61 protein-coding genes and 1 pseudogene (1 of these 62 running past the window's edge) are annotated in these 54,971 nt (G+C 65.5%); 30 read left to right on the top strand and 32 right to left on the bottom strand.

Annotated features, from left to right (window positions below; genetic code table 11):
- The 4 genes from BH95_RS21185 to BH95_RS21170 all read left to right on the top strand — a co-directional run.
- Positions 1 to 2,245: the 3' portion of a lysylphosphatidylglycerol synthase transmembrane domain-containing protein gene (locus tag BH95_RS21185; protein WP_037183930.1), read on the top strand. 131 nt of this gene lie to the left of the window's left edge; 2,245 of the gene's 2,376 nt are visible here — the last part of the coding sequence; its start codon lies beyond the left edge, outside the window; it ends in the stop codon at positions 2,243 to 2,245.
- A gap of 1 nt (position 2,246) precedes the next feature.
- A complete protein-coding gene (locus tag BH95_RS21180; protein WP_037183929.1) occupies positions 2,247 to 3,359 on the top strand; it encodes a DNA alkylation repair protein in 1,113 nt (370 codons plus the stop codon).
- 21 nt (positions 3,360 to 3,380) lie between these two features.
- Positions 3,381 to 4,796, top strand: coding sequence for an argininosuccinate synthase (gene argG, locus BH95_RS21175; protein ID WP_033190284.1), 1,416 nt, complete (start codon positions 3,381 to 3,383; stop codon positions 4,794 to 4,796).
- A 150-nt stretch (positions 4,797 to 4,946) separates the two neighbouring features.
- A complete protein-coding gene (locus BH95_RS21170) occupies positions 4,947 to 6,806 on the top strand; it encodes a bifunctional diguanylate cyclase/phosphodiesterase (protein ID WP_033190283.1) in 1,860 nt (619 codons plus the stop codon).
- Here the strand turns inward: BH95_RS21170 and BH95_RS21165 are convergent.
- From BH95_RS21165 to BH95_RS21155, 3 genes are read right to left on the bottom strand one after another with little or no spacing between them, the layout of a single operon-like run.
- Positions 6,803 to 7,096, bottom strand: coding sequence for a putative quinol monooxygenase (locus BH95_RS21165; RefSeq protein ID WP_019665256.1), 294 nt, complete (start codon positions 7,094 to 7,096; stop codon positions 6,803 to 6,805). The genes BH95_RS21170 and BH95_RS21165 overlap by 4 nt on opposite strands.
- 58 nt (positions 7,097 to 7,154) lie before the next feature.
- On the bottom strand, positions 7,155 to 8,042 hold the full coding sequence (locus BH95_RS21160) for a spermidine synthase (protein WP_019665255.1): 888 nt from the start codon (positions 8,040 to 8,042) through the stop codon (positions 7,155 to 7,157).
- Between the two features lie 24 nt (positions 8,043 to 8,066).
- Positions 8,067 to 8,648, bottom strand: coding sequence for a TetR family transcriptional regulator (locus tag BH95_RS21155; protein ID WP_037183928.1), 582 nt, complete (start codon positions 8,646 to 8,648; stop codon positions 8,067 to 8,069).
- 125 nt (positions 8,649 to 8,773) lie between these two features.
- Here BH95_RS21155 and BH95_RS21150 point away from each other — a divergent pair, with 125 nt between their 5' ends.
- The 3 genes from BH95_RS21150 (at position 8,774) to BH95_RS28370 (ending at position 11,025) form a co-directional block, all read left to right on the top strand.
- The gene (locus BH95_RS21150; RefSeq protein WP_037183927.1) at positions 8,774 to 9,811 is read left to right on the top strand and encodes an NAD(P)-dependent alcohol dehydrogenase; all 1,038 of its coding nucleotides are present in this window, start codon (positions 8,774 to 8,776) and stop codon (positions 9,809 to 9,811) included.
- Positions 9,812 to 9,917: 106 nt separating this feature from the next.
- Complete coding sequence (locus tag BH95_RS21145; protein ID WP_019665252.1) at positions 9,918 to 10,421, top strand: PaaI family thioesterase; 504 nt, start codon at positions 9,918 to 9,920, stop codon at positions 10,419 to 10,421.
- A 16-nt stretch (positions 10,422 to 10,437) separates the two neighbouring features.
- A complete protein-coding gene (locus BH95_RS28370) occupies positions 10,438 to 11,025 on the top strand; it encodes a winged helix-turn-helix transcriptional regulator (RefSeq protein WP_080738073.1) in 588 nt (195 codons plus the stop codon).
- Here BH95_RS28370 and BH95_RS21135 read toward each other — a convergent pair.
- From BH95_RS21135 to bla, 3 genes are all read right to left on the bottom strand, one after another.
- On the bottom strand, positions 10,921 to 11,562 hold the full coding sequence (locus BH95_RS21135) for a LysE family translocator (RefSeq protein WP_019665250.1): 642 nt from the start codon (positions 11,560 to 11,562) through the stop codon (positions 10,921 to 10,923). The genes BH95_RS28370 and BH95_RS21135 overlap by 105 nt on opposite strands.
- Positions 11,563 to 11,672: 110 nt before the next feature.
- Complete coding sequence (locus tag BH95_RS21130; protein ID WP_080738072.1) at positions 11,673 to 12,650, bottom strand: SGNH/GDSL hydrolase family protein; 978 nt, start codon at positions 12,648 to 12,650, stop codon at positions 11,673 to 11,675.
- 11 nt (positions 12,651 to 12,661) lie between these two features.
- Complete coding sequence (gene bla / locus BH95_RS21125) at positions 12,662 to 13,582, bottom strand: class A beta-lactamase (protein WP_037183926.1); 921 nt, start codon at positions 13,580 to 13,582, stop codon at positions 12,662 to 12,664.
- Positions 13,583 to 13,852: 270 nt separating this feature from the next.
- Between bla and BH95_RS21120 the strand changes: the two genes are divergently transcribed.
- The 3 genes from BH95_RS21120 to BH95_RS29120 are packed head-to-tail and all read left to right on the top strand — an operon-like array spanning position 13,853 to position 16,636.
- Positions 13,853 to 14,758 carry an MBL fold metallo-hydrolase gene (locus BH95_RS21120; protein ID WP_037183925.1) on the top strand — a complete coding sequence of 302 codons (906 nt, stop codon included), beginning with the start codon at positions 13,853 to 13,855 and terminating at the stop codon, positions 14,756 to 14,758.
- Between the two features lie 41 nt (positions 14,759 to 14,799).
- Positions 14,800 to 16,440 (top strand): alpha/beta hydrolase, encoded by a 1,641-nt coding sequence (locus tag BH95_RS21115; protein WP_170949152.1) that lies wholly within the window; start codon positions 14,800 to 14,802, stop codon positions 16,438 to 16,440.
- A 28-nt stretch (positions 16,441 to 16,468) separates the two neighbouring features.
- Positions 16,469 to 16,636: a hypothetical protein gene (locus tag BH95_RS29120; protein WP_019665217.1), complete on the top strand. Its 168-nt coding sequence runs from the start codon at positions 16,469 to 16,471 to the stop codon at positions 16,634 to 16,636.
- A 19-nt stretch (positions 16,637 to 16,655) separates the two neighbouring features.
- Here BH95_RS29120 and BH95_RS21110 read toward each other — a convergent pair whose 3' ends face one another.
- The 3 genes from BH95_RS21110 to BH95_RS21100 all read right to left on the bottom strand — a co-directional run bounded on the left by BH95_RS21110 (position 16,656) and on the right by BH95_RS21100 (position 18,661).
- Complete coding sequence (locus BH95_RS21110; RefSeq protein WP_141216333.1) at positions 16,656 to 16,871, bottom strand: hypothetical protein; 216 nt, start codon at positions 16,869 to 16,871, stop codon at positions 16,656 to 16,658.
- Positions 16,872 to 17,063: 192 nt separating this feature from the next.
- On the bottom strand, positions 17,064 to 17,984 hold the full coding sequence (locus BH95_RS21105; protein WP_020110393.1) for a transketolase family protein: 921 nt from the start codon (positions 17,982 to 17,984) through the stop codon (positions 17,064 to 17,066).
- A 2-nt stretch (positions 17,985 to 17,986) separates the two neighbouring features.
- Positions 17,987 to 18,661, bottom strand: a complete 675-nt coding sequence (locus BH95_RS21100; protein WP_037183924.1) for a thiamine pyrophosphate-dependent enzyme — start codon at positions 18,659 to 18,661, stop codon at positions 17,987 to 17,989.
- Positions 18,662 to 18,779: 118 nt separating this feature from the next.
- Between BH95_RS21100 and BH95_RS21095 the strand changes: the two genes are divergently transcribed.
- Positions 18,780 to 19,748, top strand: a complete 969-nt coding sequence (locus BH95_RS21095; RefSeq protein ID WP_037183922.1) for an NAD(P)/FAD-dependent oxidoreductase — start codon at positions 18,780 to 18,782, stop codon at positions 19,746 to 19,748.
- Here BH95_RS21095 and BH95_RS21090 read toward each other — a convergent pair.
- Positions 19,745 to 20,194: a MarR family winged helix-turn-helix transcriptional regulator gene (locus BH95_RS21090; protein ID WP_020110395.1), complete on the bottom strand. Its 450-nt coding sequence runs from the start codon at positions 20,192 to 20,194 to the stop codon at positions 19,745 to 19,747. The genes BH95_RS21095 and BH95_RS21090 overlap by 4 nt on opposite strands.
- Before the next feature lie 43 nt (positions 20,195 to 20,237).
- Between BH95_RS21090 and BH95_RS21085 the strand changes: the two genes are divergently transcribed.
- Complete coding sequence (locus BH95_RS21085; RefSeq protein ID WP_020110396.1) at positions 20,238 to 21,434, top strand: multidrug effflux MFS transporter; 1,197 nt, start codon at positions 20,238 to 20,240, stop codon at positions 21,432 to 21,434.
- Between the two features lie 40 nt (positions 21,435 to 21,474).
- Here the strand turns inward: BH95_RS21085 and BH95_RS21080 are convergent, their stop codons facing one another.
- From BH95_RS21080 to BH95_RS21065, 4 genes are read right to left on the bottom strand one after another with little or no spacing between them, the layout of a single operon-like run.
- Positions 21,475 to 22,197, bottom strand: coding sequence for a Clp protease N-terminal domain-containing protein (locus BH95_RS21080; RefSeq protein ID WP_020110397.1), 723 nt, complete (start codon positions 22,195 to 22,197; stop codon positions 21,475 to 21,477).
- Positions 22,198 to 22,248: 51 nt separating this feature from the next.
- Complete coding sequence (locus tag BH95_RS21075) at positions 22,249 to 22,956, bottom strand: hypothetical protein (protein ID WP_051127721.1); 708 nt, start codon at positions 22,954 to 22,956, stop codon at positions 22,249 to 22,251.
- Positions 22,953 to 23,537: an FAS1-like dehydratase domain-containing protein gene (locus BH95_RS21070; protein WP_033190271.1), complete on the bottom strand. Its 585-nt coding sequence runs from the start codon at positions 23,535 to 23,537 to the stop codon at positions 22,953 to 22,955. Before BH95_RS21070 ends, BH95_RS21075 begins: the two co-directional genes overlap by 4 nt.
- 22 nt (positions 23,538 to 23,559) lie before the next feature.
- Positions 23,560 to 23,997: a DUF6069 family protein gene (locus tag BH95_RS21065; protein ID WP_037185391.1), complete on the bottom strand. Its 438-nt coding sequence runs from the start codon at positions 23,995 to 23,997 to the stop codon at positions 23,560 to 23,562.
- Between the two features lie 203 nt (positions 23,998 to 24,200).
- Between BH95_RS21065 and BH95_RS21060 the strand changes: the two genes are divergently transcribed.
- Positions 24,201 to 26,459, top strand: a complete 2,259-nt coding sequence (locus BH95_RS21060) for a putative bifunctional diguanylate cyclase/phosphodiesterase (protein ID WP_019665206.1) — start codon at positions 24,201 to 24,203, stop codon at positions 26,457 to 26,459.
- A gap of 22 nt (positions 26,460 to 26,481) precedes the next feature.
- Here BH95_RS21060 and BH95_RS21055 read toward each other — a convergent pair whose 3' ends face one another.
- The 4 genes and pseudogenes from BH95_RS21055 to BH95_RS21040 all read right to left on the bottom strand — a co-directional run bounded on the left by BH95_RS21055 (position 26,482) and on the right by BH95_RS21040 (position 29,303).
- A complete protein-coding gene (locus tag BH95_RS21055; protein ID WP_019665205.1) occupies positions 26,482 to 27,168 on the bottom strand; it encodes a response regulator in 687 nt (228 codons plus the stop codon).
- A pseudogene (locus BH95_RS21050) lies at positions 27,165 to 28,238 on the bottom strand (sensor histidine kinase); the annotation flags it as partial. The gene BH95_RS21055 and the pseudogene BH95_RS21050, both read right to left, overlap by 4 nt.
- Positions 28,239 to 28,255: 17 nt before the next feature.
- Entirely contained in the window at positions 28,256 to 28,714 is a 459-nt protein-coding gene (locus tag BH95_RS21045; protein WP_037183921.1) for a hypothetical protein, read from the bottom strand.
- A gap of 7 nt (positions 28,715 to 28,721) precedes the next feature.
- The gene (locus BH95_RS21040; RefSeq protein WP_019665202.1) at positions 28,722 to 29,303 is read right to left on the bottom strand and encodes an RNA polymerase sigma factor; all 582 of its coding nucleotides are present in this window, start codon (positions 29,301 to 29,303) and stop codon (positions 28,722 to 28,724) included.
- A gap of 193 nt (positions 29,304 to 29,496) precedes the next feature.
- Here BH95_RS21040 and BH95_RS21035 point away from each other — a divergent pair, with 193 nt between their 5' ends.
- The 7 genes from BH95_RS21035 to BH95_RS21005 all read left to right on the top strand — a co-directional run bounded on the left by BH95_RS21035 (position 29,497) and on the right by BH95_RS21005 (position 32,847).
- The gene (locus BH95_RS21035) at positions 29,497 to 29,976 is read left to right on the top strand and encodes an Asp23/Gls24 family envelope stress response protein (RefSeq protein WP_019665201.1); all 480 of its coding nucleotides are present in this window, start codon (positions 29,497 to 29,499) and stop codon (positions 29,974 to 29,976) included.
- 14 nt (positions 29,977 to 29,990) lie between these two features.
- The gene (locus tag BH95_RS21030) at positions 29,991 to 30,266 is read left to right on the top strand and encodes an Asp23/Gls24 family envelope stress response protein (protein WP_020110402.1); all 276 of its coding nucleotides are present in this window, start codon (positions 29,991 to 29,993) and stop codon (positions 30,264 to 30,266) included.
- A 19-nt stretch (positions 30,267 to 30,285) separates the two neighbouring features.
- Positions 30,286 to 30,510, top strand: a complete 225-nt coding sequence (locus tag BH95_RS21025) for a hypothetical protein (RefSeq protein WP_037159151.1) — start codon at positions 30,286 to 30,288, stop codon at positions 30,508 to 30,510.
- A gap of 26 nt (positions 30,511 to 30,536) precedes the next feature.
- Positions 30,537 to 30,737 carry a DUF2273 domain-containing protein gene (locus tag BH95_RS21020; RefSeq protein ID WP_037109731.1) on the top strand — a complete coding sequence of 67 codons (201 nt, stop codon included), beginning with the start codon at positions 30,537 to 30,539 and terminating at the stop codon, positions 30,735 to 30,737.
- On the top strand, positions 30,727 to 31,071 hold the full coding sequence (locus tag BH95_RS21015; protein ID WP_244165075.1) for an Asp23/Gls24 family envelope stress response protein: 345 nt from the start codon (positions 30,727 to 30,729) through the stop codon (positions 31,069 to 31,071). The genes BH95_RS21020 and BH95_RS21015 overlap by 11 nt, the downstream gene beginning before the upstream one ends.
- Entirely contained in the window at positions 31,068 to 31,946 is an 879-nt protein-coding gene (locus tag BH95_RS21010) for a hypothetical protein (protein WP_037183919.1), read from the top strand. Before BH95_RS21015 ends, BH95_RS21010 begins: the two co-directional genes overlap by 4 nt.
- A 250-nt stretch (positions 31,947 to 32,196) precedes the next feature.
- Positions 32,197 to 32,847, top strand: coding sequence for a DUF998 domain-containing protein (locus BH95_RS21005; protein ID WP_052060204.1), 651 nt, complete (start codon positions 32,197 to 32,199; stop codon positions 32,845 to 32,847).
- Here the strand turns inward: BH95_RS21005 and BH95_RS21000 are convergent.
- Both BH95_RS21000 and BH95_RS20995 read right to left on the bottom strand, forming a co-directional pair.
- Positions 32,782 to 33,519 (bottom strand): EAL domain-containing protein, encoded by a 738-nt coding sequence (locus tag BH95_RS21000; RefSeq protein ID WP_020110407.1) that lies wholly within the window; start codon positions 33,517 to 33,519, stop codon positions 32,782 to 32,784. The genes BH95_RS21005 and BH95_RS21000 overlap by 66 nt on opposite strands.
- Positions 33,519 to 34,760 (bottom strand): PucR family transcriptional regulator, encoded by a 1,242-nt coding sequence (locus tag BH95_RS20995; RefSeq protein WP_033190268.1) that lies wholly within the window; start codon positions 34,758 to 34,760, stop codon positions 33,519 to 33,521. The genes BH95_RS21000 and BH95_RS20995 overlap by 1 nt, the downstream gene beginning before the upstream one ends.
- A gap of 267 nt (positions 34,761 to 35,027) precedes the next feature.
- Here BH95_RS20995 and BH95_RS20990 point away from each other — a divergent pair, with 267 nt between their 5' ends.
- From BH95_RS20990 to BH95_RS20975, 4 genes are all read left to right on the top strand, one after another.
- A complete protein-coding gene (locus BH95_RS20990) occupies positions 35,028 to 36,185 on the top strand; it encodes an epoxide hydrolase family protein (protein WP_037183918.1) in 1,158 nt (385 codons plus the stop codon).
- A gap of 111 nt (positions 36,186 to 36,296) precedes the next feature.
- Entirely contained in the window at positions 36,297 to 36,665 is a 369-nt protein-coding gene (locus tag BH95_RS20985; RefSeq protein ID WP_037183917.1) for a YciI family protein, read from the top strand.
- 11 nt (positions 36,666 to 36,676) lie between these two features.
- Positions 36,677 to 37,900 (top strand): RNA polymerase sigma factor, encoded by a 1,224-nt coding sequence (locus tag BH95_RS20980; RefSeq protein WP_037183915.1) that lies wholly within the window; start codon positions 36,677 to 36,679, stop codon positions 37,898 to 37,900.
- 101 nt (positions 37,901 to 38,001) lie between these two features.
- Positions 38,002 to 38,370 (top strand): VOC family protein, encoded by a 369-nt coding sequence (locus tag BH95_RS20975; RefSeq protein WP_037185386.1) that lies wholly within the window; start codon positions 38,002 to 38,004, stop codon positions 38,368 to 38,370.
- Positions 38,371 to 38,388: 18 nt separating this feature from the next.
- Here BH95_RS20975 and BH95_RS20970 read toward each other — a convergent pair whose 3' ends face one another.
- Positions 38,389 to 39,699, bottom strand: a complete 1,311-nt coding sequence (locus tag BH95_RS20970; protein WP_033190265.1) for an NAD(P)/FAD-dependent oxidoreductase — start codon at positions 39,697 to 39,699, stop codon at positions 38,389 to 38,391.
- Positions 39,700 to 39,783: 84 nt separating this feature from the next.
- On the opposite strand from BH95_RS20970, the gene BH95_RS20965 reads away from it, so the two are divergent.
- Positions 39,784 to 40,701 carry a LysR family transcriptional regulator gene (locus tag BH95_RS20965; protein WP_230594030.1) on the top strand — a complete coding sequence of 306 codons (918 nt, stop codon included), beginning with the start codon at positions 39,784 to 39,786 and terminating at the stop codon, positions 40,699 to 40,701.
- A 9-nt stretch (positions 40,702 to 40,710) separates the two neighbouring features.
- Here the strand turns inward: BH95_RS20965 and BH95_RS20960 are convergent, their stop codons facing one another.
- Positions 40,711 to 41,223: a hypothetical protein gene (locus BH95_RS20960; RefSeq protein ID WP_244165074.1), complete on the bottom strand. Its 513-nt coding sequence runs from the start codon at positions 41,221 to 41,223 to the stop codon at positions 40,711 to 40,713.
- 39 nt (positions 41,224 to 41,262) lie between these two features.
- Positions 41,263 to 42,699 (bottom strand): malate dehydrogenase (quinone), encoded by a 1,437-nt coding sequence (mqo, locus tag BH95_RS20955; RefSeq protein WP_244165073.1) that lies wholly within the window; start codon positions 42,697 to 42,699, stop codon positions 41,263 to 41,265.
- 67 nt (positions 42,700 to 42,766) lie between these two features.
- Between mqo and BH95_RS20950 the strand changes: the two genes are divergently transcribed.
- The gene (locus BH95_RS20950; protein WP_037183907.1) at positions 42,767 to 43,675 is read left to right on the top strand and encodes a LysR family transcriptional regulator; all 909 of its coding nucleotides are present in this window, start codon (positions 42,767 to 42,769) and stop codon (positions 43,673 to 43,675) included.
- 34 nt (positions 43,676 to 43,709) lie between these two features.
- Here BH95_RS20950 and BH95_RS20945 read toward each other — a convergent pair whose 3' ends face one another.
- From BH95_RS20945 to BH95_RS20930, 4 genes are all read right to left on the bottom strand, one after another.
- Positions 43,710 to 44,276 (bottom strand): DUF6188 family protein, encoded by a 567-nt coding sequence (locus BH95_RS20945; RefSeq protein ID WP_037183904.1) that lies wholly within the window; start codon positions 44,274 to 44,276, stop codon positions 43,710 to 43,712.
- Positions 44,273 to 45,028 carry an LLM class flavin-dependent oxidoreductase gene (locus tag BH95_RS20940; RefSeq protein ID WP_037185383.1) on the bottom strand — a complete coding sequence of 252 codons (756 nt, stop codon included), beginning with the start codon at positions 45,026 to 45,028 and terminating at the stop codon, positions 44,273 to 44,275. Before BH95_RS20940 ends, BH95_RS20945 begins: the two co-directional genes overlap by 4 nt.
- 82 nt (positions 45,029 to 45,110) lie before the next feature.
- Positions 45,111 to 45,680 carry a hypothetical protein gene (locus tag BH95_RS20935; protein WP_244165072.1) on the bottom strand — a complete coding sequence of 190 codons (570 nt, stop codon included), beginning with the start codon at positions 45,678 to 45,680 and terminating at the stop codon, positions 45,111 to 45,113.
- A gap of 41 nt (positions 45,681 to 45,721) precedes the next feature.
- Positions 45,722 to 45,982, bottom strand: a complete 261-nt coding sequence (locus BH95_RS20930; RefSeq protein ID WP_019665173.1) for a PLD nuclease N-terminal domain-containing protein — start codon at positions 45,980 to 45,982, stop codon at positions 45,722 to 45,724.
- Positions 45,983 to 46,125: 143 nt separating this feature from the next.
- Here BH95_RS20930 and BH95_RS20925 point away from each other — a divergent pair, with 143 nt between their 5' ends.
- On the top strand, positions 46,126 to 46,698 hold the full coding sequence (locus BH95_RS20925) for a nucleotidyltransferase family protein (protein ID WP_037183900.1): 573 nt from the start codon (positions 46,126 to 46,128) through the stop codon (positions 46,696 to 46,698).
- 10 nt (positions 46,699 to 46,708) lie between these two features.
- Here the strand turns inward: BH95_RS20925 and BH95_RS20920 are convergent, their stop codons facing one another.
- Together BH95_RS20920 and BH95_RS20915 are read right to left on the bottom strand one after the other, a co-directional pair.
- On the bottom strand, positions 46,709 to 47,239 hold the full coding sequence (locus BH95_RS20920) for an SWIM zinc finger family protein (RefSeq protein WP_019665171.1): 531 nt from the start codon (positions 47,237 to 47,239) through the stop codon (positions 46,709 to 46,711).
- A complete protein-coding gene (locus tag BH95_RS20915; RefSeq protein ID WP_037183899.1) occupies positions 47,236 to 49,038 on the bottom strand; it encodes a DEAD/DEAH box helicase in 1,803 nt (600 codons plus the stop codon). Before BH95_RS20915 ends, BH95_RS20920 begins: the two co-directional genes overlap by 4 nt.
- Before the next feature lie 364 nt (positions 49,039 to 49,402).
- Here BH95_RS20915 and BH95_RS20910 point away from each other — a divergent pair, with 364 nt between their 5' ends.
- Positions 49,403 to 50,623: an ATP-binding protein gene (locus tag BH95_RS20910; protein ID WP_037183898.1), complete on the top strand. Its 1,221-nt coding sequence runs from the start codon at positions 49,403 to 49,405 to the stop codon at positions 50,621 to 50,623.
- A gap of 6 nt (positions 50,624 to 50,629) precedes the next feature.
- On the opposite strand, the gene BH95_RS28365 is transcribed toward BH95_RS20910, so the two are convergent.
- Together BH95_RS28365 and BH95_RS20905 are read right to left on the bottom strand one after the other, a co-directional pair.
- The gene (locus BH95_RS28365; RefSeq protein WP_244165071.1) at positions 50,630 to 50,791 is read right to left on the bottom strand and encodes a glyoxalase superfamily protein; all 162 of its coding nucleotides are present in this window, start codon (positions 50,789 to 50,791) and stop codon (positions 50,630 to 50,632) included.
- A 27-nt stretch (positions 50,792 to 50,818) separates the two neighbouring features.
- Positions 50,819 to 51,403 carry a TetR/AcrR family transcriptional regulator gene (locus BH95_RS20905; RefSeq protein ID WP_020110426.1) on the bottom strand — a complete coding sequence of 195 codons (585 nt, stop codon included), beginning with the start codon at positions 51,401 to 51,403 and terminating at the stop codon, positions 50,819 to 50,821.
- A gap of 79 nt (positions 51,404 to 51,482) precedes the next feature.
- On the opposite strand from BH95_RS20905, the gene BH95_RS20900 reads away from it, so the two are divergent.
- Both BH95_RS20900 and BH95_RS20895 read left to right on the top strand, forming a co-directional pair.
- A complete protein-coding gene (locus BH95_RS20900; RefSeq protein ID WP_033190254.1) occupies positions 51,483 to 52,094 on the top strand; it encodes an NAD(P)H-dependent oxidoreductase in 612 nt (203 codons plus the stop codon).
- A 283-nt stretch (positions 52,095 to 52,377) separates the two neighbouring features.
- Positions 52,378 to 53,064, top strand: coding sequence for a methyltransferase domain-containing protein (locus BH95_RS20895; protein ID WP_037183897.1), 687 nt, complete (start codon positions 52,378 to 52,380; stop codon positions 53,062 to 53,064).
- A 16-nt stretch (positions 53,065 to 53,080) separates the two neighbouring features.
- Here BH95_RS20895 and dnaB read toward each other — a convergent pair whose 3' ends face one another.
- Positions 53,081 to 54,478: a replicative DNA helicase gene (dnaB, locus tag BH95_RS20890; protein WP_027498586.1), complete on the bottom strand. Its 1,398-nt coding sequence runs from the start codon at positions 54,476 to 54,478 to the stop codon at positions 53,081 to 53,083.
- Positions 54,479 to 54,971: the final 493 nt, after the last annotated feature.

Below are 54,971 nucleotides of genomic sequence, written 5' to 3'. Positions count from 1 at the left end.
CACCCGTAATCAGTGGGACGCCCTCGAGATGTCGGTGTCGAACATCCTGGGTGTACTGAGCCCCGATCAGTCGAATCTGGTCTACCTTCTGTACGGCGTCGCGATTCTGGCACTGCCCTTCGGCATCCTCATCGGGTTGATCGCCGGACGGAAATGGAAGCTCCTCGCGGGGTATGCGGCGGCAGGACTCATCGCAGGCCTGTCCCTGTCCATCACCGGGACCGGTATCTCGACCCCGGACTGGCACCTCGACGTGCCGGATCGTCTCGACACCTTCCTGTCCCAGTTCCTCGACGACTCCCGTTGGATCGCGATGCTGGCTGCCGTCCTCACGGTGTCCGGCCCGTGGCTACCCGCGCGGTGGCGTCGGGTGTGGTGGTTCCTGCTGCTCGCCTTCGTGCCGATCCACCTGTTCGTCAGTACCGTCGTGCCGGCTCGGTCGATTCTCGGCCTGTCCGTCGGGTGGTTGGTCGGCGCTCTGATCGTTCTCGTCGTCGGCACGCCTGCGCTCGAGGTTCCGCTCGACGCCGCCGTCCGGCTCCTCGCCAAACGCGGTCACACCGTCATCTCGCTGGAAGTACTGAAGCCTGCGGGGCCAGGCCCGCTGGTTCTCTCGGCGGCAGCGGAAGGACCGGAGCCCGAGATCATCGTCGAGATGTACGGCCAGAACCAACGTAGCGGGGGAGCCCTCCGGCAGGTGTGGCGATGGCTGTCGTTCCGTAACAGCGAGAGCGCGCCTCTGCACGCGTCGATGCGCCGAGCCGTCGAACACCGCGCACTGATGGGCATCGCCATCGGCGACCTCGGCGTCGCCAGCAGCAGGCCTCTGGCCGTGTCGGCACTCGACCGAGGTTGGGCGTTGTACGCCCACAGCGCACCCCGCGGCGTCCCCGTCGACGAGACCTCACCCGACGAGTTGGCGTCGAGCATCTGGAACGGACTCCAGACACTGCACGAGGTTCAGATCTCCCACGGCGATCTGCGCAGCGCGGAGCTCCGCAACGACGACGGCACGGCCCTGTTCGGCGGGTTCTCCAGCGCCGAGCTGGGCGCATCGGACGCGCAGATGCAGTCCGACGTCGCGCAACTTCTGATCTCGACATCCGCGCTCTTCGGTGAGGAGCGGGCAGTCCGGATCGCCGTCGACACCCTCGGCGAGGACATCGTCGTCACTGCAGCCGGGCGGTTGACCAAGACCGCGATTCCCACGCGCGTGCTCGAGTCCGTCCCCGACGGCAAGGGCATCATGAAGTCGGTACGCGACGAAGTCGTGAAGCAGACCGGCACCGAGAAGATCGCCACCGAGCAGGTCACTCGCTTCACCCGGAACCAGATCATCCAACTGGTCCTGCTGATCGGTCTCGTGTACGTCGCCTACCCGTTCATCAGCGCCGTCCCGACCTTCGTCACCGAGTTGCAGACTGCCAACTGGTGGTGGGCACTGCTCGGACTCGCGGTATCGGCGCTGACGTACGTCGGTGCGGCCGCGGCACTGTGGGCGTGCGCATCCGGACTCGTCAGCTTTCGGAACCTCACGATCATGCAGGTGGCCAACACGTTCGCCGCGACGACGACGCCTGCCGGGGTCGGTGGCCTCGCGCTGAGCGTCCGCTTTCTGCAGAAGGGCGGCCTCGGCGCGGTACGTGCGACCGCCGCTGTGGCACTGCAGCAATCGGTCCAGGTGATCACGCACGTCTCGTTGCTCGTCTTCTTCTCCGTCGCCGCAGGCACATCGGCCGACCTGGCGCACTTCGTACCGGACGCGACGGTGCTCTATCTGATCGCGGGTGTCGTCCTCGGCATCCTCGGCACCGTCCTGTTCGTACCGACGCTTCGGCGCTGGCTGCGCAATGCCGTGCGCCCGCAGCTGAAGGAGGTGTTCGGTGAACTCGGAGATCTGGCCAAGGACCCCACACGATTCGCGATCATCGTCCTCGGCTGTGCGGCAACCACTCTGGGCGCCGCACTGGCCCTGTGGGCGAGCGTGGAAGCGTTCGGCGGCGGCACCACGTTCGTCACCGTCACCGTCGTGACGATGATCGGCGGAACCCTCGCATCGGCAGCGCCCACACCCGGTGGCGTCGGCGCCGTGGAGGCCGCCCTGATCGGCGGGCTCGCGGCGTTCGGACTCCCCGCGAGCGTCGCTGTCCCGTCGGTGCTGCTCTATCGCGTGCTCACGTGTTGGCTGCCGGTCTTCTGTGGGTGGCCGACTCTCCGATGGCTGACGAACAAGGACATGGTGTGACATGCCCACTGCCGACGAACTCCTCGGCGCCGGAGTCGTTACCGAATTGGTCCGGCACCTCGGCGGGCGAATGCCCGCGACACTGGCCACCACCAGGGACTTCGACGGACTGAGCCTGAGCGACCGTGCCCGCGTCGTCCGGGACGCCCTGCTCGCGGAACTGCCGGCGGCCTACGCGCCGTTCGAGAAGAAGATCCGCACTGCGCTGAAGAAGAGCACCTTCACCGGATGGATGATCTGGCCCGTCACCGAGGCCGTCGCCGTCAGGGCAACCACTTCCGGCAAGCCCGGCCCGGAAGGAGAGGCACCGACAACGGCGGACACCGCCACGTTCGATTCCGGCTTGGCGCTCCTCGCCGACCTCACCCCGCGTCTGACGTCCGAGTTCGCCGTCAGGACCTTCATGGACGCGAACCTGGACCGCACGCTCCAGGCCGCCCTCACGTGGACCTCACACGAGGACGAGCATGTCCGCCGACTCGCCACCGAGGGCACCCGTCCGTTCCTGCCGTGGGCAAGGAGAGTCAAGGCACTCACCGCCCGGCCCGACGCGACCGTCCCGATCCTGGACGCGCTGTACCGCGACGAGTCCGAGTACGTGCGTCGATCGGTAGCCAACCACCTGAACGATCTGAGCCGCACGGACCCGACGCTCGTCGTCACGACCGCACGCCGCTGGACCGAGGCGCCGGACGACAACACCCCGAGACTCGTTCGGCACGCGCTGCGCACCCTGGTCAAGAAGGGCGATCCCGACGCCTTGGCGCTGCTCGGTTTCGCGCCGCCCGACGGCGTCACGGTGCACGACCTGACGGTGACCCCGACGAACGTGGTCAGCGGCGGCGAGCTGACGTTCCGGTTCGAGCTCGCGTCGACGTCGGAGCAGGCGGTCGCTGTCGACTACGTCCTTCACCATGTTCGAGCGAACGGCACACGCAGCCCCAAGGTCTTCAAATTGACCACACGGACGCTCGCACCCGGCTCGCCCGCGGTTCTCACGCGGTCACATTCGTTCCGGCCCATCAGCACTCGCCGGTACTACCCCGGTGAACATGTGCTCGAGATTCAGGTGAACGGTTCGACCCTCGCTCGTACCGTTTTCAACCTGGGCTGATCGAGCAGATACCATGCTCGCGTGACGAAGGTACTGCATGAACTTCCCGTCGGTGAGCGCATCGGCATCGCATTCTCCGGCGGCCTGGACACGTCCGTTGCCGTGGCGTGGATGCGTGAACACGGCGCTGTCCCGTACGCGTACACCGCCGACATCGGCCAGTACGACGAACCGGATCTGTCCGACGTTCCCGCCCGTGGCCGCGCCTACGGTGCCGAGCAGGCTCGCCTCGTCGACTGCCGCGAACCGCTGGTGGAAGAGGGATTGGCCGCGCTGACGTGCGGCGCCTTCCACATTCGTTCGTCGGGGCAGACCTACTTCAACACCACACCCCTCGGCCGCGCCGTCACCGGCACTCTGTTGGTCCGCGCGATGCAGGAGGACGGCGTCTCCATCTGGGGCGACGGTTCCACCTACAAGGGCAACGACATCGAGCGGTTCTACCGCTACGGTCTGCTCGCCAACCCGGAACTGCGGATCTACAAGCCGTGGCTGGACAAGGCGTTCGTGACCGAGCTGGGTGGCCGTCAGGAAATGTCGGTCTGGCTCACCGAGCACAACCTGCCCTACCGCGACTCCGCGGAGAAGGCGTACTCCACCGACGCCAACATCTGGGGCGCGACGCACGAGGCCAAGAGCCTCGAATACCTCGACACGTCGCTCGAGATCGTCAACCCCATCATGGGTGTCCGCTTCTGGGACCCCGAGGTCGCCATCGACACCGAGGACGTCACGGTCGAGTTCGAGCGTGGCCGTCCCGTCGCGATCAACGGCAAGCGCTTCGACAGTGCCGTCGACCTGGTGATGGAAGCGAACACCATCGGCGGACGTCACGGTCTCGGCATGTCCGATCAGATCGAGAACCGCATCATCGAAGCCAAGAGTCGTGGCATCTACGAGGCACCGGGCATGGCGCTGCTGCACATCACCTACGAGCGCCTGATCAACGCGGTCCACAACGAGGACACCGTCGCGTCGTACCACAACGAGGGCCGTCGACTCGGTCGGTTGCTGTACGAGGGCCGCTGGTTCGACCCGCAGGCCCTGATGCTGCGCGAAGGCCTGCAGCGGTGGGTCGGCAACGTCGTCAGCGGAAGCGTCACCGTACGTCTGCGCCGCGGCCAGGACTTCACGATCCTCGATACCCAGGGATCGAACTTCAGCTACCACCCCGAGAAGCTGTCGATGGAGCGCGCGAAGGACCAGGCGTTCTTCCCCGGTGATCGCATCGGTCAGCTGACCATGCGCAACCTCGACATCGCGGACTCGCGCAGCAAGCTCGAGCAGTACGCCTCCCAGCATCAGGTCACGGCGTTCGAGGATCTCGTCGGTCAGGTTCCCGCCGGTGGGGCAGCAGCCATTTCCGCGGGCGGAAACTCCGACCAGGTCAATTCGGACGCCCTCGACCACGCCGCCATCGAGTCCGGTACCGACTGACGTCCGACTGCCCGAAACCCCGTCGCATAACCTGATCGCTGGTACGGTTCGACCAGGTCGATTCGACGGGGTGGGGGCCCTCGAAGTACAGGGAGTGCGCCTGCCTCGCTCGACGCAGGCTCGATCGGCGTCGAGCGAACGAGAGGTCCAGTGACCGTGGAGGGTGTCACCGAGTCCGGTTCGGATTCGCAGACCGATCGGTCGCACCCCCAACCGCCGACTCGGCACGGCATCAACACCTACGAACCCGACGTCCCGGTCGCCGAAGCTCCCGAGGGTGAAGCCTGGGGACGAAAGCTGATCGGGCTTCTCACCGCGTCCTTCGGTATCGCCGGCCTGTTGATGATCCCGTCGGGGCAGTTCACCGACGTGGAATCGGTATTGGTGGCGCTGGCGTCGGCGTCGACGGTTCCCGTTGCTCTCGCCTGGATCCTGGGCCGGTGGCCCAGCCGGCGGATGGCCAACGTGTACGTCCTGTGGGCGGACATCGGCATCCTCTTCGTTCTCCTCGCGCACGAATCACCGTTCGTGGCCATGCCTGGGTGCGCGATGTTCGCCATCGTCGCGCTGTTCGCCATCGTCGGAACGTCGCCGCGAGTACTCACTGCGCACCTGATTCTCGCCGCCCTCGTTCTTGTCTATCTCGCTGTGATGGCGGCCCGCAGCGGTATGGAACCGTGGTCGGTCGCCTCACGCGTCGTCACGATCGGCTCTCTCTTCATCACACCGTTCGCGCTGCGCCCCTACATTCGATTCCTTCGTCAACGCGCACAGGTCGGACTCCGCGACTCGTTGACCGGGTTGTGGAACCGCCGCGGACTCTTCGACATGGTCGACCAACTGAACTACGCCCGAGCAGGCACGAAGGTGGAATCCCGAGCAATCGGCGTGGTGGTCGTCGACATCGACCGGTTCAAGGCCATCAACGACCGCTACGGACACCCGACCGGTGACGCCGTTCTCGTCGAGGTCGCAGACCGGTTGCAGCAGGCGGCGTCGACCGGGAGTGGAGACGGCAGAAACGACCCGACCACGGACTCGGTGGTGTCACGGCTCGGCGGAGACGAGTTCGTCTGCGTGCACATCGGCACTCGCGCCGAGGTCGACGACGCCGAGCAGCGGCTACGCGCCGCGCTGGAAGAATCGTTCAGTGGTCCGCCCTTCACGACCAGCGTCGGATCGGCCGGAGACACGACCATTCGCGGTGACGCCACCGGCACCCTCGTCCGAAAATTGATCGCGCTGGCGGACATCGAGCTGTACCGAAACAAACAAGAACACTCCGACGGAGATCCCCGCCGCTCGCACGATCCACTGCTGGTTCGGGACCGGATCGAAAGTCTCGTCTCCGACGGCGGCCCGACGGTGGTGTTCCAGCCGATCTGCGAGACTGCGACCACTGCCGTCGTGGGATACGAAGCGCTGTCGCGCTTTCCGTTCGGACACGGATCCCCACTGATGTGGTTCAAGGACGCGACCGCGGCCGGAGTCGGACCACAACTCGAACTGGCCGCGATCGACGCCGCATTGAGTGCGATGCACGTCCTGCCGGAGACGGCGTTCGTCTCGCTGAACGCGTCCGCGTCCACCATCCGCTCGACGGATCTGCTGTCGCGGCTGCGCCCCCACCTTCACTCTCGGGTGCTCTACCTCGAAATCACCGAACACGAACGCGTGGACGACTACCGGGCCATTGCCCGATCGGTCGAGGGGCTACGAGCCGCAGGCGTTCGAATTTCCATCGACGACGTCGGCGCAGGATTCTCCGGCCTCAGGCAGGTCGTCGAACTCAAGCCCGACACACTGAAGATCGACTACACCCTCGTCCATGGGATCGACACCGACCCGACACGGCGAGCGGCGACAGCGGCTCTCGCCGCGTTCGCGCGTGAGGTCGGTGCGACCTTGATCATGGAGGGCGTGGAGACGGAGGAAGAACTCCGCGTCGCCGTCGAACTGGACGTCGACATGGTGCAGGGTTTCTACACCGGTCGTCCGGTAACCACCTAGATGTCGGACACCGTGTACTTGGTCAACCCGGGCACGGCAGCCAACAGTGGACCCAACTCGGTGGTCTTGCCCGGACCTGCCCTGAACTCACGGTACTTGGCGTCCGCCTCCGCCGATTCCCAACGCTCGTAAGCGATCCAATGGGTCTCGTCCTCCTCGTCGACGAGGACGTCCACCCCGAGGCACCCCTCGAACGCCCGCGTCTCGGCGAGCACCCGTCCGAGAACCTGCTTGCCCTCGTCGAGGGCTTCGGGCTTCAGTGTCACATCGAGCAGGGCAACCAACGTCATGGTGAATCTCCTGGGTAGTTTCTTTTCGAGCATTCGGCTGTGCAGCTGTCGGCCCAGCCTATGCCTCGTCGTCGGACAGCGGCTTCGCATCGCGGCAGAACGCCCGCACCCGCTCGTCCGTCCAGACCTGAGCGGGGACCGCGCCGCCCAGCAACTCCCGGGCCAGTGCCGGGTCGTCGCCGAGTGGGACGTCGCTCCCCGCGATCACGACGTTGCCGTAACGACGGCCCTTGAGCATCGCCGGATCGGCGACGATCGAGGTGTACGGGAAGATCTCACCGATGGTCGCGGCCTCACGCTTCGCCATCGTCAAGTCCCGGGTGTCGCCGCAGTTGACCACGTACAGCCCGCCGGGGGACAGAACCCGTCGGACATGCTCGGTGAACTGCCGGGTGGTCAGTGGCCGCGGAGTCACCGCACCGGCGAACACATCTCGCACAACCAGATCGCGACTGTTCTCGGACAAGGTTTCGGTGACGGCACGCGCCTCGCCCACCCGGATGCGGAGCAGCGGTGCACGAGGTAGATCGAACCAGTCACGTACCAACTCCGCGAGCTTGCCGTCCAACTCGACTACCACCTGCCGCGCATCGGGATACACCGCCGAGAAGTACCGCGCGAGGGTGCACGCGCCACCGCCGAGATGCAGGGCCCGCAGCTTGCCGTTCGAGGATTCGGAGCGCGAAGCAGACGTGCCCGAAGAATCGTGATGCTCGACGAGAGACGCGATCCACCTCATGTACTCGAAATCGAGCCGCTGAGGATCCAGGGCGTCGATGTGCGAGCTGGGTACGCCGTTCACCTCGAGCGTCCACCCGTCGGCGGACAGGGAATCGCGCACGAGTGTCGCTGTCCCGGTGTCGATTCGATACTCGCCGGCCTCGGCCGTTCCCGAGCGCGCCGCGGGCGGTCGACGGGATTTCGGACTGCGCGCCTTCGCACTCATGGTCGTGGTCTCATGGTCGCCGTCTCATGATTGCGACACACAGAACGCGCGTCGGACGGTCTCGGCGAGAGCCGATTTGCGGCGCTCGTGTACGGCGTCGCTCTCGTCGGAGTCGGCGACGTGGACTATCGCGGCCTGCGCCCACGTGGCTGCCAGTGCAATCACCATCGACCAGAGATCCTCCACGGCAACGTCGTTCACGACCGTCCCGCGCTTCTGCGCGTCGTGCAGCGGTACCAGCTTCTGATTGTCGTGGTCCTCGCCGCGGTGGTGGAACAGATTCCCGGTCGGGGTTCGTTCCAGCCGCGCCCAGGTCAGCAGACGAACCAGCTGAGGGTCGCCCAGGTACATGTCGTACAGCGACGTGACGTAACCCGGCAGATCGTCGGCATCGAGGGGAACCCCGGCAATGTCTTCGTCGACGCGGGTGTCGAAGACCGTGTCGAACAGCTTGTCCTTGCTGCCGAAGTAGCTGTAGATCTGAGACTTGTTGATGGACGCGTTCGCCGCGATTCGATCCACCCGCGCGCCGGCGATTCCGTAGCGCGCGAACTCCTCGGTCGCGGCATGAAGTATCCGCTCCCGCGTTGCCACTGCGTCACCCATGCGCGCCAGCCTAGCCTGCTGTCACCAACTGGTTGGTTGCATCCTCGGCAAAAGCAGCTACGGTGGTGTGACCAACTAGTTGGTTGGAACCATCCGCCGAACACATCGACACCTCGGGAGACGCCATGCGAGCCACGACGGGATACCGCGCCACAGCACCGAACACCCCGCTGGAGAGGGCCGTACTCGAACGACGAGAACTGCGGCCCGACGACGTCGCCGTCGAGGTGTCGCACTGCGGCGTGTGCCATACCGACCTGCATCTGACGAGCGATCCGTCCGGCACCTACCCGGTGACACCGGGCCACGAGTTCGTCGGCACCGTCACCGCCGTCGGCTCCGACGTCACGGACTTCTCGGTGGGCGACGCCGTGGCGGTGGGCAACATCGTCGACTCCTGCGGTCGATGCGACATGTGCGTCGCCGACCAGGAGAACTTCTGCCGCGAGTTTCCGACACTGACTTACGGCGGAACCGATCGAATCGACGGGACGACGACGATCGGCGCGTACTCGCGGGAATACGTGGTCCGCGACGCGTTCGTCTACCGCCGCCCGGTCGGCCTCGATCCGGCCGCCGTTGCCCCGCTGATGTGTGCAGGTGTCACCGTCTGGGAACCGCTGCGGCGATGGAACGTGGGGCCGGGAGTACGCGTCGGGATCGCGGGGATCGGCGGTCTCGGTCACCTCGCCGTGAAGTTCGCTCGAGCACTGGGCGCCGAGGTCACGGTCATCACGACGTCGGCGACGAAGGTCGGCGAGGCCGCCGCACTGGGCGCCGACAGCACGGTAGTGTCCACGAACACCGAGCAGATGTCCGCCGCGCGCGGGAGCCTCGATCTGATCGTCGATTGTGTACCCGTTCCGCACGACGTCGCGCCCTACCTGTCGCTTCTCGCCTTGGACGGCACCCTGTGCTCGCTGGGTTTCCTCGGTCCGCAGTCCATCGAGATCATGGACCTTCTCGTGGGCCGGAAGTCCTTGAGCTCGGCGGGAAGCGGTGGACGTCGCTACACGCAGGAGATGCTGGATTTCTGCGGAGAACACGGGATCACCGCGGATGTGGAGACCGTGCCGTCCGCCGAGGTGGGCCACGCGTTCGATCGGTTGAGGAAGGGCGACGTTCGCTACCGATTCGTCCTCGACCTGTCCGATCTGGACTGAAGCCCCCACTGCGACGAGGAGTCGCCTGCGGGTCGACTTTGTGCGAACGGGAGCCGAGGCGCATACTGACTTGCATCGTGCAAGTCACTAGCCGCTAGGGGTAGCCATGCTCACCGAGGAACACCAGCGTTCGCAGACTTTCTCCTGGGTCAGCCCCCGAGAGGTGCTGCGTCACGCTTCGACGCTGAGCGGATTGGACGTCATGCAGGCGGTGGCCTCCGGCGAACTGCCACCACCGCCCATTGCGGTCCTCATGCAGTTCGCTCCCGTCGAGGTGAGCGACGGCAAGGTCGTCTTCGAGTGCACACCGTCCGAAGCGCACTACAACCCCATCGGTACCGTGCACGGCGGGTTGGCCTGCACCTTTCTGGACACCCTCGTGGGCTGCGCCGCGCACACGACGCTGCCCGCCGGCGTCGGCTACACCTCGATCGATCTGAACGTCAGCTACCTCAGAAACATTCTCGACACCTCCGGTCCGCTGGTCGGGACGGGAACGGTCACCAAGCGGGGCTCACGCGTGATCTTCGCCGAAGGTTCGATCGTGGACAAGGACGGTAAGCTCGTCGCTACCGGCACGAGCTCACTGCTGGTCATCCCTCCGAGGTAAGGCCGAGGTACAAACCGTGCAGCGCAACGCTTTCGACACGATGGGCTGCCCTATCGCGTCCGCGCTCGAACAGGTCGGCGAGTGGTGGACGCTCCTGATCCTGCGCGACGCCCTCGACGGCTTCACCCGGTTCGACGAGTTCGAGCAGAACCTCGGCATCGCGCCGAACATGTTGACGCGCAGGCTGAAATCGCTCGTCGAATCCGGGTTGCTCGAGCGTCGCCGGTACAGTGATCGGCCTCCGCGATTCGAGTACGTCGCCACGCAGCGCAGCCGTGAACTCAGCTCGGTCATCGTGGCGTTGTACGCGTGGGGCAACGAACACATCGAACACGAGGACCGAGAGGTCGTTCTCGTCGACGCCGACGGCGAAACCATCGACCCGGTCTTCGTCGATCGGCGTACCGGACGCACTCTGGCCGAGAGCAGAGCTCACTTCGTCGCCGGGCCTGCCGCGTCGGACATGATGCGCGAACGGCAGGATCCGGACAAGCGACGCTCACGCAGGAGCCGGGCGGCTTCCGTCGGTCGCGAGCCGAACAGCCAACAGCCCCAACACAGTTCCCATGACGTAGCGCTGCATCCTCATCCAGGTCGGACGTAACGCCAGGAACCGAGAGATGGACCCGGCACCGACGACGATCAGCGCATTGACGGTCACCGCGACACCGATCTGCACCCCACCCAGGGCGATGCCCTGCAGGAACACCGAACCCGCCGCGGGATCGACGAACTGTGGAATCACCGAGATGTACATGATGGCCATCTTGGGGTTGAGCAGGTTGGTGAACAGCCCCATCGTGAACAATCTGCGGTTCGAATCCCGATGCAAGCCCTCGACTTCGAACACCTTCGTCGTACCGCGCACAGCCGAGACAGCCAACCACAGCAGGTAACACGCGCCGACGATCTTGATCACGAGATACAGCGTCGGGACCGCCGCGAACACGGCAGCGAGGCCGAGATTGGTGGCGATCACGTACACCACCAACCCCAGCGCGACACCGCCCAAGGACACCAGTCCAGCACTGCGTCCCTGGGAGATGCTGCGCGACACCAGATACACCATGTTGGGGCCGGGAGTCAGCACCATCGCCAGAGCGACAGCGAAGACCCCCAGCACAGCTGCCGTGGACACCATGCCTCCCACAGTGTCACCGACGGACGCCGATGTATCGGTCCACTTCTACGATCCTGGCCCGCTCACTCTTCGGACAGCTGATCCGGTGCACCCCCGTCGGGCGCAGTCAGCTAGAGACCGATCGAATCCGCGACGACCCGGGCGAATGCCGCCATTCCCGCGGCAGTGGGATGCAGCGGCGCTGCGGGATTCGCCGGAACGACACCTTCGAGGTACCTCTCCGCGGGTGCGGCACATGCATCGTGTCCGACGCTGACCGGACGCACGTCGACGAACCGAGCACCGTGCTCGGTTGCCTGCTGGGCCAGTGCGTCGTTCATCCGGTCGACGCTCGCCTGCAGATAATCCGCATCGCGGGCCCACACCGCCTGCGTTCCGTAACACCCACCGGGGCGAACGTACGTTCCGTATCCGACGACGACCACCTGCGCGTTCGGCGCCCTCTCGCCGATGGCCTCGAAAACCTCACCCCACCCAGGAGCCGCCGCGGCGATGGCGTCGGCAAGCACATCGGTGCCTCCGGCGGTCGATGCGTCCGCGCACGACTCTCCGTTCGGCTCCGGTGAGAAGTTGACGCATCCGCGGGCCTGCCCGACGAGGTCGACGTCGTTGCCGCCGATGGTGACGGTCACCAGATCGGTGTCCGACGACAACGCATCGAGCTGCAGCGGGATCGGCCCACTGTTGGTCTGTTGTTGCTCGGTGACGATGTTCTCCGACCGCGCCCCGGAGCAGGAGACGTCCGTGAACGACGCCGCACCGACGAGCCCGGCGAGGACATGCGGATAGTTGGAGTCGGACTGCAGGCACCCGGGCGTCCCCGTCGACCGGGGAATCAACGGCCCCGATGCTGCCGAATCACCCAGTGCCACGTAGTCGATGTCCGTGCCGCCGGAGACCGTCGGCGTAAGCGATTCGAGCCCGGGCGATTCGAGCACGGGCGATTCGAGCCCGGACGACTCGACCGCGGAAGACTGGGGAGCGTCGGGGGATTCGGTGGAGCAGGCGGCCAGCATGCTCACCGCGCCCAGGACGAGTGCAGCAGTGAACCTGGTGGATCCAGAAATCCCCGGTGCTGCGCGCCGCATAGTGGACGACGTTACTCCCGCGCGCCGATTTCCCGGACGGCGTCTGCGACCAACTCGTTCATGGCCGCGGCGTCGGGATCGTCGTCCGCGGTTCTCGACAGCACGACCAGGAGAATTCGCCGCCCGTCGGGCCCGAGCAGAAGACCCGCGTCGTTGGAGACTCCATAGGACCCGGTGCCGGTCTTGTCCGCCGTCGTCCAGCCGGCTGGAACTCCGGCTCGGAAACGGGTGTCCGACGTCTGCGTGCCCGCCATCCAGTCCAGGAGCGTGGCTCTCGACGAGTTCGACAGCGGCCCGTCGGTGAGCAGGGACCGATATCCCGCGGCGAGGCCGGCCGGGGTCGTGGTGTCGCGGTCGTCGCCGGGCAGGGCGGTGTTCAGGTCGGGTTCGATGCGGTCCAGACGGAACTGAGCGTCGCCGAGGGATCGCGCGAACGCCGTCAGCTCGCCGGTCCCGCCGACTGCGTCGATCAACAGGTTGCCTGCGGTGTTGTCGCTGCGGGTCAGTGCGGCCACGCACAGCTGTTCCAGAGTCACCACCTGGCCGGCCTCCCAATCGATCGCCGATTCCGGCACCTTGTCCTCGGCCTCGACGATGCGTGTATCGGTCAGCGACAACGTCCCGGCGTCGGCAGCGGCGAGTACGGCACCGGCCGCATACACCTTGAAGGTCGAGCAGAACGCGAATCGCTCATCCGCCCGATAGGTCGTGGTCACCTCCGAACCCAGGTCGACGGCGAACACTCCCAGCCGCGCGTCGAACCGCTGCTCGAGCGCGGCGAACTGCTTCTCGGCGCCGGTCGGCTGTTGTTCGGAGGCATCCGACTGCCTGGATCCAGCGGCGTCGGGGGAGGGGTCCGTGCCACAGGAGACCGCGAGAGCCGCCGAACCTGCGATGACGAAGAACTGCCTACGAGATCGTGTGTGCGCCATGCGTCCCAGGAGACCACGAGTACCGATTCACAGGAACCTCCCAGTGCCGACGGGCCCGTGTACCTGGTCGGGCCCGCATTCGACCGGTACCCTCGACCGGGTTCACCTGGAATACATACGAAAGACGAGACACCTATGATCACGAACTTCATCAACCTGATCCTCGGCGGCGTCGGCACCGCGTCCGCCGGCAGCAGCGGCTTCGAGTTGCAGCCGGGCGTTCTCCCCTTCGGTCTCTGACTTCGCTCTCCTCTGACAGCCCTCCTTCGGGTGTCCGTCACGGGTGATCGGCTGCCGATCTGCGCGACCTGCGGAGTCCAGTACGACCACGACTCCGCAGGCCGCGACGTTCTTCCCGCCACGTGCATCATCTGCGAGGACGAGCGGCAGTACGTCGGCTACGACGGCCAGCGATGGACGTCGCTCGCGGAACTCCGGGAGCAGGGCCACAGCGTCGAGATCCGTGAGGAAATTCCGGGTCTGTGGGGACTCGCGACCTCCCCCGCGCTCGCCATCGGACAGCGTGCACTCCTCGTCCCCGGCCACGGCGGGACCGTCATGTGGGATTCGGTCACCTACATCGACGACGATGCCGTCGACCGAGTCGCCCAGTTGGGCGGCATCTCCGCGATCGCACTGTCGCATCCGCACTACTACAGCTCGATGGTCGAGTGGTCCCACGCCTTCGACGACGCCCCCATCTACGTTCACGAACGTGACGCCCGTTGGCTGACGCGGACCGACAACGTCGTCCTGTGGTCCGGTGGGCGCACGGAAGTACTGCCCGGCCGCACCCTCCTCCGTGCAGGCGTCCACTTCGACGGCGGAACGGTCATGCACTGGGCCGACGGCGTCGACGGGCGCGGGGCGCTGTGCGCGGGTGACATCTTCACCGTGGTTGCCGACCGCCGCTGGGTCGGTTTCATGTACAGCTATCCCAACTTGATTCCCGAACATCCGGACACCATCCTGCGCGCCGTGAACATGGTTGCCCCGTTCGGCTTCGAATCCCTCTACGGCGCATGGTGGGACCGGATCATCACCGACGATGCCCACGCGGCGGTCGTTCGCTCTGCCCGACGGTACTTCGAGCACATCGGCGCGCGCGAACATGCACTCGCGCTGGCGAAACCGGGCACTGTGGACCGCGGCGTGATCCACAACCGTCCCGACTGACAAACGGCCCCGTTCCGCGCCTTCGGTTCTACTATGTGACGATGCACTCGCTGCGGCTGTTCAGCTCGCGACTCGAACCGGCCGCTCTGTTCCTCGGCGTCGTGTTCTTCGCCTTCTCGATGACCCCGTCCCTGCTGCCGCGCGCCTGGTATCTGCAGGGCGTCGCGTCGGGCATCAGCATCGCCACGGGATACGGCGTCGGCTGCGCCGTGGTGTGGCTGGTGCATCGGTGCGGAATTCGTCCTCGATGGTCCGATGCGACGAAGCGCTACGGGTGGTGGGGTCTGGCGGTGTTCACCGCGATCGTGGTGCCACTGTTTCTGATACTCGGATCGTGGTGGCAGCAGATCGTACGACAGCTCGTCGAGGTCGACGTAGAAGGTCCGGGCCGAATCCTCTATTTGGCAGTACTTCTCGTCGCAGTCGTCGTTGCCGTCCTCCTGCTTCTCGCCGCTCGCGGACTACGCTGGTGCGCTCGTCGGCTGGCCGTTCTGTGCACGAGGTTCGTACCGATCCCCGCGGCGAAGGCAATCGGAATCGCCGTCGTCACGATCCTGACGCTGTTCGTCGTCAACGGAGCGGTGAACAACGTTCTCATCGCGACCATTGCCAGCTCGTCCAAACTGGCCGACGAAGGTAGCCACCCCGGCGTCGAGCAGCCTGACGCGATGGAGAAATCGGGTTCACCGGACTCGTACGAAGACTGGAATTCACTCGGAATGGAGGGGAGGCGATTCGTCGCGTCCGGCCCGACTGCCGAACAGATCGAATCGTTCACCGGTGCAGATGCTCTCACGCCGATCCGGGCGTACGTCGGGGCTGCGGAGGCCGATTCGATCGACGAGGCCGCCGACCGCGTCGTCGCGGAACTGGAACGTACCGGTGCGTTCGACCGGGCCGTCGTCGCCGTGGCCACCACCACCGGACGCGGCTGGGTCAACGAAGCCGTCGCCGGATCGTTCGAGTACATGAACGGCGGCGACACGGCGATCGCGTCGATGCAGTACTCGTTCCTGCCCAGCCCCATAGCGTTTCTCGCAGATCGTGATTCACCGCGTGAAGCAGGACGCGCGCTGTTCGACAAAGTGTACGACGCAATCCTCGAACGTCCCGAGGGCACGCGGCCCGAACTGGTGGCATTCGGAGAGAGCCTGGGCGCGTACGGCGGGCAGGACGCCTTCGGTGGCGCACGGGACATGGTGGCGCGCACCGACGGTGCTCTGTGGGTCGGTAACCCCAACTTCACCAAGCAGTGGGCGGAGACGACGGCGGACCGCGACGCGGGTTCACGCGAGATCCTCCCGGTGATATCGGACGGCCGCTACGTCCGGTTCGCGGGCAGACCTAGCGATCTCGACATCGGCACTCCCTGGGCCGAACCCCGTGTGGTGTACTGGCAGCACGCGTCGGATCCCATCACGTGGTGGTCGCCGGATCTTCTTCTGCATCAACCGGACTGGCTGCGCGAGCCCCGAGGAGTCGACGTCGACCCCGGCGTTCGATGGTTCCCGTTCGTCACCTTCTGGCAGACGACGTTCGACATGGTGTTCTCCACCGACGTTCCGCCGGGATACGGCCACAACTACGGCGAGGACGCCGTCGACCTGTGGGCCGAGATCCTTCAGCCCGAGGGCTGGACCTCGCAGGACACCGAGCGTCTTCGCGAGATCATCGCGGGTTGAGATCCCGCACTCGGGGTAACCGGGCCGCATGAGTGAAACGAACAAGAACCCTGATCCCGCGACAACCGATACCGATACGTCGCCGACGGGTGCCGACGACGACGTTCAGTCCGACCCCGCTGCGGGCGAGGAGTCCGGGGATTGGTCCGGTGAGGGCGGCGCGACCCACGACGGCCCCGCCACCGACACCGAATGACCCCCGTGCGTCGGTGACCTCAGGTTCCGGTCAGCCGACGCTCGGCGGGCCTGAGCAGGTGTACGTCACTGTCGGTCACGACCTTTTCGACGACGCATCGACCGGAGAGCCAATCTCCGGCGATGTCGAATTCCACGCGTAGATCCCCGAGCCAGTCGATGTCGACCACCACCCCGACGGTTCCGGCCGGTACCCCGCTGCACCATGCGCGCTTGCCCAGGTTGCGCGCGGCCACCACTACGTCACCTCGCCGGTGCGAGTGCTGTCCTCTCCTCATGTATCCCCCCAACGTCGATCCCTGCGGTCCGTGACTACGGCGGTTCCCACGTCGAGTCAACCTCACCCCAGCGAGCCCTTCAAGTCGTAGACAGTCCGCTGAGCTGGGGTTCTACCGTCGATCGACTTGGTTGGGGCGGTCCAAACCGACTCAGAATCCGAAGAAGGCATCCAGCGACGTACGAATACCTGTGACGTCGAGTCCGTGCGCGCGCTCGTGCTCGGTCGGTGTTCCGTATTTGCGGAGCTCCTGCTGCCCGACGCCGACACCGAGTTGCCGGTGCGGTACGTCCACCAGCGCCAGCGCCACCTCGCGAGCCGAGGTACCAGCGAGGTACGGCTCGACGATCGCGACGCTGTTTCCGGCGAGGTGAGTGCGGAGACCTGCTCTGTCGAACGGCCTGACGCGTTCGGTGTAAAGGACTGTCACATCTCGATCGCGCACAGCGGCAAGTACGTTGTCGGCCGTCGGCCCCACCGCGACGACCGTGCCGCGACGCCCTCGCTGCAGAACCGTCAGACCGGGATGCTCGGCATACGGCCGCGCGTTGGATGTGCCGTCCAACCGGATGTAGACCCGATCGTCGCCGTCCATTGCGGACCGCAACGCGCTCTCGGCTTCGTCGGCGTCTCCGGGCACGTGCACTCGCCAGCCGTCCAGGGTGTCGAGCAGCGCCACGTCACGGTGCCCGAAGTGAGTCTCGCCGCCGGCAGCCATCGAATACGAGCCCCCTGCACTGACGAGCACTGCCCCGACGCCTTGATGACCGAGGTCGAGTTTCACCTGTTCGAAGGGCCGTTCCACCAGGAACGGTGGGAACGTGTGCACGATCGGGCGCATCCCTGCCAGCGCTGCGCCTCCCGCGAACGAGATCATCAGCTGCTCCCGTATTCCCACGTTGACAACACGATCTCGCACTGCATCGGTGACGTGGGGTGCGATGTATCCCGCCCCGATCTCGGCCAGCACGAGCAAGCGTCTGTCGTCCGCGGCCAGCAGGTCCGGGATCGTTCGGTAGAAGCGCTCACGCTGGTCGGTGATCGTGGTCGTCCTTGCCGCTGTGTCCAGCATTCTCACTCCTTGCTCTCGGTATGTGCAACAACAACATTGGGCACTGCGAACCGTCTGGAGAATGCGCGGTGCAGCGCGTCGTGGTCACGACCGTCGACGTCCTCGGCGGCCCATCCCTCGACTGCGAACCGCGCCCCGATTCCGCCTGGCCAGCCCAGGCCGGCCGATCGGTTGTCGATGACGACGACCGTCAGATTTCCCAACCCAGCGCGACCCGCATACTGGATCGCCTCGGCGTTGCTTCCCTCGTCCAGCTCCGCGTCGCCGACGAGAACGATCACGCGCGCGTCGGAACCTCGGAGCGCCAACGTCGTCGCCGTGCCGGTAGCCAGTCCGATGCCGTGCCCCAGCGAACCCGAGGAGATCTCCACGCCTGGTACGAGCGTGCGGTCCGGGTGATAACCGAGGGGGGAGTCGAACCGTCCGAATCCGTCGAGTTGTTCTTCGGTGAGGAATCCCGCCGACGCGAGGACAGCGTAATAGGCCATGGGCCCGTGGCCTTTCGAGACCAGAAATCGGTCCCGCCTCGGATCCGACGGGTTCGAGGGGTCCGTGAGCAGGATCGTCGAATACAGAACCCAGATGACATCGAGCGTGGACGTCGCACTCGCGTCGTGCTTTTCGTCGCCGGTCATGCGCGTCATCAAGCCGGCCAGTTCGTCGTATGTCGTGTGCATGCCTCCACGGTGCAACCTGAACCGAACTCGAGGTCAAGGCCGATACGTCCGAGGAACGCGTTTTGCCGAATCGGCAAACCTACTTGCCAGACGGTTACGAGTGGGCCACAGTGGACGCATGACTACACACCTCGACCATGACGTCATCATCGTCGGCGGCGGCCCGGCTGGACTAGCTGCGGCGGTGACGCTCGGGCGTGCACGCCTGCGAGTCCTCGTCGTGGACGCAGGATCTCCGCGCAACGCGCCGGCCGAGCACGCCCACAACTACCTCGGGCTGGAGGGAATTCCCCCGCTCGAACTCCTCGCTCGCGGGCGCACGGAAGCGCAGAGTTACGGCGCAGTGATCCAGGAGGGCACGGCGACGGCGGCAACCGCGCACGGCAACCACTTCACCGTCGAACTCGCCGACGGCGCCACCCTCACCGCCCGACGCCTGCTCGTGACTACAGGCCTGACGGACGAACTTCCCGACATCGACGGTCTCGCCGAGCGGTGGGGACGCGACGTTCTGCACTGCCCCTTCTGCCACGGCTGGGAAGTACGCGACAAGAAGGTCGGCATCATCGGGAGCCCCTTCGGCGTTCATCAGGCACTGATGTGGCGGCAATGGGTCGACGACGTGGTGCTCTTCACCCGCGAATTCACGCCCACCGTAGACGAATCGAAGAAGCTCGCCGCGCGCGGCGTCACGGTGATATCGGATGCCGTACAGAAGATCGCCGTCGAGAACGATGCGCTCGTGGGCATCCAGTTGACCACCGGTTCGGTGGTTCCGGTGGACGCCGTTGTGACCAAGCCGACGTTCACCGCCAACGCCGGCGTTCTGGTGAGCCTCGGACTGGAGGTCACCGACATGATGATGGGCGACGTACCCGCCGGGGCGTCGTTCGTCGCGACGGATCAGACCGGCGCGACGTCGGTTGCCGGCGTCTACGCCGCGGGCAACGTCGCCGCCCCGATGGAGAACGTGATCGGTTCTGCCGCAGCGGGCGTCCGCGCCGCGGGCGGTGTCGTCGCGAGCCTCATCGAGGAGGACACTCGACTGCCCGTCGGCCCGGACGATTCGACCGGCGCCGCGAGCTAAGTGCGGTCGCGCAGCTCGTTCGTCAGCAGCATCAGGGCCGGTGCTGCCGACACGAGTTGCGCGGCAGCTTCGTCGGGAAGTCGGCTCAGCGCCTCGATGATTCGAGCCGACCATGCTGCTTCGATGCGAGTTCGGTTGCGCCGCATCCGATCGGTGACCTCGAGTTGCGTGACACGCCGGTCCGTCGGCGACGGAGTCTTGACCACGAGCCCACGTTCGACGAGGGTGCGGACTGCCGCACTGACGTTGGAAGGCTGCATCGCCAGCATGTCCGCGAGTGCGGACACACCGATGCCTGTGTTCCTGTCGATCTGCTTGAGCACGGTGACCTCGGGCGCGGGGAGCCGTTCGATGCCGAGCTCTTCCACGCGATCCGTGCGCTGAATGATCCAACTCAGATCGTGGAGCACCGAGGCGAGGACTGCGGGGTCGGTCGTATCCGTCACACCGACATAATACATATAATTTTATAAGCTATTGTCGTAGCCGATGACTACCACCACACCTTCCCGGACCGCAGCACCGAGCGCCGTACTCATCGGCGTACTCGCACTGCTCACCGCCGTACCACCTCTCGCGACCGACATGTACCTCCCCGGGTTTCCGGCGATGGCAGCCGATCTGAACACCTCGGCCAGCAGCATTCAGCTCACCCTGACCACCTTTCTCATCGGCCTCGCCATCGGACAGCTGATCATCGGACCCCTGTCGGACAAACTCGGCCGCAGAGTCCCGTTGATCGTCGGGGCAGCCGTGTGTCTCGCTGCGGGCATCGCATCCGCACTCGCGCCGTCGGTCGAGTTCTTGATCGCTGCCAGGTTCGTACAAGGGCTCGCCGGTGCAGCGGGGGTCGTGCTGTCGCGGGCGATCATCGCCGACCGCACCGAAGGAAGCCACGCTGCCAAACTGTTCGGGTTGATGATGATCATCGGCGGCGTCGCGCCGGTCATCGCACCGCTCATCGGCGGCGCAGTCGTCGACTCCCTCGGATGGCGCGGAGTCTTCTGGATCATCGCCGGCCTGACCGCCGTGATGCTCCTGTGCGCCATCGCATTGGTTCCCGAGTCGCTGGACCGCGAGAACCGCCGCGGCGGAGGCATCGCTCAGATGATCAGCGGCATGGGAACGGTGGTGAAGAACCGCCGATACCTGTCCTACACACTGACGTTCGCCTTCGCGTTCAGCGTGATGTTCGCCTACATCTCCGCGTCACCCTTCGTACTCCAGAACATGCTCGGCCTGTCGGCGGGTCAGTACTCGGCGGCCTTCGCCGTGAACGCACTCGGACTCATGGTCGGAAGTGCGATCACCGCGAAGCTCGCCGATCGAATCCCTCTGCAGCGCATGATGACCGCCGGAATTACCGCCCTCGTCGTCACCACCACACTGCTGCTCGTTCTCGTCATGGTCGGGATCAGCCTGTGGCCGACGCTCGTTCTGCTGTTCCTCACCCTGGTGGCCGAGGGTTTCGTCTTCGCCAACGCGACGAGCCTTGCCGTCGCACAGGTTCCGCAGCTTGCCGGCACCGGCTCGGCAGTGCTGGGAGCACTTCAATTCGGTTTGGCCGCAGTCATTTCGCCACTTGTCGGCCTCGGCGGCGAGGAGACGGCCGTTCCCATGGTGATCGCCATGTTCGTCAGCGCGCTCATCGCCGCCGGCGCCTGCTTCGCGAGCCGAAAGGACTGACGAGACAGAGCCGTCCGAACAGGCGACAGAGGCGCAGCGCTCAGAGGGAGCCGAGAGCCGCCACCAACTGCTCCTCGACGGCGTTCTTCTCCAGGCCGAGGTCGGTGACCAGACCTGCGCCGTTCTCGAACTCGAGCATTGCCAGCAGCACGTGCTCGGTCCCGACGTAGTTGTGCCCCAGACGCAGTGCCTCGCGGAAGGTGAGTTCGAGCACCTTCTTCGAGCCTGCGTCGTACGGGATCAGCGCGGGGGACCGGCCTTCCGACGCGGGAAGCAACGCCTGCGCCGCGTCGCGCACCTGCTGTTCGGTCCGGCCGTCGGACAGCAGGAAACGGGTACCGATCGACTCCTTCTCGGTCAGCAAGCCGAGAACCAGGTGAGCGGGAGCGATCTCGGCATTGCCCGCGGCGTTCGCCTCGTTCTGGGACGCGACAACGACGTTCTTGGCCCGAGGGGTGAACCGCTTGAAGCCCTCGGAGGCGTCCATCGCGGAATCGGATCCGCCCGGCCCCTTCGGCACGAATCGCTTCTGCGCGGCCTGCTTCGACACGCCCATGCTCTGGCCGATGTCGGTCCACGACGCACCCGACCGGCGCGCCTGATCGACGAAGTGACCGATCAGGTGATCGGCGAGATCGCCGAGGGAATCGGCCGCGACGACCGCGTCGGACAGTTGCTCGAGCTCGTCGTCGTGCACTTTCTTGATGGCGTCGATCAGATCGTCGAGGCGGACAGGGAGTTGGATTTTCGTTGGTTCGACCATGCGTCAACCATAGGTTGACGATCGAGCATCGTCAACCCTGAGTTGACGATTTCAGGCGAACAGCCGCGCAGCAGCGACGCCCGCCTCGATGTCGACCTGCCGTGCCCCGAACATCGCCCGCAGCTGCTCCGACGTGACCGCCGGACCCGCAGCCACCGCGGCGGCCACCGCCGACGCGTCGACTACCGCGGTGACACCGTGGTCTCGTGCGATGCCGTTCAGGAACTCGGTCAGATGCTCGGTCGTCGCCTCCGCACTGACGGGCGGGAGATTCAGCATCACGAAACCGTCGGGAACGCTGTACTCGGCGCGTGACCAACGGCCGTGCTCGAAGACGTAGACGAACCCCAGCCACATGCCCGACCGCTGAATGTCCGCGATGTAGTCGGCCACCACGTCGCCCGTCCAGGCAGGCAACCCGCGCAGAAGGTCCGTCTCGGGTTCACCGAAGTACTCGGCGGCCGCGCCGAAGTACGTTTCGCTGTACTCGTGGTCGTACCCCACGAGAACAGCCCGAGAGATGCCACTCGAACCTCCAGCGGAGGCGTCGGCGATTCTCAGTGCCGCCCAATTGCCCCCGCCGTCGTCGTAGTGCCACGTCCCACCGTTCACTGCACCGCTACCAGGGCGAGCGTGGCAGTGGTCCGGCCGGCCCTGCGCCGCCGTGAGGGCCGCACACGACGCCCACCGACCACGCATGTCCTCCGGCCCCGGCAGATCAGGATGCGGCAGACCAGGCATGGGCGAGCCGCCGCTCATGCCACGGGGGCCGTTCCGGCCATCATGATCTGCTCGACGGCGCTCATGAAGTCCTCCGGTGCCTGGATCTCCGTGGACGCGGCGATGGTCGTCGCCGCCGTCAACACCGGTTGATCGCGCTGGTCGAAGATCTCGTTCTCCACGACCATCAGATCCGCGCCCACGGCCCGGCGCGCCGATACCAGTGACACTTCGCAGCTCAACCGATCCCCGGCCAGCAACGGGCGGTGAAAGGTGAATCGCTGATCCACCTGAAGGATCTGCGGCATCGCGTAGCAACTGAGCGTTTCCTCGAACAGCCGCCGCTGTGCCACGAACGCGATGAGCGACATGAAGGTCGGCGGCGCGACGAGGCTGCTGTGGCCGAGAGCCGTCGCCTCGTCCTGGTCGAAGTGCGCGGGGTGGAAATTCTGAACCGCGTTCGCGAACTCCGAGACCTTGGCCTTGCCCACCTCGTACACATCGTCGATTCGGTAACTCTGCCCGACCATGGCCCGTACCTGCCCAGGGACGTCCTGTGATGCGGCGTCGTCCCGTGATGCGGCGTCGTCCTGCGATCCTGTGCCGTCCGATGCACTCATGGAGTCCGATTTTACGCGTCTGTCAGGAGTGCACACTCCCGACGGCTCCCCGGCGCAGGGCTTCCAGGCCCAGCGGTACGACCACTGCGATCACGACGTGCATGAGCGAGAGGGTGACCGTGCTGGCCGCGTCGAAGTCGGCGGCGAGGGTCATCGCGATGGTGCCCAAGGGAGCAACGACTCCGACGACCTGCGCGATGCGGAGGACGGGAAGCCACTTCAGCGACACGAGGGCGGCGACGCCCATTCCTACGACCATGGGTACGACCGTCAACATGACGACTCCGCCCGGTGCGACCGCCATGGTGGTTCCGGCGTCGGTCAGTTCGAAATTTCCACCTGCCGCCAACCCGATCACCCAGAGCACGAGATTGAACACGAGTGCGAGCAACACGGAGAACAACACTGCACGCGGCCGCGACAACGACCGAGCAGAAATACCTGAAATCGACGTGGTCATGGGTGACTCCTGCCTGTACGCAAGGACCAGGGGCGCCTTGCTTCGACAGATCTGACCCGTACCGATCCGAGAACTCATCGCACACCGACGCGGGACTCGTGACGAGGTTCCCAGCACAGTGGAGGGGTCCTACAGTAATCTTCCCGACAGGGCGAACTTGACAGCCGGTTCGTGGACTACAGCAGCAGGTGAGGGGGCCTTCGATGAACACGAAGGCGCCGTCGATGCATCGAACGCTTGCCGGGGCGCCGAAGTTCGTCGGCTTCGCGAGTGTTCTCGCTGTCGGCGCCGTGCTGTTTCTCGTCGGTGACGCGTCGGTTCGGTCGATGGTTCTCGGCACGTTCGCCATCGGAGCCATCCTCGCGATCGGCGTCGGCATCCGCAGACACAAGCCGGCCGACGCCACCTCCTGGTGGTGCCTGTTCGGGACCGCAATCCTGTTCCTGCTGGGCGTCAGCCTCCGCGGGGACCCGAGTATCCATCCCTCGGGCGTGACGGCGCTGTCGAACACGTTCATGCTCGGCGGCTACGTGTTGATCGCCGTCGCACTGGCCCGCTGGATTCTCGAACGCCGCTCCCGCGACGACGTGACGCCGCTGATCGACGCGACGTTGACCGCGATCGGTGCGTTGTTCCTCTCGTGGGTCCTGCTGATCTCGCCCCTTCTCGACACCGAGATGGACACTGCCGTGGCCGTTCTCAACGGCATCTACCCTGCCGTCGACGCAGGCATGATCACGCTGACGGCGTATCTGTTGATGTCCTCCAAGCGCGGCAACACCTCGCTGCGGTTGCTGATGCTCGCGTTGCTGTCGGTGTTCGTCGGCGACATCGCCTACGCCCACTTCCTGTCCCGGGCATCACCACTGTCACCTGGCCTGCTCGACGGCATCTACCTCGTCGGCTACGTCTCGCTCGGACTCGCAGCGCTGCACCCGCAGATGGCCACGATGGCTCAGCGTCAGCGTGCGACACCCCGTCATCGGCGTCGGTCCGCGTTCCTCTTCGTCATGCTGTTGGTGTGCGCGGCCATCCCCGTCCTCGGAACGTCGTTGTCCACCGCCGATCTCGCGGTCCGCTCCACACTGCTCTCGGCCATCCTCATCGGCAGCTTCCTCCGCGGCGAACGCGCCATGAGCCTGATGGAACGCAGCGAGGACGACGCCAGATATCGCGCAGCGCACGACGCACTGACCGGCCTACCCAATCGCACCATGTTGCCCGACGAGTTCGAGCGCCTCGGCGCGCGGGACGAGCCGGGCAGAATTTTCATCCTGTTCGTCGACCTCGACAACTTCAAGGTCGTCAACGACTCCTACGGGCACCGCGTCGGTGACGAGATGATTGCGGCGACAGCGCACCGAATCCGGTCCACGGTCCGCTCGGTCGACACCGTGGTTCGCTACGCGGGGGACGAATTCATCGTGATCGGCCGCTGCACTCGACCAGAGATGGAAGCACTGGCGAAGTCGATCGTCGACCGAATCGCCGAGCCGTTCGTTCTCAGTGCCGCCAGCGCGTACATCACCGCGTCGGTCGGCATCGCCGCGACCACCAACCGGGCGCATCGTCTCGACGACCTCATTCGCGAGGCCGACACCGCGATGTACCACGCGAAGTCGCAGGGCGCGTCGCGCATCGCGTACTTCGACGAGTCCCTACGGGCGTCGTCCACGGCCGCGATCGAAACGGCCACCGCTCTGCGCGGCGCCGTCCGGCGCGGAGAGTTGGTGGTCTATTACCAGCCGATCGTGATGACCTCGACCCGCGCCACCGTCGTCTACGAGGCTCTGGTGCGGTGGCAGCACGGTGGGCGACTGCGCGGACCAGGCGAGTTCGTCGCCATCGCGGAGTCGACCGACCTGATCGGCGAGATCGGCGCTGCCGTCCTGCGAACCGCCCTCACGGACCTGGCGGCATTGCGGGCGCAGGGCCAGGACGTCACGATGTCCGTCAACATCTCGCCCGTTCAGTTGCGCGACGAGTCACTGCCAGTGCTCGTCGGACAGTTGTTGGCCGAACTCGGATTGCAAGGCTCCGATCTGGCACTGGAAGTCACCGAGACGGCGTTGATCGACGATGTGTTCGCCGCGAAGAAGATCCTCGACCGCCTCGCTGCACTGGATGTGCTGATCGTGTTGGACGACTTCGGAGTCGGTTACTCCTCGCTCAGTCGCCTCCGTGAACTGCCCATTGCGCTGCTGAAGATCGACCGCTCGTTCATCGCCGAGATCGGAACCGACACGTCGGGCGGCTCACTGGTCTCCGCGATCGCCGCGATGGCGCGCGCACTACCCGTCTCCATCGTCGCGGAGGGCGTCGAGACCGAGCATCAGGCCCGCGCCATCGAGGCATTGCACTGCCGGTTCGCCCAGGGCTACCTGTACGGGCGGCCTGCTCCGCTGCAGCACTGGCTGAAGCAGGGCAGCGGCTCCGCCCCGTCGTCCGTGCCCGTCCAGTAGCACTCAGGCACCCCAGCACCGGCTATTTCAGTCGGTATCCCATCCCGGTCTCGGTGAGCAGATGACGCGGCCGGGATGGATCGTCCTCGAGTTTCTGGCGCAACTGGGCGAGATAGATTCGCAGATAATGCGTCTCACGTTCGTGCTTCGGACCCCACACGGTCTTCAGGATCTCGCGCTGGGACACCAGCTTTCCGCGGTTGCGGGCCAGTAGCTCGAGCACTCCCCACTCGGTGCGGGTCAGATGAACGACGTCCCCGCCGCGGGTGACGGTCTTCGAGGACAGGTCGACCGTGAACGAATCCGTCTCCACCACTGCGTCTTCCACCGCCCTCGGGCCTCGACGCAAGGCCGCCCGCAACCGCGCCAACAACACGTCCATCTCGAACGGCTTGGTGACGAAGTCGTCGGCCCCGGCGTCCAGTGCGTCCACGGTGTCGGCGGAATCCGTTCTCGCCGAGAGCACGACGATCGGAACGTCGGTCCATCCGCGCAGACCCCCGATGACCTCGACACCGTCGAAATCCGGCAGACCCAGGTCGAGGAGTACCACCTCGGGGTGGAAATCCGCCGCCACCCGCAGCGCTTCGGCTCCCGACGCCGCAGCCACGACGTCGTATCCACGCACTTTCAGGTTGATGCGCAACGCGCGAACGATCTGGGGCTCGTCCTCGACCACCAGGATGCGAATGCTCGGTGATTCGGTCACTGCGCACCCTTCGGGCTCGGCGACGGAACGGGCCGAGCTGCCGACGACGTCGGTTCCGGAGACATGAGCTGCACGGCCACCGTCAACCCTCCGCCCGGGGTGTCGAGGGCGCGGACGGTGCCGCCCATCGCTTCGACGAATCCGCGCACGACGGACAGACCGAGGCCGACGCCTGCGCTGTTGTCGGTGTCCCCGAGGCGCTGGAAGGCGTCGAACATCGTCTGCTGAGCCGCTCGAGTGACACCTGGCCCGTTGTCTGCGACGGTGATCGTCGTCCCACCTCCGCTGTCCGTTGCACGGATGAACACGGTACTGCCGGGAGCGTGTCGGACGGCATTGCCCACGAGGTTGGCCAGCACACGCTCGAGCAGGCCCGCGTCGGCGAGTACACAGGCACTGCCGACGTCGGTGACCGTCGACGACGGGTCGGCCTCCAAGCCGATCAGTGCCCGCTGCACCGCGTCCTCGACGTAGACCGGTGCGAGGGAGGGCCGCACCACACCTGCCTGCAGCCGGGAGGAGTCCAGCAGGTTCTCCACCAGAGACGTCAGCTGATCCGCCGACTCGTCGATGGTGGCGATCAGTTCGGCGGTGTCCTCGGCGGAGAACTCCACGTCGGTGCTGCGGAGCGACGACGACGCGGCTTTGACAGCGGCGAGCGGGGTGCGCAGATCGTGACTGACGGCGGAGAGGAGCGCGCGGCGCAATGCGTCGGCCTCGGCCAGAGCTGTTGCGCGACTGGCCTGCTGGGCGCGGCGGGCAGCGAGATCGACCAGGACGGCCACCGCCACTGCGACGACCAGCAGCACCACGGTGACGAGAAAGTTCTCGGGCTCGGCGATCGTGAGGCTGTAGCGGGGTTCGGTGAAGAAGTAGTTGAGCAGGAACCCGGAGATCAGGGCCGACAGCGCTGCGGGTACGACGCCCCCGAGAAGGGACACGCACAGGACGACGACGAAGAACAGCGCGCTGATTCCACTCGAGTCGAAATCGGTTCCCAGCACGTCGATGAGTCCCGCCGCGGCACACGGAACCACCACTGCAGCAGTCCAACTCACTACTGCTCGTCGAACCGTGAGCCGAACGTTCACGGCCGTATCTCGATGTCGTCGACGTGCACGTCGACGTCGTCGCGCGTCAGCGACACACCGAGGATCTCGGCCACGATCGACATGGCGATGCGCGCCAGATCGTTTCCGACAGCTTGAAGGTCGCTGTCGTACGCACCGACCACCGAGAGCGAAACCCCGGTGCACTTGTGCTCGTCCGTGTGCACGGCGATCTCGGTCGGCTGACACCCGTGAACTCCGGACAGTGCCCGAAGCACTGCCGTGCGCACGACGTGATCGCTGACGCGCAGAGTGTCGGATCCACGGCCTTCCGGCGCCGTGGGGAACCGCGCATCCACCGGCCATGTCCGACGGGTCGTCGCACGGACCTTGGAGATGATGGAGTTGCTGATGTCGAACCAGCGCGGCTCGTCCGGCGCCTCCCGCAGCTCCCGCGCCGCGCGCTGCAACACCCAGTCGTCCGGTTCCGACGTCATAGCTGCATCACTGCCATGCCGCCAACCTTTCACTCAATGTTGCTCGGGCGCGAACCAGGTGACCGCGTACCGCGCTTGCCGACAGTGTCATGATCTGCCCGATCTCCGGATGTGTCATCCCCTCCACTTCTCGCAACAGCCAACACGCTCGCTGGCGGTAGGGCAGTTCGGCCAACGCACGCCCCAGATCCGCCATGAAGTCGTCGTTCGTGACGCTGACCTCGGGATCCGCGCGTGCATCCGTGCTTCGGCGCTCGAACACCCAGTCCTCGGCAGGTGCGACCGCACGCTTGCGCCGGTGATCGACGACCTTGTGCGAGACCATCGAGAACAACCAGGTCCGCAGCTTGGAGTCGCCCCTGAACGTATCCAATCCCTTCCATGCCGCGACGAAGGCGTCCTGGACGACTTCCTCGGCTGCACCGTGATCGGAGAGCATGTTGCGGGCGTAGCGGAACATCTCCGGGCCGTACCTGGCGACGATCAGCTCGAAGGCGTCGGTGTCGCCGAGTGCTGCATTGCTGACGAGCACGTGATCGGACAGCGGCCCGCCGTCGGACATGACACGGCCGGGTGGATCGTCGGTCATCGAACCGTGTCCGCCAACGGTGCCCCCGTCCTCGAAGTGCTCGTGCCACGTGTGTCCACCTGGACGAGATGCATTCGACACCGTTGTACCAGCGAACCATGATTGTGATGCACATCACTATTTTCGGACGTGCGCTTTCTCGACTTCGCTACGACCTACTTGACGTCACAATCGATTCGCGAGAGGACAGAACATGAGCACCCAGACGCTGGACAAATCGACAGACGCCGCATCCGGAACGGCTGCCAAGAGCGCGACCACCACGTCCGCACTGGTCAGCACCACCGGACGCACCACCATCGCCGACACCGTCGTGTCGAAGATCGCCGGCATCGCCACCCGCGAGGTCCAGGGCGTCCACGACGTCGGCGGCGGCACCTCCCGCGCCATCGGAGCGCTGCGCGAGCGCATCCCCGGTGCACGCGTCAACCAGTCGCAGGGTGTGTCGGTCGAGGTCGGCGAGCGTCAGGCCGCCGTCGACATCGACATCGTCGCCGAGTACGGAGTGTCGATCGCAGACCTGGCGTCGGGCATCCGTCGCAACGTCATCACCGCCGTGGAGCGGATGACGGGCCTCGAGGTCACCGAGGTCAACATCGTCGTGCACGACGTCTTCCTCGACGAGGGTGACGACGAGTCCGGGCAGGAAGTGTCCGGGACGCGAGTTCAGTGACATCAGGACCCGATATGAGCGCACCCGACGTCTCGGAAGTCATCGCCGACGTGGTGACGGCGACGGCGGGCGTCGCGGGTCTGCACGGCGGTATGTTCGGTGAAGCCGCGACATACCTGCCGGGCAGGCGCGTCTCCGGCGTTCGGATCCGTGAGGACGGCAGCGTCGACGTGCACGTGATACTGCGCGCGGGCAGCCCGATTCCGGCCACTGCCGACGCGATCCGAACGGCCGTCGCTACCGTGGCCGACGGCCCGGTTCACGTCACCGTCGAGGACGTAATCCGCTGATGATGCGGTCCACTCACGCATGAGCCGTTCGACCGAACACACCGCCGCCCGCCGCGCGGTGGCCAGGAAGCACCATCCGGACGTCGGCGGCGACCCGGCTGTGTACGCAGCCGAACTCGCCGCCGTCGACCGAAGGTTCTCGCGCGCGCCCACCACGATTCGTCGGCGCACGTGGAAGCACTTCTACCGCAGGATCTTCGGGCCCGCAGGGCGGCTGCGGTCCAAACGTTACTTCGACATCTAGCCCTCACATCTAGCAGGAGCATCATCATGACGACGTCCACCATCGGTTTGTTCGTAGGACTTCTGTTGGCCATTGCGGCCGCTGCCGGCGGATTCACCGGGTTTCTCTTCGCCGTGATCCTCGCCGTCGTCGGTTTCGCCGTCGGCCGCTACATCGACGGCGAACTGGACGTGTCGATGTTCCAGAGCCGCGACGCGTTCTCGCGTGGCCGCCGCCATGACCGCTGACGAACGAGGCCACCTCGAGGTACGAGTTCGAGCCGTCACCCGCATCGCCGAGATCACGGCGAGCCGGGTGGACGGCGTGGAACCCGTCCCCGGTGGCCTCACGTCGAAAGCCCTTCCGCGCGTGGAGGCAACTGTCCGAGACGGAAAAGTCCGGGCGACGGTCGAAGCCGCCACGCGATGGCCGACGCCCATCGCCGACGTCGCTGCGAGAGTGCGAACCAGCGTGGCGGACGACCTTCGACAATCGAGCGGGCTGGAGGTCGACACCGTGGATGTCGTGATGCGTTACGTTGCGCCGGAGAAAGTCACGAGTTCAGGAAGGCGAGTCGAATGACCACACAGGTATCGCCGAAGGCGGCGCCTCGCGCGAGTGCAGTCGCCGTGGTTCTCGCGCTGGCCCTCTGTGTCGTCGGCGTCGTTCTGGGTCGCGACGCGTCGATCGAGTTCGGTCTCGTCGACGGTGCACCCTGGATCGCGCCTGCGATCGACTGGCTACTCGGTGTCACCGTGCTCGGTGCGATGCTTCCGATCGGCATCGTCGCCGCGGTGATCGGGCTGGTCCTGCTCGTCTGTGCCGTATTGCCGCGCAGCCGAACTCACCGACCGTCGGGTTCCGATGGCGTCTGGATCGCCAAGGGCTCGGCGCGGGTCCGAAGTTCGTCGATCGGTGTCGGCACCGCCACTGTCGATCGTCTGGTCACCGCGCTGGTCGGCCTCGTTCTCGGCGCAGCCGGATTGGCGGCTGCCGCATGGGAACGCGACCGGCTGCCGCAGTTCGCGCACGACGCCAGGCGGACGGTCGAGTCGTGGAACCCCGCCGGGTGGGCAGGCACGTCGTGGTGGCCGTGGGCGCTCACCGGCGCCACCGTCGTCGTATCCGTCGCCGGGCTGTACTGGCTGTGGGCACACCGGCCCCGGCGTGCCGCCTCCCTGATCGGCAGCGACGACGCCAGGGTGGACCTGACCTCCGCCGCGCAGAACGCGGCCGCCGCATTGGCGTCGTCACCCGGGGTTGATGCAGCCAGTGGTCGAGTGGTGGACACCGGCACGGGCCGCCTGCTTCGAATCTCTGCCCGCGCGAGCGATGCGGGCACACCGTCCGCGGACCTCCTCGCGTCGGCGGTGGCCCTCCGCGAAACCTGTGCCGGCGCCATGTCCGGCCTCGAGGTGGACACCCAGGTGCTGATTCAGCCGGGTCGGGCCAGGTAGTCGAGGACGAGGGCATCCTGAGAATCGATCAGGTGCTCTGGGCAGGTGGGCGTCGACGAGAAGAGCCGTCGTTCGGGCTGCACTCTCAGGTTGGGCACGTACAGTCACGCCATCGTCCGTACAGCGTTCGCCGAACGCCGGCTCGCCACGAAGAGAGTTACCTATCGCCTCACCGACATCCACACACGACGCCCATCACGCTGCCGCAGGAATCGCGTGGGTCCTGTGCTTCGCCTACTTGCTCGCGGAAGTGTTCACCGCAGCAGCGTGGAGTACCCCGTACAGCTTCGAGGACAACTCGATCAGCTCACTCGGGGTGACGACGTGCCAGGTCGGTTCCTGCTCACCCCTGCACGACGTCATGAACGCCGCGTTCGTTGCCCTGGGAGTCCTGACACTCGTCGGAGCACTGTTCCTGCACCGCCACATCAGAAGTGGGCGAGTGAAGAAGGCGATCCTGTCACTGGCCGTGATCATCGCGGTCAGCACCGCGGCGACCGGACTCTTCCCCGCCGACGACGGAACCGTCCTGCACTGGGCCGCCGTGCTGCCCGGCTTCATCGCTCGGCACGTGGTTCTGGCGTTGATCGCCTGGCACTTCTGGCGTGAGCGACGAGTGGTCGCACTCTGGTCCGCGGTCTGCGCGCTCGTCGGTGTCGTCGGTGCGGTCCTGATGCTGGCGCAGACATTCGGATTCGGCCTGGGGGAACGCCTGGCGCTCTACCCGATGCCCACGTGGATGGCCGTCACCGGCACAGCAGTACTCGTCGCGCTGGCCCGTCGAACGGTGTTACGGCGATTCGACGCACGATGGCTGCATGTCGTCTTCCGCGCGTCAGCCGAATCGAGCCCGAAGATCGGCGCCCGCAGCAGCGGCGCCGAACAACCAGCCCTGCCCTAGCGTCGCGCCGAGGCCGAGCGCCCGCACCCGATCCCGCTCGGATTCGATGCCCTCCGCAAGGATCACTGCACCGGTGGACGCGACGTACCGTCGGACTGCCGACAATGCGCGCATGCTTCCGAACGCACGGGGCCGGCGCAGCACCGACGCATCGAGCTTCACGATGTCCGGCTCTACGATCGGCAGCGCTTCGAGAGTGCCGCGGTTGGCACCGACGTCGTCGAGAGCGATGGAGAATCCCCGCCGTCGGGCCGACGTCACCATCGAGCGGAGCCTGTCCGCGTCTCCGACGAGACCGCGTTCGGTGATCTCGAGAACCACCCTGCCGTCGCCTTCCAGGGCGTCGAGGTGCGCCTCGGTGCGTTCGATGTCCGTGATTCCCGACGGCTCGTAGTTCAGGTACAACGCCAGTCCGCGCCGCAGATCCGCCGAGCGTGCTTCCTTCAACGCCGCGGCACGGCAGGCGAAGTCGATGTCCGACACCACACCACGCGTGCGCGCGAGAGCGAACACCTCGGCTGGATCGACCCCGACGACCGTCGGCCACCGAGCGAGCGCTTCGACTCCGACGACATCACCGGTCCGCAACGCGACCACCGGCTGGAAGCACGGAACCATGTCGTCGATCGCGACGAGTGCGGCGCGAGCGGACAGAGACGTGACCGGCGCCATCACACCGATCTCTTCGGGTCGAGCGAGTCCGCGATCAAGGCAGCATGGAGCGATCGGAGTCCGGACGACTTCATCGGATCGATGCCGGTGATCTGCTGAATTCTCTTCAACCGGTAGTCGACGGTGTTCGGATGCACCACAAGCTGTTTCGCTGCTTTTTTACGGTTGGCCTCGGTGGAGACGAACACCTGAAGGGTCGGCAGCAGATCCGGTACGCGCCGCAGTGGATCCAGCATCCTCTCGAGGTGGCGACGGCCGACACCCGGCCGCGCGATCTGGAACTCCAACGCCAAGTCGGCGATTCGATACACGCCGGGTCGATAGTCCAAGCGCTGCACCAGCCTGAGCAACTCGTAGGCGTTCTCGGCGGCAGCTGCGATGCGCGACGCCACCGATACCGCCGCCGAGGCGGACACGGGGACTTCGCCCGCCTCCGTCAACCGGGTGATCAGGGATTCGACGACACCGGCCACCGGATCCGGCACGAGGATCGTTCCGCCGGTTGCACTGAGGATCGCCAGCGGGGGCTCGGCAGCGTGGAAGTCGGCGAGCGCGGACCGTATCCGTTGCAGTTTGCGCGTCGCCGCTGCCTCTCGCGCGACAGGGGCGCCCACCTCGTCGGCGTGCGGAGGAAAGTGCACCGCGACGACTTCGTATCGCTCGGCGAGCTCGGTGCCGTACCTCTCGGCGATGGACGGGGCACTCCGGTCTCCGGTGAGCAGGGCGGTGACCAGTGCCTGCGTCTGGTCCTGACCCTGCGCGGCCACGGCCTTGTATTCGTCGAGATATCCCGAGGAGACCGCCTCGGACACCACGTCGAGCAGACCGAACATCAGCACGGCGCCGTCGACGAGCGCGCCGTGCTCACCGTCCACCGCGCGCCCGGCGATCATGCGAAGGCATCGCGAGAACCCTTCGTGGAACGCGTGCTGGATGGCGGCCAGTGGAACGCCGAGTCGAGCCCACTTGCCCGCGGAGCGGCGCAGACGGCCGAGCGCCTCGGTCGACGGTTGTACGCCGCTATCCAGAACGTCTGCCGCCAGCGCGACGCATTCTGCGGTCACCTCGGCGACGACAGTCCGGCCGGACCTCCCGGTCAGCTCACGACACTGGGTGGTGTCGAGCACGTGGTCGATGATCTTCTGCGTCGAATCCCGCGCGACTCGAAGTTGGTGGGATGCCGGACGTCCTCCCAGGCTCAGTCCCTCTGCCGAATCGGAGGACACCATCGTGGTTGCCATACGCTTCTCACCTTCCGAAACGTTCGGGGCGGCCGGGGCCTCCGCTGTTGTCGTAGAAGGTCACGATAGAGCAACAAACGGACCGAGAGAATGTTTGGGTGCCGAAACGCGGATCCAGAGTTGGATTCGAGGACTTGTACTCACCCCTTCGGCCCTGCAGTTGTGACGAGTCCCCAGCAGAACTGGACATATTCACATTTCAACAATGCGCACGAGTTTCAGAATCACGGACCGAAGATGTCCGCAATCCGCTCTAGCTTGAGCCGCATGGACATCAGCGACTTCACCATCGACGTACCGCAAACGGACCTGGACGACCTCACCGCCCGCCTGACGCGCACCCGCTTCCCGAACGGCCACGCAACCGGATGGGGAACGGGGACCGACCTCGACACGATGCACCGCCTCACCTCCTACTGGGCACAGGATTACGACTGGCGCCGCGTCGAAGCGCGACTGAACGAGTTCCCACACCATCTCGCCGACGGCACCCTGCATTTCATCCATGCCCGATCCGATCGTCCGGACGCCCGACCGATACTGCTGCTCCACGGGTGGGGAGACTCGTTCGCCAAATACGTAGGAATCATCGACGCGTTGCGCAACCCCGTGAACGCCGACGCCCCGGCGTTCCACGTGGTGGTGCCGTCCCTGCCCGGATTCGGGTTCTCCGAACAGCTGCCCGACGGCGACGCGGGTCCGGAGACCACGGCCGCACCGCTCGTCGCGCTGATGGAGACCCTCGGGTACGACCGGTACTTCGTCCACGGCGGCGACTGGGGCAGCGTCGTCGGCCAGGAAGTGGTGCGCGCGAACCCGGACCGCATTCTCGGATTGCACCTCACGGACATTCCGTTTCCCAATTTATTCATGGTCGACCGAGTGTCCGTCACCGACGACGAGAAGGCCTTCCTGGACGCGCTCGACTCGTGGAGCGAGAACGACGCCGCCTACGTCTCCATCCAGTCGTCGAGGCCCTTGACACTCGCCTACGGTCTCAGCGACTCGCCGGTCGGCCTCGCCGCCTGGATCGTCGACCACTTCGGTCGCCTCTCGGACTCCCTACCGAGCGACGAGGACCTGATCACCAACGTCATGACCTACTGGGTGCGCAACTCCATCCACTCCTCGACGCGCCTGTACAGCGAAGGCGCAGCCTGGGACGAGGAGAGCGGCGATCAGGACCGGGCAGATACCGAAGACTGGGCAGATACGGGAGACTGGGACCCGGTCATCCACGTTCCGACGGCAATCGCCGTGTTCCCCAGAGACATCGGCCGGCCACCGCGCGAATTCGTGGAGCGCTTCTTCGACGTCGTCCGCTACACGGTCCACCCTCGCGGTGGACACTTCGCCGCCCTCGAAGTGCCCGAACTCGTCGTCGCAGACATCCAGGCCTTCGCCGGGAATCTGGAGGTCGAGTAGGCCGGCGTACGGATTCTCGTTACGTGTCGATTTCGAGAACCCTCGATCGTCATGTCTACGTACAACCACGAAGATCCGGTACAAAATGGACATCGACGCTAGGAGAGACACATGCGCTACACCCTGATCCTCAACAATGCCGAGCCCGAGGAGGGCGTCCTCGACCAGGAGACGATCGCCCAGATGCAGGAGGCGTTCGGAGCGTACGGCCGCGCACTCGAGTCCGCCGGTGTGCTCATCGCCGCGGAGGTTCTGACGTCCAGCTCGTCCGCCAGAACGCTGTCTCTGCGCACCGGCGAACTGCAGGTTCAGGACGGCCCCTTCGCGGATACGAAGGAAGGCGTCGGCGGTGTCTTCGTGATCGAGGTACCCGACGAGGACGCCGCGCTCATGTGGGCCGAACGGTGCCCCGGCGCGCAGTACGGAGTGCTGGAAGTTCGAGCGGCCGCCACCTCGTTCGTCGACGGCGCGTGGACCTGAGAGGCCGACCGATGAGTGCAGTGCAGGAGTCGGCCGAACATGCTGTGCGCACGTCGTACGGCCGGCTCCTTGCCCTCCTCGCATCCGCGGACGGCAACATCGTCGCCGCCGAAGATGCCCTCGCCGACGCCCTGGAACGGGCGCTGACCACCTGGCCACGCGACGGCGTGCCCACCGATCCCGACGCCTGGCTCCTCACCGCCGCCAGAAACAAGCGTCGGGACGTCTGGAAATCGGCGGCACATCGAACCTCGGTAGCGCTCGATCCCGTGGTCCACGCCGAATCGCGTCTCGACGACATCGATGTCGATGCGCTGCCGGACAAGCGGCTCGAGCTGATGGCCGTGTGTGCCCACCCCGACGTCGACCGTGCGGTCAGGACACCGCTGATGCTCGACGTCGTGCTGGGGTTCACGGCCAAGGACATCGCGCAGGCGTTCGCGCTACCCGCCTCGACGATGGCGGCACGCCTGGGCCGAGCGAAGAAGCGCATCCGGGATGCGCACATCCCGTTCGAACTACCCGATCGGAGTGCCCTGCCGGCACGGGTCGACGCGATTCGTGAAGCCGTGTACGGCGCGTTCGCGATCGACTGGAACTCCTCGGGATCCGAAGTGCGAGAAAACATGATCGGTGAGGCGATGCACCTCGCCGAGACACTGTGTGCAGTGTTGCCGGAGGACGCGGAGGCGCACGGGCTTGCCGCATCGATCGGACTGTCCGCCGCTCGGATGCCGGCACGCTGCCGAGACGGGGTACTGGTTCCGTTGGCCGAGCAGGACTTTCACCTGTGGGACGCAGACCTGTTGCATCGCGGGGAGCAGCATCTCGTCGCGGCACACCGCCTGGTGGCCGCAGGCTCCAGTGCACTCGGGCGTTTCCAACTGGAAGCAGCTGCCTCTGCCGTGCACTGTGGTCGCCGAAAGACCGGCCGAACAGACTGGACCGCGTTGCGCGAATTGTATTCCGCACTACAGACATCGGCACCGACAGTCGGCAGCGCCGTTGCGCTCGCCGTCGTCACCGCAGAAACCGACGGCGCCCTCGCTGCACTCCGTCTGCTCGATCGAACGAACGGAACCGAGCGATTCCAGCCCGCATGGGCGGCGCGCGCTCACCTGCAGGCTCAGCTGGGTAACGTCGACTCCGCCCGATCCGCCTACGAGAAAGCCATCTCCCTCACCGCAGACCCTCCCACCCGTGCCTATCTGGACAAACAGTTACGTCGGCTGTGAAACCGAGGCGGATTCACAGTCCTTTCGTGCACCGCGATGATTTCCATCGCGCCGTCGAGTCCACCTCTGCGCAAGGACAAACATAGACCTTGGAGGTAACCATGACCGAGGCACATGTCACCGGAGTGAGAATGGTGGCGATACCCGTCGCCGACCAAGACCGTGCAATCGAGTTCTACTCCGTTGCACTGGGTTTGACGAAGTCCGCGGACCGCGTGATAGAGGAACTCGGATCGCGTTGGGTGCAGATGAGCGCTCCCGGTATCGAGATCGCGCTACTGACGGAGTACCCGGGATTCTCCGCGGGCCGCGATACCGGCGTGCGGTTGGTGACAGCGGACGCCAGAGCCCTGCACGCCCACCTCGTCGGGCACGGGGCGAAGGTGAACGAGCTTCTGCTCTGGGAGGGGCTGCCGCCGATGTTCGAGTTCGACGACATCGACGGCAACACCCTCTACGCAGTGCAGTGAAAACAATCGGCCTTGCTCCTAGGCTGCTTCGCGGTCCTCGTGCTGTTTCGCCTGCGTGAGTACGGCGGATCTGTCCGTGTACTGAAAATGCGGGCGCTTGTCTCCGATGTACGAGCTCATCCACGACACCACGGCCACGTAGCGGTTGCGGAAGCCCACCATGTACATCAGGTGCACCGCCAACCACATGACCCACGCGATGGGACCCGACATGTCGACCTTCCCGAACAACCGCACCACTGCGCTGAACCGGCCGACGATCGACATGCTTCCCTTGTCGGTGTACGCGAACGGGGTTCCGGCGTCCGCCTTTCCGGTGATGACCTTGGCAACGTGGCGGCCCTGCTGCATTGCCACGGGCGACTGACCGGGCAGACCGTTCAACGAGGTCACGTCGCCGATGGCGTAGATGTCCTTCGCCGTACCGACGGTCAGGTCGTCGTGGACGAGAAGCCTGCCGGCACGGTCGGTCTCGCAGCCGGTGCGTTCGGCGAGCGTGGCCGCCAGATCGCTGGCCTGCACGCCGGCCGACCAGATGACGGTCTTGGCGGCGATGGTCCGCGACGTTTTCGAGTCCACATCCTGAACCGTGACCGTGTCGTCGACGATGTCGGTGACCATGGCCCCGGTGACCACCTCGACGCCCGACTTCTCCAACTTGGCGCGGGCGTAGGTACTGAGCTTGCCGCCGAACGCAGGCAGCACGTCCTTGACGCCGTCGACGAGTGTCACCGTCACGTCGTCCGGATGGATGTCCGGGAAGGATCCGGCGAAGTACCGCTGAGCGAGATCCCTGATCTGCCCGGCCAATTCCACACCGGTGGCACCGGCACCGACCACGACGAAACTGAGCAGCTCCTTTCTCGCCTCCTGGTCGGAGGTGTGGTGCGCAGTCTCGTAGCAGCGCAGGATCTGCTCACGCAGAGCGACGGCGTCGTCGACGGTCTTGAGAGCGAACGTGCGGTCCTTGAACTCGTCGCGTCCGAAGTACGCCTGCGTCGCGCCCGTCGCGACGATCAATCGGCCGTACCCGATGGTGTGGCTACCGCCCGCGCCGATGTAGGTGACCTGGTGCAACTCGGGGTCGACGTCGACGACCTTGCCGAGCCGGACATCGGCCGATTCGTAACGGGCGAGGATGCGCCGGACGGGTGGAGCGATCTCGCCGGTCGACAGCATGCCGGTCGCTGCCTGGTAGAGAAGCGGTTGGAACAGGTGCTCCGTCGTGCTGGAGACGAGCGAGAACTTCACGCCGGCCTTGCCCAGAGACTTGGCCGCAGCCAACGCTCCGAATCCCGATCCCACGATGACGACCTCGTACGTATCCACTGGTTTTCCTTTCCAATCGAGCAACCACACTCCATGAAACGCCCCGGCCAGTGGTCTATCAACGGGAAATTTGGAATAGTATCGATGAGTAAAACTCATGAATGGAGCGCTGTGGAACTTCGGCAACTGAAGTACTTCCTCGCCGTGGGCGAGGAGCTGAGCTTCTCGCGCGCCGCCGAGCGGTGCTATGTCTCGCAGTCGGCGATCAGCCTCCAGATCGGCAAACTGGAACGCGAGATGGGCGAGTCACTGTTCGAACGGTCGTCGCGCTCGGTCCGATTGACCGTTGTCGGAACACAATTGATGTCCATCGCACGGCACATGGTCGAGCTCGAGCAGTCCGCGCTCGCGTTGACGGCCAGGCGCCGGAATCAGCTGCGCCTGACCGGCAACATGACGTTCGCAGCCAACGCAATCGCCGCGATCGTCCAAGTACGCGAGCGGCATCCGGAAGCCGAGATCGACTTCGTCCTGAAACGATTCGCCGAACAGATCGAAGCCGTCACGTCGGGCGACTGCCAGGTGGCCTTGATCCGAGGCAACGTCGAGCGCTCCGGTCTCGAGGTCACCGAGCTGTGGAAGGAGAACCTCGTCGTCGTACTCGCCGACAGTCACCCACTGGCATCCGGGCCGGATCCGCGACTCGAGCAGCTCGCTCAGTACCCACTGCTCCTCCCCAAGCGCAGCGAGCAGATCCTGTTGCATCGGGTGATCGAAGGAGCCATGAAAAGAAGTGGTCGACGCCTGGCCTTCGGCCCACCCGTCGCCATGGACCACACGGCAAGCGCGGAGTTGCTCAACCACCCCGAATGCTGGTCCATCATCTACGCGAGCACGGCCGAGAGCACTCCGAAGACCGGGCTGGTGTTCCGCACCGAAGCGCAGCGCAGACTGAAACTTCCCGTCTCCGCGGTGGTCGACTCGTCCATACCCCCGACGGACATTCAGAGGGATCTCATTGCCGCACTTGCCGATACGGCGCCGTCTCCGGTGCCACTCTGACGATCGGGGTCACAGGATGCCGGACTCGCGCATCTGCTGCACGACGAAGGCCCCGGAGTAGACGTCGATGTACGTCCGCTCTGTCTGAAGCGGCGAGAACGCAACACCGAACCGAACCGGGCCCGGCTCCGACCTCGACACCGCGATGTCGACCGAGTACCGACCGTCGGGGGTGCTCACATCACCGGCGCGATACAGGTAGTCGGCGACGCCCACCCGAACATCTCGCTGCTCCGCCTTCTTTCCCGTACCGGTGATCTCCCGAAATGCGATGGTGTCCAACCCGACACAGGAGTAGACCCGCGCGAAGACGTCACCCTCCGGGTCCACCCAGCCCCCGCCGAGCGCCCCACCCGCCTGCGACAGCCACTCGTCGGACCACTCGGGAGCGGCCTCTCCCGTCACACGCAGATCCGACGCCACCGCGTCGCTGCAACTGGGGTCGCCCGGCTGCGGCGCGGCGCACCCACCGATCGCAGCCACAGCGACCAGCACCAGCCCAGGCGCGACAACATTCTTCACCGCTTCCACCACCTCATCCCCGACCGACAACGACACTCGTCACCGAAAACCATACCTGTCGGATTGTTCCTGAAGTGCGCCATGGCGTGAGCCGGCAGCAGCCAGCAATGCGTCGAGCCGTGGCTGCCACTCGGAACGATCGTCGGCGAAACATCTCGTCAACACCTCGATCATCGCTGAAGGCGCGACCGATGCACCGGGCGAGGCACCGAGCAGGCCCGCGATCGATCCGTCCCTGCCGGTGACGATCTCCGTGCCGAACATCAGATCACCGCGAAATCTGCTGCGCGGCTTGATCAGCTGAGCTCGTTGACCGGCCTGAATCAGACGCCACTGCGCGGGGTCGGCAGCGGGGTAGAACGTTTCGAGTTCGGCGAACTTGCGCTTCGACGACGCCAGAACCTGCCCGACGAGATAACGGACGAGGGGGAGGTTGCCGATACCGACCGACAACAGAACGGGCAGGTTTCGAAGACGGACGGTACCGAAGAGATCGCGGAGGCGACCGTGTTTCAGCAGGCGGGTGCTGAAGGTCGCGTACGGCCCGAACATGAGCGACGTCGTGCCGTCGACATGCCTTCTGTCCAAGTGCGGCAACGACATCGGAGGCGCACCGAGCGACGGTCTGCCGTAGACCTTCACGCCGTGCCGCGCGACGACCTCCGGGGCATCGGTGTACAAGAACTCGGCGCCGAAGGGAAATACCCCGTACCCGCGGATTTCGGGAACACGAGCCTTCTGCAACAGACGCAGTGCGTACCCGCCGGCTCCGACGAACACGAACCGCGCGCGAACCTCGAACACCCGCCCGGTCGATCGGACTCGACCCGATAGATGCCACAGACCGTCCGACGTGCGGCGCAGACGCGTCACCTCGTGGCCGGTGCGGATCAAGCACCCGCTCGCCTCCATCGTCCGGCCGAGCGATTCGGTGAGTGCGCCGAAATCGATGTCGGTACCACCGGCGTCCCACGTCGCCGCGATCCGCTCGCCCGGCGCGCGACCGTCGACGAGCAACGGCGCCCAGCCGCGAATTCGATCACGATCCTCGGAATACTCCATACCCTGGAACAGGGGGTTCGACTTCAGCGTCTCCCATCTGCGTCGCAGGTAGTCCACATCGGCATCGCCGAACACCACGTCCATGTGAGGCACTGCGTTCAGGAACGACGGATCGAGGTCACCGCTCCGCGTCAGCGAGTCCCAGAATGCCCTCGACACCGCGAACTGCCGTGCGATTTGCTCGGTCCGGGACGAGTCGTCGGCGTCGGGCATGTAGTTGAGTTCGCACAGACCTGCGTGACCGGTACCCGCGTTGTTCCACGGACCCGAGCTCTCGCCGGCCAGCCGGTCGAGTCGCTCGAACAACGCGATCGACCTGTCCGGCAGCACCTTCTGGATCAGCGTTCCGAGGGTCGTGGACATGACGCCGCCGCCGACGAGCGCGACGTCCAGGATTTCCGCATGTGAAGTCATGCCGTCAATGCTGGCGGCGACGAGACCGTTCCGTCCAATGAGATGTTCGAGCAATTATCATCCGGAAATGGATGACTACTCGTTCGACCGCCCGGAGTCCGTAGCGCCTCTGCTCGCCGCCTTCGACGCCGTCGCCGCGGAAGGCCACGTCACCCGCGCGGCCGCCCGGCTCGACGTGCCCCAATCCTCGGTCAGCAGGCGGGTGCACAGCCTCGAGCGCATCCTCGGGTTGGCGCTGATCCAACCGGTGGGTCGCGGGGTCGGTCTGACCGCGTCGGGCCGGGAGTTGTTCGACCGCACCCACCATGTGATGCGGGAACTCGACGACGCTGTCGCCGCGGTGCGGTCCGACGCCGATCCGGACAGCGGAGTCGTCGGGTTCGGATTCCCTCTGACGCTCGGATCGCGTTCGGTGGCCGCCCTTCTGACGGACTTTCATGCACTCGCTCCCCGCGTCAGGGTTCGACTGGTGCAAGCACACGGCGAAGCCCTCGCGGACATGATTCGCGACGGCCGACTGGATCTCGCCGTCATGATTCCTCCGCCCGACGACCTGGACGTGACGGTCCTGGGCAGCCAGCAGATCTTCGTCCACGTAGCGGCCACACACCCGTTTGCGTCTCGTCGGGCACTCGCGGTCGAAGACCTCGCCGACGAAGCCTTCGTGGCCAGCCCGCCGTCGTTCCAGCTGCGCACACTGCTCGACACGTGGTGCGCGGAAGCCGGATTCGTCCCGCGGGTTCCCTTCGAGATCAGTGAGATCGACACCATCGAGGCACTCGTACGAGCCGGGCTCGGGATCGCGCTTCTACCGAAGCCGGAGGTCGCCGTCGCCGGCGTGACGACCGTCCCCTTGACCGGTGACCGCACTCGATCGGTCGGGCTGGCGACAGGCCGACGCCGACCGACAGCTCCCGTCGCGCGCTTCCACCGTCACGTCACCCGACACGCGGATCAGCTCATCGTTCGCCCCTGAGGACTCGGAGCCGGCCTACCCGAGAACTCCGATGTCAGAGAACATGACCCGAGGACAGCTCGATGCCTCGCCCGACCCGAACGACGCTTTCGCGTAGAACCAGATAGGCCGACTCCAGATCCACGTTCGTCGCCAGCAGCGTGCCGTCCGAGAATTGAATCCCACCGTGCTCACCGGAGGAAATACGTACGACTGTCGAGCCGATTGCCGGTGAACCGGTCGGTGACGCAGGCGCGGCGGACGTTTCAGGCGCGTCCAGCGTCTCGATGATGCCTCCGGGAAGGCACAGCACCGTCGCACCGTCCGGCGCGGTGTACTCCCAGGACTCGACTTCCTCCCGGGGAGCTGCGGTGACGGCACTTCCGTCGTCGAACCGCAGCGTCAGCGTGCCGTCCGCAGCCAACTCGGACATCGCGCACCGAGTCGTGAGCAGGGACGTCAGTGCACGCAGCCCCTCGAACTGGTTGTCCTCGTCGAACCGTGTGCCACCGATGTCGAGCTGACTGAACGCCACCGCCGAACCGTCGTCGAAGCCGATACTCAGATCGAAGTCGAGGTGAACGTTCCGCACTGTTGCGTTCTGCACGTCGACACTCGTCACCGGGGAGGTCCACCGGACGCGAGGTGGACGGCGCGCTGGAACACGCCGGCCAGATCGGTTGTCTGCGGACCTGGTTCCAGTACCAGGGTGGTCGCACCAGCCTCTGTGTACTCGTCGAGGTCGTCCACCAGATCCGACACGTACACGACGATGTCGTGGCCCGGCCCACCACCGATGTGGCCGATCGCGTCGCGGACCTGCCGAGGTGTGGTGGAGCTGGTCAGTATCGTCCCGCGGCTCGTCTCGCCGCTCACAGCAAGGGTTTTCGGGCCCGTCGCACCGACCAGAAGTGGCGGAGGCTCCGCCGGCGGCCAATCCAAGCGGACGTTGTCCAACGAGACGTAACGGCCCCGAACGTCGACCGTCTCACCAGCCAACAGACTCGTCAGTGCCGTCATCTGCTCGCGAAGAAGAGTCAGCGGGGACTGCACTCGCGCCCCCACCTGCCCCATCCAATCCTGCACACCGTGACCCAACCCGACCCGCGTCCGTCCCGGGTACAGCCGAGCCAGAGCAGCGACCTCCATCGCCGTGGCCGCGACGTTCCGCAGAGGGGTGGGCAAAACTCCGATCCCGACGTTCAACCGCGGCGTCACCGCGAGAACAGTTGCGGCCATGGAAATTCCCCCGGAGAAGAAACAGTCCTCCCACAGCCAGATCTCGTCCACCCCGGCCTCGTCGGCCGCACGCGCCGCGTCGACGATGGTCTCCGGCGGCAGTTCCGGCCTCAGCACAACACCGAATCGCGTCATCACATCCCTCTCTTCCACTTCATCCTCCACTCCCGCCCCACCGAAGGTCATTCCGCAGGCTCCACTCCCGCCTCACCGAAGGTCAGGGTCGACGCCTACCCAGCAGAAGAACCCCGCCGAAGGCAACGGCCACGCTGACCACGCCGGCGACCCCGAGCCACAGGGTCGCCCCGATCGGAGGGGAATCGGCCTCCAGCACGGTGGGAGTGCCGTAGGAGCGCTCGGCAGCATCGAGCGTCGTACGATCGGTCGTCGGCGCCGTGGCCGAACAGCTGTTGACCTGCAGACGATCCCGCGACGACTCACCGCGTTGGGCGAAGAAGATGTACTCGTCACCGACCGCCAGCGTCGAGCCACACGCGGCCGACTCCGCGGCCGTCGACACCACGGCGTCGGCCTCCACGTCACCGTCGTAGATCTCGCTGACCCGAACGTCGTAGGTGAGTGTGCTGCCGTCGTCGCGGACATCGGTCGCCACCCCGACGAAGACCGCGCCGTCGGGAGACGAGTGCTGTCGAACACGGTCGCTCACCTGAGACAGGCCGTAGGCACACGTGCAAGCCTGCGCGACGGGGGGAGTGATGCCGGTCGCCAACCCTGCCGCCACGGCGCCGACCAACACGACTCGCCCTGCGATCCGCCCCGTACGCACGAGACCAGCGTCGCACGCCACGTCGGCGCAGTCCATGCGACCTACCGCGGACGGTCGGTCGTGAAACTCGAACCGCGACCCCAGACGAACCACACGATCGTCCCCAGAAACGGGAACGCCAGCACGATCAGGACCCAGATCGCTTTGCCCGCGGTCGTGTAGTTCTTCGACTGCAGAATGCTGACCAGGGCGGCGACGAACAACGCGAACGCCGCGACGACAAGTATCAGAATCAGAACCCCGAAACCGAGGCCGAAAACCGTGGTGGCCGTGTCGTCCTGCGCGCTGAGTTCCAGCAACATCGAACGTTCCTTTCGTCGAAGCGGTGATGTGCACTCCACCCTACGAACGCAGGCGCCGTCACACATCGTCGTTGCGATGTACATTCCGTACACCTTCGGAACGACTCGACCCCGACCTCGGGTGCTGTGGCACGATCGGACGAATGGGGCGTGACGACTTTCTGACGGCAATCGAAACCAATCCGGTGGTCGTCGAGATCCTCGAGCGTGGACCAGAACTCGGGCTCACCGACTGGTATCTGACGGCAGGTGGCCTGTTCCAGACCGTCTGGAACCACGTCGCCGGCTCCGATCCTCGAGCCGGCATACGCGATTACGACTTTCTCTACTACGACGGCACGGACCTGTCGTACGAATCAGAGGATCGCGTCATTCGACATGCGGAAACTCTGTTCGCCAGTCTGGGAGTCGACGTCGAGGTCCGCAACCAAGCCCGCGTTCATCTCTGGTACGAAGATCGCTTCGGCGCACCGGTGAAGCCGTTCCGAAGCACGGAGGACGGGATCGACCACTTCGTGTCCACCACCTGCTGTTTCGGGGCCCGCAGCGAGAACGACGGAACGACGACGGTGTATGCACCCCACGGATTCGACGACGTGTTCGCCGGGGTGATCAGGCCGAACCCGCTGCTTCCGATGCGGCACGTCTACGAGTCGAAGGCCGCCCGGTGGACATCGATCTGGCCGCATCTGACGGTTCTCCCGTGGCCGGAGTAGATGCGCCGTCCTACCCGTAGAAGGTCGCCGGGTCGAGGCCGTCGATCGGCAGCCGAGCAGCGTCGGCGTCGGGCGAGCTACTCACCCCGCGCAACTCGACCGCCGATACCGGGCGCTCGTCCATGCGTCGAGCAATCTCGAAGAACACCGCAAGCACGTGCACACAGGGACTGGTTCGTTTCGTGCAGTCGCAGTCGGCGGTCAGCTCGTCACGACTCGGACCGACGGGCATGCCTGCCTTCGACCATTCGGCGTGGACGGAATCCGGCACGTCGCCGGCGGGTAGACCGCGCAGCGCTGCTCGGGCCGACTCCGCAGCGTCGTCCGCCCAGAGGGGACAATGCAGGCTGACGTGCTGGTCACGCGCCCCGAACACGGTTGCTCTGATCGACCCGGCCGAGATCACGACGTCACCGACCTTGTCGTTCCGAACCAGTGATCGAGCCCGAGGAAGAGCTGGATTCGGTCGGGTGATGGACGTCGGCTGCGCCAGCCGTACCCAGTCACGCCCCCACGCGGTGACCCCGAGATCGTCACTCATTGGCCCGCCCCGATCTCGAGCAGCTCGCGAAGCTGACCGTCCGACAGTTTCGCCAGATCGCCACCGATGTCGAGCGTCGCTTCGCTGGTCGCGATGTCCGCAAGGTCACGCTTGTGTCCGTGCATGTCGTCGATCGACTGCTCGAGGGTTCGTTCGGTGAGCAGTGTGTGCACCGTGACGGTCTGCGTCTGCCCGATTCGGTGAGCGCGATCGCTCGCCTGGCTCTCCACGGCCGGGTTCCACCACCGATCGAAATGAACCACGTGCGACGCACGAGTGAGGTTGAGGCCGAACCCGGCCGCGCGCAGACTCAGGATCAGAATCGGTGGGCCGTCGCCCGATTGAAACTCGTCGACCATCGTCTCGCGGGCCGCAGTGGACAGACCGCCGTGCAAGAACGGCACCGGATGTCCGGTGACCTCGTCACCGAGATGCCGGGACAACAACTCGCCGGTCCCGCGATACTGCGTGAACACGAGCGCCGCCTGCCCGTCGTCGACGATCTCCGAGAGCATCTCCGTCACCCGATCGAGTTTGCCTGATCTGCCCTGGATTTCGGCACCGGTACCGTCGACGAGCTCAGGATGATTACAGATCTGTTTGAGGCGAGTGAGCAACGTCAGGATCCGTCCCCTGCGTCCGATCCCTGTCCCGAATCCTTCGGTCAACGAGCTGTCGAGGTGACGCCGATACAGTCGCTCCTGCTCCTGGGTGAGCGTGCAGACCACCGAATTCATCACCTTGGCAGGGAGTTCGGGTGCGACATCGACCTTGCGCCGTCGCAGAATATGCGGCCCCACGAGCTCACGAAGCCGACCCGCCGCGGCGTCGGACCGCTTCTGCTCGATGGAGACGACGAACCGTCGCCGGAAGCGCGCACGTGCTCCCAGAACGTCGGGTGAAGCGAACGCCATCAGGGACCACAGTTCGTCGAGTCGATTCTCCACCGGAGTACCTGTCATCGCGATGCGCAGGTGCGCCTGCAGCCTCCTGGCCGCGCGCGCCTGTTGCGAATCCGAGTTCTTGATCTGTTGCGCCTCGTCGAGAACTACTGTGTCCCAGTCTACTTCCGTGATCATGTCCGCATCGCTTCGCAGCGTCGGATAGCTGGTGATCACGACGGAACCCGGCCCGACGTGCTCGAGGCTCCGCGTCCTCGACGCCCCGTGATGAACGTGAACCTTGATGCCCGGCGCGAACTTGGTCAGCTCCCGAGCCCAGTTGCCGACCAACGACGTCGGGCACACCACCAGGTGCGGCGCATCGCGTCGCAGCGTGAAGACGGCGATCGCCTGCACCGTCTTTCCCAGGCCCATCTCGTCGGCCAGAATTCCCCCGCCGCTCGTTGCCACTGCGTTCATCCAGGCGACGCCTGCCCGCTGATACGGCCGAAGTTCTGCCCGCAGAAGCGTCGGCTCACCCGCCCGCCGATGCAGCGCCGCGTCGACGGTGGACGCTGCAGACCAGATCGTCGTCGTGTCGAGTCCGACCGCCGCGTGTCCGGCAATCGGCAGCGACGAGACGAGGCCCTCCACGTCCCCACCAGCCGCAGCCGCCACTGCTATGCGCGCCCAGACCCGCAGCGACCGACTCGCGCGATCTCCCGGTCGCCACGTGGTGAGCGCAGTGAGCGCGTCCGGCGCGTCCACCAGTGCAACCGGGACCGACAGCGCCTGCACCGATCGGGAGGCGGCGTCGGGCAGTGCGATGGTCAACGACGCCGGCGTTCCTGCAGGTAGTCCGGCCGCGACGGCATCCTGAGAGGGGCTGCCCGTGCCCCACCAGGCAAACTTGTTCAACTCGATCGAGTAGCACGCTTGCAGTGTTCCGGGGAGGTTCGCATCGACCGATGGTTCGTGGGTTCGGGCGTCTACCGTCGTGAAAATGTTCGTGACCTCCGGTCAGGGCACTGTGAGGTCCGACAAACCGCGTCGGACCCAACCTGGTGGGCGGTGAGGGATGGCGGGTTCCGATCGTTCGGCGATCGGCAGTGGGACAGCGCGGTCGGCCACCATCCGTGGGTTGAAGACCGTCGAGAGTAGACCGAAGTGCCGGAGTGTGCAATTACCGATCCGTGCGGCCGGGGTACCTCACTTTTCTCGCATGTCACAGAGTTTCTCGCAGCGATGTACTTACCTGCCGAGTGCCCCTATAACTCTTCCTATGAACAATCCCTACACACCCGAGTCGGGCGAGGTGCCGAGGGAACTGGCGGGACGCGAGAAGTACCGGTCGGCGTTCATCTCTCTGCTCGACGGCCTCGAACGCGGTCATACCGCACGGTCGCAGCTGATCACCGGCATGCGCGGCACCGGTAAGACCGTACTGCTCCGCGAGTACGTCTCGATCGCGCGGTCGAGGCGTTGGGCGATCGTCGACATCGATGCGGTCCGACGGGACGACGACGGATTCCGACGACAACTGGCCTTCGAATGCCGCAGTGCCTTGCTGGCCGTATCCGCCCGCGGGCACTGGGGATCGGAGGCGAAAAGAGCGTCCGGCGTACTCGGCTCGTTCGCCTCGGTGCTCGGAGCGAGCAGCCCCCTCACCGCGGAATGGACCGAGACAACGCCCGGGGCAGCCGACACCGGGCAGCTGTCCGCGGACACGACGGCAACTCTCCTCGCGCTGGGAGAGGCCGCGCGTGCCCACGACACAGGCATCGTCTTCGTGATCGACGAGCTACAGCGGCTCACCTCGGCACAGCTCTCCGCGCTGATCGACACGTTCCATCGTTGCTACCTGCGCGAACTGCCCATCACGGTCGTCGGTGCAGGGCTCACCGATCCCGTCGACGAGATACCGGAGGGCGCGCAGCCGCCGAACCGACCGACAGTGGACGAGGTTCGAGCGCGCGCGGACCGCCTGTTCGAATTCCCGGTTCTCGGTGCTCTCGCCGACGCCGATGCCGCCGCGACGCTGCGCAGTGGAGGGTCATGGACGGACGGAGCGGTCCTGGCCGCGTCGACGATCACGGGGAAATTTCCGGCGCTGCTGCACGCCCTCGGATACGTCGTCTGGGACGCTCGCAACACCGACGTCGTCACCGAGGCCGACATCGAGAACGCCGTTCCCGAATACGAGAAGTTCGTCGACGAGAACTTCTTCCGTCGAAACCTCGGTCGCGTCGACGACGTGGACCTCGCGTACCTGCGCGCAATCGTGGATGCTCCCGCCGAGATCGACACCGCACGAGCCCTCGAACGTACCGTCGCGCAGTGCACGCGAACACGGGCGGGGTTGGTGGACAAAGGGCTGCTGCACATCACGAAGAACAACGAATCGGTCTTCACCACACCACACTTCGAGAGTTTTCTGCTACGAACGATGCCGACACTGGAGGTACCTGCCCGCAAACAGCGCCGTCGACGCTACGACCCGTGAACGGTCTCACCGGTTGGTGTACTCGTCCGGGTCCTCTACTTCGCAGAAACGCAGCACGTTCGACGACGGATCGATCACGGTCACCGTCGGCCCACCCGGCGCATCGATGTCCAGACCCGGCCGCATCGATCGATACTCGGCGGCGTCGAGCCGTTTCTTCCACTTCACGTGCACTCACCTCACGTTCGCGTCGCTCTACGCCCCGCTCCTGCCGGCGACGGCGACGATGGTCTCGGCCAATTCGCCCTTGGCCTGATCCGGGGACAGGTCACCCGTCGCGGCCGCACGAGACAGCGCCTCTGCCGCGCCGAAGATCGCGGTGATCGAGGGTACGGACACCCCCGTCGACGATTGGACGAACGGGGCAAGGATTTCGCGGCACCGCTGCGAATAAGCTTGGTCTGCAGCGCGTTTGACCTGCTCGAGCTCCGGCGATCCTTCCAGCGCAGCGAGTACTCCGGTGAGTTCACGGCCCTGCGCGAGCGTGCACCCGACGTACGAGTTGGCAATTGCCGCGGCACGGCCGTCGAGCGTCGCTTCTGCGTTGTCGAGGTACTCCTCGAGCATGGCCGCCTGACGGTCGTCGAACTCCTGGAAGAGCGCGGCCAGCAGCACCGCCCTGGACGCAAAATGGCTGTACACCACGGGTTTTGCAACTCCCGCCCGTTCCGCGAGCCGACCGAGGGTGAGAGCGTCGGCGCCCTCTGCTCGGACGAGCGCCCACGAGACCTCGATCAATTGGTCGTACCTTTCGGCACGCGACAACCTGGTCCGAGCCATCCACACACCTCCTTGCGCTATGTACCAATAGTAACCTACCTTTGGTACATAGCGTTCTTCGCCCAACGAAAGGATCTCCGTGAGCAGCCTCGTCGTAGTCTCCCATTCCGACCCGAACTCCCTCACCCACCACGTCGCACGCTCGACCATCGACGCACTCGTCGACGCGGGCGACACGGTGGAGTTCGCAGACCTCGCCGCCGAGAACTTCGACCCCCGCTTCACCCGGGCCGACCTGGACCTCTTCCGCGGAACCGGAACCCTCGACGCCGATATAGCGTCCGAGCAGGCCCGCGTCGACCGCGCGGACCACCTCGTCCTCGTCTTTCCCATGTACTGGTGGTCCATGCCCGCTCAGCTGAAAGGCTGGATCGACCGTGTGTTCATCAACGGATGGGCCTTCGACGACAGCCCCGACACCGGGTTCGTCAAGAAACTGGGTCGACTCACCATCCACCTCGTCGCCGTTGCAGCCGACGACGCCGACAGCTTCGGGCGCCACGGCATCGATCAGGCATTCGCCATCCAGATCGAACGCGGCATCGTCGAATACGTCGGGGCAACACTCGGATCCTCGACCTTCCTGCACGAATCCGAAACCAAGAGTCGCGAAACCCTTGCCGCCGAGGTGAACGTCATCGCCGACGCTATTGCATCCCGAGTGTCAGGGCGTGCCACCGTCGATGCATAGAGGTCAGGGGCTGGGCAGCGGCATGGATTGCCCGATACTTCGCCTGTTCGACGGGATCCCGCCGATTCGGCCGGGTATCGGGCAATCCGTGTCGGGCCTTTTCACGGGCTGATGTGTTTCACTGATCAGGTGACCACGTTCGTACAGCTTCGGTGGCGGCCCTGAACCCGCGGCCCTGACCTGTGCACTCCTTCGGCCGCCTCATGTCGGCCGACGATTCTCACCTGTACGTCGCGTTCGTGGTCGACGCCCGAGGTGGCCCCCATCCCGAGAGGACCACCCCATGACCCTCGACGTAGTGATGACCGCAAGATCGTTCGACGAATATCGTGCGATGTTCGGCCTGACCGACTCCGATCTGTCCCGTCGCATCCTCGACTGCCCTGCGGGCGCCTCCGGGTTCACCTGCGAGGCAACCGACCGCGGCAGCGACGTAACAGCCTGCGACGTAGCGTATTTCGCGGACGACCCGGAGGGACTCGCGTCCGTTGCACTGTCCGAGACTGATCGCGGGCACGCATACGTACTCGCGCACGCCGACCACTACGCGTGGACGTTCTTCGCTGGACCCGACGAACACCGAATCGCCAGACACACCGCTGCGCAACAGTTTTCGGCCGATATACGACGGCACCCCGGCCGGTACGTTCCCGGGCGGCTACCATCGTTGCCGTTCAGCGATGCCAGCTTCGATCTGGTGCTCAGCTCCCACCTACTGTTCAGCTACGCGGACACCCTCGACGCCGCGTTCCACCTCGACACGATCGTCGAACTCATGCGAGTCACGTCCCACGAGCTGCGAATCTTTCCGCTCGTCCCGGTCGGGTCGTCGGAGCCCTATCCTCGGCTCGCCGAGTTGCTCGACGAACTGCGCAACCGAAACATTCACTGCCGCACAGCGAACGTCGACTACGAGTTCCAACGGGGCGCCACGCAGATGCTCGTGTGCCACCACGGCCCGTCCAGCTGAACACCCAGCGCGGCGATCAGCCCCTCGCCATGTCCACGAAACGCGACAGGTGCAGCTGGTGAGCCACTGTGATGGTCGCCGTCGGGCCGTTACGGTGCTTACCCAGAATGAGGTCGGCCTCGCCGCCACGGGGGTCGTCGCGTTCGATGGCGTCGGGGCGGTGCAGGAGGATCACCATGTCGGCGTCCTGCTCGAGCGATCCGGACTCACGGAGGTCGGACACCATCGGCTTCTTGTCGGTGCGCTGCTCAGGGCCACGGTTGAGCTGACACACGGCAACCACCGGGCATTCGAGTTCCTTGGCGAGAAGTTTGAGCTGACGGGAGAAGTCCGAGACTTCCTGCTGACGCGACTCGACCTTCTTGCCCGACGACATCAGCTGAAGGTAGTCCACGACAATCAACTTCAGACCGTTGCGCTGCTTCAGACGCCGAGCTTTGGCGCGAATCTCCATCATCGTCAGGTTGGGGGAGTCGTCGACGAACAGCGGCGCCTCGCTGATCTCGCTCATCCGTCGAGCAAGCTTGGTCCAGTCGTCGTCCGTCATCTTTCCCGAACGCATGTCACCGAGCTTGATCTTGGCCTCCGCCGACAGCAGACGCATCACGATCTCGGTGCGGCTCATCTCCAGCGAGAAAATGACACTGGGCATACCGTGCTTGATCGAGCACGACCGCATGAAATCCATACTCAGGGTCGATTTGCCCACACCAGGCCTCGCCGCGACGATGATCATCTGACCAGGGTGAAGACCGTTCGTAATTTCGTCGAGCTCGGCGAATCCGGTGGGCACACCGAGGGAGATACCGCCGCGACTGGCGATGGAGTCGATCTCGTCCATCGTCGGCTGCAGCAGCTCCTCCAAGGGGAGGAAGTCCTCGGAAGTACGACGCTCGGTGACCTCGTACACCTCTGCCTGCGCACGATCCACGACCTCGGCGACGTCCTGGCCGTCCGAACCCGCGTACCCGAACTGCACGATGCGGGTGCCGGCCTGCACGAGCCTGCGCAGGATCGACTTCTCGGCCACGATCTCCGCGTAATAACCGGCGTTCGCCGCAGTGGGAACAGTCTGCGTGAGTGTGATCAGGTACGGAGGACCCCCGATCCGCTTCAGGTCACCGCGACGATCCAGCTCCGCCGAGACCGTCACCGGGTCAGCGGGCTCCCCGCGGCTGTAGAGGTCGAGAATGGCGTCGTACACGCTCTGATGCGCCGGGCGGTAGAAATCGCCGGGACGGAGCACCTCGAGCACGTCGGCGATGGCGTCCTTGCTGAGGAGCATGCCGCCCAGAACCGACTGCTCCGCCGCCATGTCCTGCGGGGGTTGACGACCGAAATCTTCGCCCGGGGCTTCACTGGGCGGCGGCTCGGAGGAGTAGTCCGATTGCCCTCGATCGTCCACAACTGCCACGTGAAGTCGACCGTCCTTTCCCCGTACGAAACCTCGCAGCCGACTACCGCACGACTACGTACCGACACAATTTCTACCCCTCGCCACCGACAAGAATCCCGCACGCGCACCCACGATCGGGCACCTCCGTGCGTCACCCCTTCTGCCGGTGGAGACACGCTGCTGGGACGTTAGGCGCAATCGTTTCCCGTCACAACACAGCCTGTGGATGAACCTGGGGATCGAATGTGGATAGTGCTGAACAACTGTGTTGACCATCTGGGGATAACCTGGGTATAACTTTCCGAATATCGACCATTCCACCAGCTCAAAGGGTGTACATAAACTTTCTGTCCTGTGTATGAATTATTGCGCGGCGTGTCGCCCAAGTTGACAACTCGGGCGTGTTGAGTAAATGCGAAGTGAACAAACCAGTGATTCACGTCACAGTGTCTGGGAACACTCACAAAACCAGTCGTCAGCCCGGTTTCGCTGCATCCCGCCCGAATCCGCG

Origin of the sequence: Rhodococcoides fascians A44A (assembly GCF_000760735.1) — a bacterium.
In the GTDB taxonomy this organism is placed as follows: Bacteria; Actinomycetota; Actinomycetes; order Mycobacteriales; family Mycobacteriaceae; genus Rhodococcoides; species Rhodococcoides fascians_E.
Note: the sequence above shows the minus strand (reverse complement) of the source record. Positions and strands in the feature narration are given on the sequence as shown.

Excerpts from the sequence above, each read along its gene's own strand:
- BH95_RS21180 (WP_037183929.1), top strand. The coding sequence starts at position 2,247 with ATGCCCACTGCCGACGAACTCCTCGGCGCCGGAGTCGTTACCGAATTG.
- BH95_RS21165 (WP_019665256.1), bottom strand. The coding sequence starts at position 7,096 with ATGACGTTGGTTGCCCTGCTCGATGTGACACTGAAGCCCGAAGCCCTC.
- BH95_RS21160 (WP_019665255.1), bottom strand. The coding sequence starts at position 8,042 with ATGAGTGCGAAGGCGCGCAGTCCGAAATCCCGTCGACCGCCCGCGGCG.
- BH95_RS21155 (WP_037183928.1), bottom strand. The coding sequence starts at position 8,648 with ATGGGTGACGCAGTGGCAACGCGGGAGCGGATACTTCATGCCGCGACC.
- BH95_RS21150 (WP_037183927.1), top strand. The coding sequence starts at position 8,774 with ATGCGAGCCACGACGGGATACCGCGCCACAGCACCGAACACCCCGCTG.
- BH95_RS21145 (WP_019665252.1), top strand. The coding sequence starts at position 9,918 with ATGCTCACCGAGGAACACCAGCGTTCGCAGACTTTCTCCTGGGTCAGC.
- BH95_RS21135 (WP_019665250.1), bottom strand. The coding sequence starts at position 11,562 with ATGGTGTCCACGGCAGCTGTGCTGGGGGTCTTCGCTGTCGCTCTGGCG.
- BH95_RS21130 (WP_080738072.1), bottom strand. The coding sequence starts at position 12,650 with ATGCGGCGCGCAGCACCGGGGATTTCTGGATCCACCAGGTTCACTGCT.
- bla (WP_037183926.1), bottom strand. The coding sequence starts at position 13,582 with ATGGCGCACACACGATCTCGTAGGCAGTTCTTCGTCATCGCAGGTTCG.
- BH95_RS21115 (WP_170949152.1), top strand. The coding sequence starts at position 14,800 with ATGCACTCGCTGCGGCTGTTCAGCTCGCGACTCGAACCGGCCGCTCTG.
- BH95_RS29120 (WP_019665217.1), top strand. The coding sequence starts at position 16,469 with ATGAGTGAAACGAACAAGAACCCTGATCCCGCGACAACCGATACCGAT.
- BH95_RS21105 (WP_020110393.1), bottom strand. The coding sequence starts at position 17,984 with ATGCTGGACACAGCGGCAAGGACGACCACGATCACCGACCAGCGTGAG.
- BH95_RS21100 (WP_037183924.1), bottom strand. The coding sequence starts at position 18,661 with ATGCACACGACATACGACGAACTGGCCGGCTTGATGACGCGCATGACC.
- BH95_RS21095 (WP_037183922.1), top strand. The coding sequence starts at position 18,780 with ATGACTACACACCTCGACCATGACGTCATCATCGTCGGCGGCGGCCCG.
- BH95_RS21085 (WP_020110396.1), top strand. The coding sequence starts at position 20,238 with ATGACTACCACCACACCTTCCCGGACCGCAGCACCGAGCGCCGTACTC.
- BH95_RS21080 (WP_020110397.1), bottom strand. The coding sequence starts at position 22,197 with ATGGTCGAACCAACGAAAATCCAACTCCCTGTCCGCCTCGACGATCTG.
- BH95_RS21075 (WP_051127721.1), bottom strand. The coding sequence starts at position 22,956 with ATGAGCGGCGGCTCGCCCATGCCTGGTCTGCCGCATCCTGATCTGCCG.
- BH95_RS21070 (WP_033190271.1), bottom strand. The coding sequence starts at position 23,537 with ATGAGTGCATCGGACGGCACAGGATCGCAGGACGACGCCGCATCACGG.
- BH95_RS21065 (WP_037185391.1), bottom strand. The coding sequence starts at position 23,997 with ATGACCACGTCGATTTCAGGTATTTCTGCTCGGTCGTTGTCGCGGCCG.
- BH95_RS21060 (WP_019665206.1), top strand. The coding sequence starts at position 24,201 with ATGAACACGAAGGCGCCGTCGATGCATCGAACGCTTGCCGGGGCGCCG.
- BH95_RS21045 (WP_037183921.1), bottom strand. The coding sequence starts at position 28,714 with ATGACGTCGGAACCGGACGACTGGGTGTTGCAGCGCGCGGCGCGGGAG.
- BH95_RS21040 (WP_019665202.1), bottom strand. The coding sequence starts at position 29,303 with ATGACCGACGATCCACCCGGCCGTGTCATGTCCGACGGCGGGCCGCTG.
- BH95_RS21035 (WP_019665201.1), top strand. The coding sequence starts at position 29,497 with ATGAGCACCCAGACGCTGGACAAATCGACAGACGCCGCATCCGGAACG.
- BH95_RS21030 (WP_020110402.1), top strand. The coding sequence starts at position 29,991 with ATGAGCGCACCCGACGTCTCGGAAGTCATCGCCGACGTGGTGACGGCG.
- BH95_RS21025 (WP_037159151.1), top strand. The coding sequence starts at position 30,286 with ATGAGCCGTTCGACCGAACACACCGCCGCCCGCCGCGCGGTGGCCAGG.
- BH95_RS21020 (WP_037109731.1), top strand. The coding sequence starts at position 30,537 with ATGACGACGTCCACCATCGGTTTGTTCGTAGGACTTCTGTTGGCCATT.
- BH95_RS21015 (WP_244165075.1), top strand. The coding sequence starts at position 30,727 with ATGACCGCTGACGAACGAGGCCACCTCGAGGTACGAGTTCGAGCCGTC.
- BH95_RS21010 (WP_037183919.1), top strand. The coding sequence starts at position 31,068 with ATGACCACACAGGTATCGCCGAAGGCGGCGCCTCGCGCGAGTGCAGTC.
- BH95_RS21000 (WP_020110407.1), bottom strand. The coding sequence starts at position 33,519 with ATGGCGCCGGTCACGTCTCTGTCCGCTCGCGCCGCACTCGTCGCGATC.
- BH95_RS20995 (WP_033190268.1), bottom strand. The coding sequence starts at position 34,760 with ATGGCAACCACGATGGTGTCCTCCGATTCGGCAGAGGGACTGAGCCTG.
- BH95_RS20990 (WP_037183918.1), top strand. The coding sequence starts at position 35,028 with ATGGACATCAGCGACTTCACCATCGACGTACCGCAAACGGACCTGGAC.
- BH95_RS20985 (WP_037183917.1), top strand. The coding sequence starts at position 36,297 with ATGCGCTACACCCTGATCCTCAACAATGCCGAGCCCGAGGAGGGCGTC.
- BH95_RS20980 (WP_037183915.1), top strand. The coding sequence starts at position 36,677 with ATGAGTGCAGTGCAGGAGTCGGCCGAACATGCTGTGCGCACGTCGTAC.
- BH95_RS20975 (WP_037185386.1), top strand. The coding sequence starts at position 38,002 with ATGACCGAGGCACATGTCACCGGAGTGAGAATGGTGGCGATACCCGTC.
- BH95_RS20965 (WP_230594030.1), top strand. The coding sequence starts at position 39,784 with ATGAGTAAAACTCATGAATGGAGCGCTGTGGAACTTCGGCAACTGAAG.
- mqo (WP_244165073.1), bottom strand. The coding sequence starts at position 42,699 with ATGACTTCACATGCGGAAATCCTGGACGTCGCGCTCGTCGGCGGCGGC.
- BH95_RS20950 (WP_037183907.1), top strand. The coding sequence starts at position 42,767 with ATGGATGACTACTCGTTCGACCGCCCGGAGTCCGTAGCGCCTCTGCTC.
- BH95_RS20940 (WP_037185383.1), bottom strand. The coding sequence starts at position 45,028 with ATGACGCGATTCGGTGTTGTGCTGAGGCCGGAACTGCCGCCGGAGACC.
- BH95_RS20930 (WP_019665173.1), bottom strand. The coding sequence starts at position 45,982 with ATGTTGCTGGAACTCAGCGCGCAGGACGACACGGCCACCACGGTTTTC.
- BH95_RS20925 (WP_037183900.1), top strand. The coding sequence starts at position 46,126 with ATGGGGCGTGACGACTTTCTGACGGCAATCGAAACCAATCCGGTGGTC.
- BH95_RS20920 (WP_019665171.1), bottom strand. The coding sequence starts at position 47,239 with ATGAGTGACGATCTCGGGGTCACCGCGTGGGGGCGTGACTGGGTACGG.
- BH95_RS20910 (WP_037183898.1), top strand. The coding sequence starts at position 49,403 with ATGAACAATCCCTACACACCCGAGTCGGGCGAGGTGCCGAGGGAACTG.
- BH95_RS20905 (WP_020110426.1), bottom strand. The coding sequence starts at position 51,403 with ATGGCTCGGACCAGGTTGTCGCGTGCCGAAAGGTACGACCAATTGATC.
- BH95_RS20895 (WP_037183897.1), top strand. The coding sequence starts at position 52,378 with ATGACCCTCGACGTAGTGATGACCGCAAGATCGTTCGACGAATATCGT.